Raw genomic sequence first — 57054 nt, 5'->3', positions numbered from 1 at the left:
GATCGAGGCGCGCCTGATGAGCCATCCCCTGGTCAATCAGGCCGTGGTCTTCGGCGATCGCAGGCCTTACCTGGTCGCCCTGATCCATCCCAATCAGGAAAGGCTGCTGGAGCAATTGGGCGCCGAGGCCGATGCCGAGCAGATCAGTGCTGCAATCCGCCAGGCCATTCAGTGGAGCCTGAAGGATCTGCCGGCTTACGAACAGGTCAGGAACTTTCATGTCCTGGAGCGGCCGCTGTCCCAGGAAGCCGGGGAGTTGACGCCCACCCAGAAAGTCAAGCGGCGGGTGCTGCTGGAGCATTTCGCGGCTGCCATCGAGGCGCTTTACACACAAAGGCCCGGCTGAGTCCTGCCTGGCCACCGCTGCAAACAGCCAGGGGGTGCGATATGGCAAAGTGGCTGATTAGCCTTGGCATCATTCTCGTCGCGCTGGGCCTGCTGTGGCCGCTACTGTCACGTCTGGGTCTGGGGCAACTGCCGGGAGACATTCGCATTGAAAGGCCGGGCATGGTGTTCTACTTTCCCATCACCACAAGCCTGATCATCAGCGCCCTGATTTCCCTGTTGCTATGGTTTCTGCGGCGTTAAGCGCGCCGGCAAAGGTCCTTGCCCTGGCCAGAGCGGTGCGGGCAGCCGGCGGCCGTGCCTATGTGGCAGGGGGCGCCGTGCGCGACCAGTTGCTCAGAAAGCCCGTAAACGACTGGGACCTCGAGGTGTATGGCCTGACGGAAGCGGAACTGGCGGAGGTGATCGCCCGGTTCGGGTCGGTGAAAAAGGTGGGTGGGCACTTCGGCGTTTTTGTGATGCAGGGTATCGAGCTCGCTTTGCCACAGGGACCGGGCTTTCGGCTTGCCTCGGACATGGCGACGCAGAAGGCCTGCCGCCGCCGGGACTTCACCATCAATGCCATGCTCTGGGATCCGATCCAGGGTGATCTGCTGGATTATCATGGCGGGCGAGAGGATCTGGCGCGTGGTGTGCTACGCCTGACGGACCCGGAAACCTTTGTTGAGGATCCCCTGCGTGTGCTGCGAGCGGCGCGTCTGGCGGGGCAGCTTGGGATGCGCATTGCACCTGAAACCGCTGCCGCCTGTCGCGCCCTGGCGCCAGCGCTGGATGATCTGCCCTGGGAAAGGATTCAAAAGGAGCTCGTGGCCTGGTTGTTGCGGTCAGGCTGGCCGGGGCGGACCTGGGATGCGCTGGTGGAAACGGGAGCGATCGGTCTCTTTCCGAGCTTTCGCGGGCTGCAGGGGGTGCCCTGGCAGGATGGGCCGGGCCTTGCAGGGGATGCCTGGACACACAGCGGGCGCGTGCTGGATGCGGCGGCAGGCCTGCGCCAGGGTAACAGATCGCGTGATCTGATCCTGATGCTGGCAGCGCTCCTGCAGGATCTGGGCCGGCCTGACCGCGGGCGTTATGAGGTCCGGGGCCGCTGGCAGGCGAGCGGCCACGAGGCAGTTGCAGTCACACGGGCGCGGCACTTTCTGCAGCGCTGGTTTCCTTCCCAGAGCCTGCAAGGGGCGATCCTGCCCCTGGTGCGCTGGCAGGCCGCGCCTCAGGAACTCCATGGGAGGCAGGCGGGCAAAACGGCGTACCTGCGCCTGGCCCTGCGCCTGCCGGATCGCCGCCTTTTCCTCGATTTCGTCCGGATGCTTACCCATGTCGCTGGCATTTCCTGCCAGGCGATCGACCAGACGCAGGCCATCTGGTCAGCTGCGGGATTGCTGGACGGACAACCGGAGCCCTGGATTCGCGGTGATGACATCAAAGGCATGGGGCTGTCCCCCGGCCCGGATTTCAGGCGCTGGCTGGAGATGGCATATCGCCTGCAACTGTCGGGCCGCTATCCTGACCGAAACACCCTGTTGCAGCGTCTGCTGCATATCCGCAAGCGCCCAATCAGTTCCCACGCCAGCTGAGAATGAAAAGGCCTATCCCAAGGCTTTCACCCTTTTTCATTCCGGCCAGCCTTTCCGTTTTGCAAGGGCAAGAGAAGCAGGTTTCTGTCTGTTGTCAATGAGCCCTTTTGTCCGATTCGCTCGGACCTTGTGTGCAGTATAAAAGCCGGAAAGAACAAAAAGCTGTTCCTTCACTCTCGTCCAATGCATATAACGATATATTGATGGGGCCACTGGTACCATCACCAGCCTGTTGCCCAGATAATGATAAATCGGCCTAAAGGGCCGGCATAGGTTAGCTATGGGCTTTTGTCCTGGAGCATAACAGGGGCGACCGTGTGATGTTCCGGACAAGTAGCGGGGAGGCTACGCTGTGAGAAAAAGCAATATATTGCCACTGGCGTCCTTTCGTGACCGGCCGGATCGTCGGCGTGCGCTGTTTTTCCAGGTCGGGGACTCGGGATTTCCTGTTTTGCCTGACATCGGCATCGGTGAATGGGATCTTTACGTGGCAAACGATCTCAGGCAGGCATTCGATTTCCTGGACAGGCAGGCCTGCCAGGTGGGCCTGCTGCAGTTTGGCAAGACACTGGATGCCAGGCAGGTATCAGAGATTACTGCGCTGCTGGATAGATATGCACTTATGCAGTGGGTGGCCCTGCTTGCACGCGACAGCCTCGAGGATGCCAGCGTTTGCGGCCTGTTATCTGCCTATTTCCATGACTATCACACCTTGCCGCTGGACAGCTCCCGCCTGATCAATACCCTGGGGCATGCCTACGGCATGGCCGAGATGGCGCGCCGGGCACAACAGCCCGTGGCGGAGGCGACCCTGGGCAGGGAAATGGTGGGTAGCAGTCCCGCTATGCAGGCTCTGTTCAAAACCATTCACAAGGTGGCCGCGACCAATGCCGCCGTGCTGATTCGTGGTGAAAGTGGCACCGGCAAGGAACTGACCGCGCTTGCCCTGCACAAGCAGTCCTTACGGGCAAAGGGGCCCTTCGTGGCGGTCAACTGCGGTGCGCTGCCATCCAATCTCGTTCAGTCGACGCTCTTTGGCTATGAGAAGGGGGCGTTCACCGGTGCCAGCCAGCGCAAGATCGGCAGCATCGAGGCGGCTGATGGCGGCACCATTTTCCTGGATGAAATTGGCGATCTGCCTCACGCTTTCCAGGTCAATCTGCTGCGCTTCCTGCAGGAGAAAACCATCACCCGTGTAGGGGGGACGGAAAACGTCAGCGTCGATGCCAGGGTGATCGCTGCAACCCATGTGGACCTTGAACAGGCGGTTGCAGCAGGGCGTTTCCGCGAGGACCTGTATTATCGCCTGAATGTGTTGCAGGTGCAGGTTCCGGCCCTGCGCGAACGCAAGGAGGACATCCCGCTGCTGGCGCGATTCTTCTTTGACAAGTTCAGGAGCGAGGGTTCCTCCCGTCTCAAGGGCTTCAGCCAGGCGGCCTTGCACGCCATGAGCAGCCATGATTGGCCCGGCAACGTGCGCGAACTGGTCAATCGGATTCGTCGCGCCACGGTCATGAGCGAGGGGCGCCTGATCACGCCCGCGGATCTTGAACTGGATGGCATATCCTTGACCCGGCAGTTGCCGACTCTGGAGGAGGCGCGGTCTGTCGCTGAGAGGGAAACCATCGACCAGGTACTCAAGCACGTCGGCTATAATCTTTCACAGGCAGCACGACATCTGGGTATTTCCCGGGTGACCCTGTACCGTCTGATCGAGCGCTACGGGATAGATGCGCATTGAAAGGCAGGTCCAGTCGCGGGCCATTGACTGAATATTAAAAAAGCCTCATCAGCAGTTCATCGTCGCAAAGGGGAAGGATGCATGAAGCTCGAAACTGTCGGGAACAGCGCCAGGGGTGGCGTTTTGGTCTTTGTCACATGTTTTTCACCACTTGCCCATGCCGCAACGGCCCAGGTCGATACGCCTGGTGTCAGTGGCTCCGCACAGGTGGAACCGGTACCGCAAACCGTTGGCAGGGCGCCGGAAGCCGATAAGAATGGCGGGCCGCCAGCAATTGAAACCCTGATCGATTACGCCGGGGTCCTGACCCCGAAGGGAAAGTTCGTCATCGAACCCACCTTGCAGTACGCGCATTCCTCGGTCTATCGCATTGGCGTGGAAGGCTATTCGGTATTGCCGGCCATCCTGGTTGGCGCCATCCAGGTGGAGGACACCAGTCGCGATACCTATGTCACGGCGCTGACAACCCGCTATGGCCTGACCCAGCGACTGGAACTGGAAGCCCGCATTCCCTATGTCTGGCGTACGGACAGTACGCTGACACGCAATGTGGAAGGAACGAGCACGCCGATTTTGGTGAGCTCTGATGGCCAGGGGCTTGGTGACGTGGAAGTCGCGGGCCATTACCAGCTCAATCAGGGGCCGACAGGGCCTTATTATGTGGCCAATCTGCGGGTGAAGGCGCCGACCGGGGAAGATCCTTTCGGGATACCCCTGAACAATAATGGCCTGCTGACCCGCCTGCCGACCGGCTCCGGCTTCTGGGGCGTGCAGCCGAGCCTGAACGCCATTTTCCCGTCGGATCCGGCCGTATTCTACGGCAATCTCAGCTATCTCTGGAACATGAAGCGCGATGTCGGCGGGGATTACGGCAAGATCGATCCCGGTGATGCCATTGGCTTTGGTTTCGGCATGGGCCTGTCTCTGAACGACAAGGCTTCATTCAGCCTGGGCTATGACCACAGCATCGTCGGCAAGCCGAGACAGCAATTGCCGGGAGAGGGCGAGCAGGTGGTTCCAAACTCCAGAATCCAGCAGGTTGGCTCGGTACTTTTCGGCTATTCCTACCGTCTGGGCGCACGCACCGGCTTCAACCTGAACTTTGCCATCGGCGCCACCGAGGACGCGCCGGATGTGCAGTTGACCCTGCGCCTGCCGATGACTTTGTGAACAGCGCCAGGAGGTTTTCACCCGACTCCTGGAAACATGAAAACCCGGCGCGCGCCGGGTTTTTTCTGGCCAGGACAATATGCTCAGGGCAGTCCGGTCAGTGCCTGCTGATTGAGCAGGCTGTTGAGGTTCGCCTGACCCACGGCATTATTTGGCCGGCTGATATCAATGTTGAGCGTCGTCAGGTGCTGAATGACCTGTGAGTCCAGGCTGTTCTGAATCATGTTGAGCACGCCCTGGGCATTCTGAAAGGCGCTCAGGGACAGGCTGTTGCCGTTGCCGAGCTGGATCAGATTGCTGCCGGCAATGCCATTGATGCTGGTCTGGCTTTGCAGCACGCCATTGACGAGGGTGGCGGTCTCCAGGCTGAAACCGATGTTCATGCCGTTGACATAAAAGCCGCCGCGCAGTTGATCCAGCTCCTGGTTGCTGACCCGCGCCAGATCGTCGAAATCCGTTTTGGCCTGCGCCGGATGCGCAACGGCAAACAGCAGGACCGCTGCGCAAAGCCAGGGCCGGACGCTGGCTCTGTGTGTTCCACCAGAATTGACCGGATGCATGATTTCCTCCTTCCTATAATTATTAGAAATCGTGTTTGCCAAGCAGCAATGAATAGGTGGCCAGCGATTCGCGGCTCAGCGCAAGACCAAGTGGTGCCGTGCGGCGTTGCTGCCAGGTATCGCGGGTGTTGAAGGTATTGCGGGCAATCGCCATGCTGCCGGCGTCATTGATGACGAACAGGATGCCGTTCCAGCCATCTTCGAAAGCCTTGCGCGGCAGGGAACGCAGGCCGCTTGCCGGGTCGCCGACCAGCACTTCCTTCTCTGACACCCCTTTGACGACCACGAAGTGCATGTAGCCATTCATGTTGAGCAGGACGATGGCAGGAATCCCGACCTGGGCCAGCTTGTCCAGGGAGGCACGAAAGCCATTGGCGGGATAGCCGGCATTGTCGAGATAACGTTTCATGTCGAGCATGGAAAAGCCCTCCTTGCGGATCTTTTCCTTGTCGCCCGTTTCATACATGGCCTTGAAGGCATCCTGCTCACTTATCGGGTGCTTATAATGATAGGTGAGCAGCGTTGCCAACGCCGCCGAACCACAACTGAAGTCATATTGCTGCCTGACGACGTTGCGAAAGCGCAGGTCCTTGAGGCTTTTGACTGGCACATTTGCCATGCCCCCAATTCCGGTCAGCATGACCGTGCCGGCCGTTGCCGGCATGACCGTCAATGCAAGCAGGCCCAGACTGGCAATGACACTGGATCTGAACATGTGCCCCTCCGAAATGCGCCCCTGGCGGGGCGCGAACTTACTGCAGGTTGAGATTGACGATTACGGCATTTTGAATGATGACGTTGTTACCAACATTCTGGATCACGTTGACGATGCCGCTGACATTGCTGAAGGCATCTGCTCCCATGTTGTTCGTTCCGGTGAAGCTGGAATACACGCTATTGCCTGTGGATGTGGCGTTCATCAAATCGCCAATATCCACACCGGGAGAGAACATGCCGCGCTGGTTGCCGAGTGCCGATTCGGAGACCACCTGGTTCAGACTGAAAGTCTGAGCGGCAGGGGAATCCGCAAAGGCAGAAATGCACGTCAAGGAGAGACCCAGTCCAGCACCGATCAAAAATTTGAGTCGGATGGTTTTCATGGTGGTCCTCCAGCTGGCTCTATGAAAGAAGGCCGGCGGTAGAACCGCCGGCCCATTCCGATCAGAGCCCGCCGTTGACGGACACCGCCACGGTCTGCTGCATCATGCTGTTGTTGCCGCTGTTCTGCTGCACCTGGCTGATACCGGAGACGTGCGAGAAAGCCGGGCCGCAGATCTCGTTGGTTCGGGTATTGCCGGATTCATAGGACTGGTTTCCGGCTACCGTCGCACCCAGCGCGGCCACGGCCAGGGCCATGTTGAAAGGCGCAGTGCTTTCATTGACGGCCACCGCAGCGCCCTGCTGCATGGTGCTGTTGGAACCGTTGTTCTGCTGCACCTGGCTGATGCCCGCAGCGTCTTTGAAGGCTTCGCCGCTGATGGAGTTGCTCTGCTCGCTCTTGCTGGTATAGGCAGTATTGCCCAGGGAACCGCCAACAGCCAGGGACAGCGCGGGCGGCACAACCATCTGAGCGGTATCGTCGATATCCTGGTTCACCGCAACGGAAGTGCTCTGCTGCATGGCATTGTTGTTGCCGTTGTTCTGCTGGGCCTGGCTGATCCCGGCTCCATCCTTGAAGCTGTCACCGGCAATGGTGTTATCGGACATGTTGCCATTGACATCTGAGTAGTTGAGGACGGTGCCACCCAGGTTGACGGACGCGGCGAGGGAAAGATCCAGCGGCTGGGCATTGTCGTCATCACGGTTCACGGCCACCGCAGCGCCCTGCTGCATGGCATTGTTGGCGCCATTGTTCTGCTGAACCTGGTTGATGCCTTCGACAGCGTGGAAGGCACCATCAGCGATGGTGTTGGAGCTGGTGTTCCGTACTTCTGTTGCGATATTGGGGCCCACTTCCGCTGTCGTGACTGCCACGCTGATGGCGTCATTTTGGGCTACTGGAAGGGCAGCGGCGGCCATGCCCGAAAAACCGAGGAAAAGAGCTGCAATGCTAAGCTTCAAGGTCTTGTTCATGGTGAGTTCTCCTGATTGTTTGCTTTATGGGTTTGGATTTTCGCGGCTTCCTCCCGCGCCGCCTCATGCATCAAGCATTTCTGCGGTATGCACTGCTTAGCAACTACCGTGCCAATGATTCAAGGTATTGTTTATGAAAGTAAAACATATATTTTTGTCCGTCGGGACCTGCTTTGCGGCTCAGGTGGGTGAAGAACTGTAAGTCTGGTGTTACAGGGGGAAATGGAAAGAAGGGGCTTGGTCTTCGCGATGACTGGCCAATGCTGGCGTTCTGGCGCGGGTGTGATCTGTTCAGAATCTGAACAGCATGATGCAGTTGTATGGGTTGACGCGGCTCTGGGGTGATCAGCCGATGAGCATGATCAGGCCTTCAATGGCAATCAGGATGATGATGATCCATTCGAGCATGGTCTCGCGGTTGTGACGGCTGCCTTCGAGAATGACTTCCATACCCTCGCGGATGGCATCGAGCTTTTCGTCCAGGGCGCGGAAGCGGCTGCTCAGTTCGAGATCAGCGGAGAGATCGCGTGACAGGAATTCAAGACCGGGTTCTTCCCAGACGATGTCGGGGTTGTCCAGCACGGCAAGCCGGGCCAGGATCTCGGTGCGGGTGGCGGAGGTGGAAGCGAGAAACTTGAGGGAGTGGCTACGGCGGCCGGGCAGGCGACCGCTCTTGCCCACCTTGTCCATCAGGGTGAAGGTGGTTTCGAGCAGGTTCTCGACCGTGGCCTCGTGCAGTTCGAGCGCGACGCTCTGGGCGAGGCGCAGCGCCACCAGCAGCAGCCGCTCATCATCGATCTGACGCAGGGACAGGGCATCCTTGTCGACGCCATCCCGGTCGCCCAGGCGCAGGGTGATTTCTTCCGCCGCGGGATGGGCTACCGGCGGGAATTCGGCCTGTACCCTGGCCAGCACCCGCGATTGCAGGGAAGGGGGCGCCTCGTAAAAGCCGACCACCCCGGAACGGAAGAGGTACACGCGCGCCTCGCCATCCTGCAGGGCGCGGTGCGCGGCGGTATCGGCAATGACCGTCATGCCGAAGTCTTCCGGCCATTGCTTCAGGTTGATCTGGCGCACGGCCTGGATGGCGTGGAGATGCATGGCCTAGCTCCGCATGGGCAAGGCCTTGCCCGGATTGAGAATGCCGTCGGGGTCGAACTGCCGTTTGATGCCCTGCATGACGGCCAGCGTGGCTGGATCAAGCTCGAGCGGCAGGTAGTCGCGCTTTTCCGTGCCGATGCCGTGCTCGCCCGACAGGGTGCCACCCAGCTGCAGCACGGCCTTGAACAGTTGCAGCAGCGCCTCGCGGGCGCGCGCCATCTCACCTTTATCCTCCGGGTGCACCATGAGATTGACGTGCAGGTTGCCATTGCCGGCGTGGCCGAAGGTGACGATCGGCAGCTCGTAATGCCGGGTCAGTCTTTCGATTTCGGCCAGCAGTTCGGCCAGACGCGTGACCGGTACCACGACATCCTCGTTGATCTTGAGTGGGGCAATGCGCTTGATGGCGCCGGAGAGCGATTTGCGGGCAGTCCAGAGGGCAGTGATGGCGTCGGGATCCCGGGCTTCGAGCAGCTCCAGCAGGCCGGGACCCTGCAGGGACTGTTCCAGTGCCCTGATCTGTCGCGGCAGGTCGCTGGCTTCGCCGTCGGCCTCGACCATCAGCAGGGCCCTGGTTTCCGGCGGTAGGTCGCTCGCGGCACCGGTTGCGCGGATGGCCTCGATGGCGTGATGGTCCATGAACTCCAGGGCGCTTGGGGTGATGTGCCCGGCCATGACGCGCGCCACGGCCTCGCAGGCATGCACGTTGCTGTCGAAGCAAACCCGCAGGGTGGCCCGGGCGTTTGGCGCCGGCAGGAGGCGCAGCGTCGCCTCGGTGATCAGCGCCAGCGTGCCTTCGCTGCCGACCAGAAGCCGCGTGAGGTCATAGCCGACCACGCCCTTGCTGGTGCGGCTGCCGGTACGAATCTCGGCACCCGTGCCGGTAATGGCGCGCAGGGCGAGCACGTAATCGCGTGTCACACCGTATTTGACGGCCTTGGGGCCGGCCGCGTTCATGGCGAGATTGCCGCCAATGCGGCAGTAGGGGGCGCTGCCGGGGTCGGGAGGATAGAAGAGGCCCTGGCTGCGGGCCAGTTGGTCAATGTCCTGGGTGATGACCCCGGCCTGCACGGTGATGGTGCGGTTGACCGGATCGAAATCCAGGATCCGGTTCATGCATTCAAAGCTGAGCACGAGACTGCCCGGTAGCGGCAGGGCGCCGCCGACATTGCCGGAACCGGCGCCACGCGCCACCAGGGGCACCCGATATTGGCGCGCAATGGCAACGATATCGCGCACCTGCTCGTGAGTTTTTGGGAAGAGCACGCCTTCAGGCATGCAGCGACGCGGGGTGTCGTCACTGGCATAGAGCCCGCGCGTGAAGTCGTCGGTCAGCAGCAGTTCCGGGCCAAGCTGAGTGCTCAGGGCCTGCAGCGCCGCATGCGGCTCAGGGTGACTCATGGCAGGACTCCCGTAAACGGCTGACGAGGCTGGTGGTGGAGCGCTGATGCTCGAAAGGAATGGCGTGCACCTCGCCACCGCGCGCCAGCACCTCCCTGGCGCCGACGATGGTGTCCACCGTCCAGTCGCCGCCTTTGACCAGGATCTCCGGGCGCAGGGTCTCGATCAGCTCAAGTGGCGTGTCCTCATCAAAGGCGGTCACGAAATCCACGCTTTCCAGTGCCGCCACGACTTCCAGCCGGTCTTCCAGGGGGTTGATGGGCCGCTCCGCGCCCTTGTTCAGCCGCCGCACCGAGGCATCCGAGTTGAGGCCGACCACCAGGATGGCGCCCAGCCGCCGCGCGCGCTCGAGATACGTGACATGCCCCCGGTGCAGGATGTCGAAGCAGCCATTGGTGAACACCACGGGCCGATGAGGCTCGCAGGCCGCCGCAAGCTGCTGCCAGTCGCGCTGGATCTTGCGGCGGAAGTAGGGGGGCGGTAGATCGCTGCTCATCTCAGGAAATGTACTCGAAGACCTTGACCACCTGTTTCACCCCGCTCACGTTGCTGGCGACATTGGCGGCCCAGTCACCTTCATCCTGCCGCACCAGGCCCTGCAGGTAGACCACGCCCCTGTCGACCGTCACCTTGACCTTCAGACCGGGATGGTCTTCCGCGCCCAGCAGCCGGGTCTTGACCTCGGCAGCAATCCAGGTATCGCGGGAGCGGTCGGACAAGGGCGCAATGGGGCCAACATGCAGCTCATTGAATACGCGTTTGACATCCTGCTGTTCATTGGCGATCCGGGTGGCGTTGTCCTTCGCGGCCTGGTTTGGCACATCGCCAGCCAGCAATACATTGCCATTGAAACTGGACACGATGATGCGGCCATAACCGGCCTGCGGATCCGAGCGCAGGGCATTGTTGATCTTGACTTCGAGTACCTGGTCGTCCACCAGGCTGCCGACGCTGCGACGATCCTGGGCGACGTAGGCGCCTGTGGCCAGACCTCCCACGACGGCAGCGGCGCAGCCACTGAGCAGCGGCGGGAGGGCCAGGACCAGCAAGAGTGTGGAGCGAAAACGCATGAACTTATCTCCTTTGGGGTAACAAACCTTTATTCGAGTCCTCCCAGCAACTGCTGGTCGATCAGGTCGCAGAGGCAGTGAAGGGTCAGCAGATGCACCTCCTGGATGCGGGCAGTACTCTGGCTGGGTACGCAGATGACCAGGTCTTCTTCAGGGCGGGCCATTTGGGCCAGTTGACCACCATCCCGGCCGGTCAGGGCAATGACGCCCATCTCGCGCTCCTGCGCGGCCTCGACCGCATGCAGGATACTCGGCGAGGTACCGCTGGTGGAAATGGCCAGCAGCAGATCGCCATGTTGTCCCAGGGCCTGGATCTGTCGGGAAAAGACCTGATTATAGTGATGATCGTTGGCAATCGATGTGAGTGTCGAACTGTCCGTGGTGAGTGCAATCGCCGGCAGGGCCGGGCGTTCGAGCTCAAAGCGATTCAGGAGTTCGGATGAAAAGTGCTGGGCGTCAGCGGCTGAGCCGCCATTGCCGCAGGTCAGGATCTTGCGTCCGTCGAGCAGGGCCGTGGCCATACGCTCGGCGGCTGCGGCGATCACCGGCGCCAGTTGAGCGGCGCAATCACGTTTGGTTTCGGCGCTGGCCAGGAAGCTGGCCTGGACTCTGTCAATCAGTGCTGTCATGAAATGGGTGCCTCAAAAGCATTCCTGATCCACTGGGGCGGGGTCCCCTGATCAAAGGCGATGATATCAAAACGACAATCACGGTGCTGATGCGCCGGGTGCCGGAGGAGGAAATAGCGGGCGGCATGAATGATGCGGGCCTGCTTTCTATGAGTCACCGAATCCGCTGCGCTGCCAAAGTCACTGCGCAGGCGCAGGCGCACCTCGACAAAGATCAGGGTCGCGGATTCCAGCGTGACCAGGTCGATCTCGCCCTGGCGACAGCGGAAATTGCGTGCCAGCAGCCGATGGCCTTGCGCGGTCAGGAAGGCCAGGGCACTGTCCTCGGCCGCTCGGCCCCGCTCGAGGCTGCGCTGGCGGGAGAGGTTGATCACGGGTTTTTTCCAGGTGGCATGGCATAAACGCGCAGTTGTCCCTGCTCATAGCGGCCCCAGCTCAGGCGCCGCTGTACCGTGCCATCCGGCATGATGCGCAGGATTCCGGTGGCGCCAAGAAAGGGCACGGCCTGATTGCCGTTCGCCAGATGCTGGGCCAGTTGGTAGCTATCAAAGCCCAGAGCGCTCAGACGCCAGCTGACCTCGTTGGCGTTCGGCATCTGTCGGAGGAGTTCCTGGCGCAGAGGCATCCAGGATGCTTCAGGGCTCAGCATCCAGGGCATATCCAGGAAGGTCAGGCCCTCGGGGGTGTCGCTGCCTGCGGTTTGCGGACCGCCAGTGTTCAGCCGCGAACTGCCGAATATGGGAAGCGTACCCACCTGCTGGCGCAGGATAGGGGTCAGGGCACGCGCGAGATTGCCCGGGACGAACAGGATGATGGCATCCGTGTCACCCGACTTTGCGCCTGAAACGCCTGCCTTTTCGAGCATCCGCTGAATGGTCGGGAGAACTTCGCCCTCGCCAGGGGGCAGGAGCTGATCCACGGTGATCCTGCCGCCCAGGCCGGACCACTGTTGCAGGAAGGCTGCGTGCATGCGTCTGTCGATATCGCCGCTGGTGTGGAGGAGGGCGGCTCGCAGATAACCCTGTTCCCGGAGATCGGTGGCCAGTTGCCTTGCTTCAGGCTCGGGAGTGAGCCCGAAGGGGTGGACACCCTTGCTGGCATCTGCATTGACTGGCGCGAGTGGCAGGATCGGTGGGTCGCCTGCCTTGCGCACTCTCAGCACGGACAATGCCTCGGCCCGCAGCAATGGGCCGATGATGGCCGGGCAGGCCTGAGCCCGGGCCAGGTCGTAGGCTGCCACGGCGCTTGCGGGCTGGCCCTGGGTGTCATAGACCTGCACCGGTGCCTGATCGATTGCCGACTGCTGGCGGGCCGCCCCCTCGATGCCCAGACGGATCGCGGTAGCCAGGCCAGCATAGCGGCCAGTCACCGGCAACAGGACGCAGACCCGGGCGCCGGGCCCGGCTGCCGGTGTTGTGACGGTTGCCGAAGCGGCTGGTGTTTCCGCGACCGCCTGCCCGCCTTCGGCAAGCAGCAGCGCGAGCATCAGGAGAAATAACAGGATGCCCCGGTATTTCGCTGCCTGTTGCGGCCGAGGGGCTGAAGTTTTTGTTATCATGTGCGACTTCGATGGAGTGATGTCAATCTGATCAGCCAGTCTAGGATGCTTTTCTCTTGGCATCAATGGATTTGTCGCCTGGCCATCGCCATCATTCTTTTCCACGCCGGAGAGGGTCAGGATGACGAAAGCAGGTATCATCTATGTAGTCGGAACGCCAATCGGCAATCTGGGGGACTTTCCCCCGCGTGCCCAGACGGTGCTGGCAGGGGTCGATCTGGTACTGGCCGAGGATACGCGCCACTCGCGCAAACTGCTCGATCATTTCCAGCTGCATCCAAAGCTGCAGACGCTGCATGAACATAATGAGAGAGAGCTGGCGCCGCGCCTGATATCACGGCTGCAGGCTGGCGAGAGCATGGCGCTGATCAGCGACGCCGGCATGCCGCTGGTGTCCGATCCGGGTTACATCCTGCTGCACGCCGCACGCGAGGCGCAGGTGCCGGTCCGGGTGGTGCCTGGTCCCAGTGCTGCACTGGCCGCCCTCGCTGCCTCGGGCCTGCCGACGGATCGATTCTGCTTCGAGGGTTTTCTGCCGCCCAAGCCGGGTGCCCGCCGGGACAGGCTTCAGGCGCTTGCCGCTGAGCAGCGCACCCAGATCTATTTCGAGTCGCCGCGCCGCATCCTCGATACGCTGCAGGATCTGGCGGATTGCTTTGGGCTGGCACGTCCGGCCTCACTGAGCCGGGAACTGACCAAGATCCACGAGGATACCTTGCGTGGCAGCGTCGGCGAGATCCTCGCGCGGTTACGTGATGACCCGGATAGCTGTCGTGGCGAGATGGTGCTGGTGCTGGGAGGTGCGCCAGCACCTCGGGATGGGCCGGAGCTGGCCCCGGTGCTGCTCCCCTTGCTGGCTGCCCTGCCCCTGAGCCAGGCGGTCGCGGTCGCCGTGCAGATTACCGGCTTGCCGCGCAAGCAGGTCTATGCCGAGGCCCTGCGGATCAAGGAAGACTGAGATTTATTGCTTCAGGCGAAGGCCTGGATCTGTTAGGATATGCGTGTTGAGCAGGCTGGACGGCCGCCAGGCATTGCCTGGAGGAAAGTCCGGGCTCCACAGGGCAGGGCGCCGGCTAACGGCCGGGAGGCGCGAGCCTATGGAAAGTGCCACAGAAAATATACCGCCTCACGCCTCGGCGTGCGGTAAGGGTGAAAAGGTGCGGTAAGAGCGCACCGCGCTGCCGGTAACGGGAGTGGCAGGGTAAACCCCGCCTGGAGCAAGACCAAGTAAGCGCGCAATCATGCGGCCCGCATGGCGCGCGGGTAGGTCGCTTGAGCCCCTGCGCAAGCATGGGCCTAGAGGAATGGCCGTCCTCGACAGAACCCGGCTTACAGGCCCGCTCAACACTGCAATCCTCAAAAGGTCCGCTATGCAAATGGCGGGCCTTTTTTTATGCCCGCCGTCCATGCAAGACCCTCCTCGATTCAATGTGTCTACTCGCCTTGACAGGTGGGGGAACGCTCACTATTCTTCGATCAGGGTGGGGAGAAGTGGGGAAAAGTGGTACGCCGGGGAGGGCGATAACTAAAAATGTTTCGTGGCACCCACCAGCACAACATGGACAGCAAGGGACGGCTGAGCGTACCGGCACGGTTTCGCGAATGGCTCGAGGTCCACTGTCATGGGCAGCTGGTCATCACGATCGACAGGGACCGGTGTCTGGTCGCCTATCCTCTGCCGCACTGGGAGGAGATCGAGCGCAAGGTGGCGCAGATGTCTGGTTCAGATCCTTCCGTTCGCAAGTTTCAGCGTCTTTTCGTCGGCCACGCCGAGGAGCTCAGCCTGGATGCCCAGGGCCGGGTACTCGTTTCGCCCTCACTGCGCCAGTTCGCCTCCCTTGAAAAAGCCGTGGTGCTGGTGGGGCAGGTGCACAAATTTGAAGTCTGGGATCAGGCCATCTGGAATCAGCGCCAGGAAGAGTGGCTGTCTTCCATGGATGAGGATTTCGCCCGTCTGGGGGATCTGGTTCTCTAACACAGCAACATAGCCGAGGCGGCGGGCAAATTGGCCAGCTCAATTGATTCACATGTGCCGGTGCTCCTGCAGCCGGTTCTCGACGGGCTGGCAATCCGGCCGGACGGCACCTATGTGGACGCCACCGCTGGGCGCGGTGGGCATGCCGCGGAGATCCTGGCGCGGCTGGGTACGGATGGTCGTCTGATCCTCCTGGATCGCGATCCCCAGGCCGTGGCGGCCTGCCAGGACCGCTTTCGGGGTGATGCCCGGGTGACAGTACGGCACGCGCCTTTCTCGGAGTTGGAGTCAGTCCTGCACACGCTGGAGATGGATCGGGTGCAGGGGGTTTTGGCGGATCTGGGGGTATCCTCACCCCAGCTGGATCAGGCGGAGCGAGGTTTCAGCTTTCGTCAGACCGGACCACTGGACATGCGCATGGACCCTGGCCGGGGCGAGTCTGCAGCCGCCTGGCTCGCCCGCGCGAGTCAGGAAGAGATCAGCCAGGTTCTCCAGGAATATGGCGAAGAGCGCTTTGCCTGGCGGATTGCCCGGGCCATTGTCGCGGCACGTAGTGAAAAGCCGCTGGAAAGTACCACCGAACTGGCGGCATTGGTGGCGAAGGCAGTTCCCAGTCGGGAGCCCGGGAAGGATCCGGCAACACGCAGTTTTCAGGCGATACGTATGTTGATCAATCAGGAACTGGACGAGCTGGGTACATTGCTGGATCAGGCCGGGTCCGTGCTGGCACCGGGGGGTCGCCTGGCCGTCATCAGTTTCCACTCCCTGGAGGACCGGATGGTGAAGCGCTTCATGCGTCAGGGTGCCAAAGGGCATCAGATCCACCCGGACCTGCCGATTCCCGAGATCCAGATCCCCTCAGCCCCCTGGCGCCTGGTTGGCAAGGCAGTCCGGGCTGATGCCGAAGAGGTCGCGCGCAATCCCCGTGCCCGCAGCGCCGTGTTGCGCATAGCGGAGCGCCTGGACGAGCGACAGGCGGGGAGGAGCTGATGCGCGCTCTGCCATTTCTGCTCGCCGGTCTCATCCTGGTCAGCCTCATTGGCCTCGTGGCCGTGCGCCAGACCAGTCGTGATCTTTTTATCAACCTGCAGAGTGCCCAGCATCAGCGGTTCAAGATGGAGACCCAGTGGGGCCAGCTACAGCTGGAGCAGTCCACCCTGGCGGCTCATGGCCGGATCGATGAAATTGCCCGCGACAAACTGCAAATGAGAATGCCCCCGGTGAACGGAATTCTAGTGGTGCGTCAGCCATGAGCCAGCACGATTTCAAGCGATATGAGTCTGGATATAGGCGCGGGCGAGAAGAGCGCCGCGCCGCGCCGCGTGGTCCGGACCGGCGCCGGAGCAGCTCGGGAGCCACAAAGGCGCCGGTGGCGGGACCCGGCCGCGCCTGGGCGACGATCGGTCTCATCTGTCTCGCCTTTGTGGGCATGGCCTACCAAGCCTATGATCTACAGGTGAAACAGGTCGACTTCCTGCGCGAGCAAGGGGAGCATCGCTACCTGCGCGAACTGCCGATTCCAGCCATGCGCGGCGCCATTTATGACCGCAACGGCGAGCCGCTGGCACTTTCAACCCCCATGCGCTCGATCTGGGTCAATCCCAAGGAGTTCACCGGGAGCCGGGAACGCTGGCCGGAGCTGGCCCAGGCCCTGGGCATGTCCAATGACAGGCTGGCGCATCTGGTGCGCAACCCCCGTGCGAGTTTCGTCTACGTCAAACGTCAGGTGACGCCCAGGCTGGCCGAGGAGATCCAGGCACTGGACATCCCGGGTGTATATGCCCTGAAGGAGAGCCGGCGCTTTTACCCGACTGGCGAGGTTGCCGGGCATCTGCTCGGTTTCACCGATGTCGATGACAAGGGGCTGGAGGGCATCGAACTGGCTTACAACGACTGGTTGCAGGGTCGACCCGGCAAGATGCTGGCAATCCGCGACAACATCGGCCGATGGGTGACGAACCTGGCCACGGTCGAACCGGTCAAGCCCGGGCGGCCGCTCACCCTGAGCCTTGACCGGCGCATCCAGTATCTTGCATACCGTGAACTCAAGGCGGCTGTCCAGAAGCTTCGGGCGAAATCCGGCTCGGTGGTGGTGATGGATGTAAAAACGGGCGAGATCCTGGCGATGGCCACGCAACAGGGCTTCAATCCCAATAACCGTGAAAGCAGTGGTCCTGCTCAGTGGCGTGACCGGGCTGTTGCCGACGCCTTCGAGCCGGGCTCCACCATCAAGCCATTCACCATAGCGGCTGCGCTGGAAAGTGGTGCCGTCCGGCCCGAGAGCACCTTCAACTGCAACTATCAGTCCTATCGGGTCGGCAACGCCAATATCCGCGATGATCATCCCCAGGGTGTGCTTGGGCTGGCTGGCATCCTGATGCATTCAAGCAACATCGGCGCGGCCCAGGTTGCGCTGAAAACCCCGCCCGAGGCCTTCTACCGCATGCTCAGCAATGCCGGCTTCGGTCAGGTTCCTGGTACCGGACTGCCGGGAGAGTCTCCGGGCAGCCTCCCTGGCTATCAAAGCTGGGGCGTGGTGGAGCGGGCCACGCTGGCCTTTGGCTATGGCCTGTCGGCCAGCGCTCTGCAGATGACCGCCGCCTACGCGGCTATCGCCAATGGCGGTACCTATTACCAGCCCAGCATCATCCGGGCCGGGACTGCGAATGGCGCGCCGGGCAAGCGCATCATGAAGCCGGAAACGGCCCGCCTGCTGCGGCTGATGCTGGAAGGGGTGGTCACGCCAGAAGGTACGGGAACAAATGCAATGATTCCTGGCTACCGCGTGGCCGGCAAGACCGGCACGGCGCACAAGGCGCGTGGCGGCGGTTATAGCGCCAATAGCTATGTCTCCTCATTCGTGGGCTTTGCGCCGGCCAGCCAGCCGCGCATTGCCATTGCCGTCATGATCAATGAGCCCAAAGGCAATTATTACGGTGGCCTGGTTGCTGCTCCCGTGTTCCGTCAGGTCATGGCCGGCAGCCTGCGGATGATGAGCATCGCACCGGATGCGGCTTCGCCCCTGCTGCTGGATTCTCCCAAGCCCCGACTGGTGAATGCCGCCGAGGGGGATGGCAAGGAAACCGAGCCATGGCCGCAACGGGGCTGATACCTGCCATCACCGTGTTCGACAGGGTCCCCGAGGCTCTGTCGACCTTGTCATTTTCGGGGCTCACCAGTGACAGCCGACGGGTGCGTGGCGGGGAACTCTTCGTTGCCCTGCGCGGCAGCCGTCCCGCCGATGCCCATGTCGATGCCGCCCTGCAGGCGGGTGCCGCCGCGGTCCTGCTCGAAGCAGAAACGGAGTCCTGCAGCCTGCGCGACGACCGGCCGGTCTGGGCAACGCCCGCGGCGCGAGAGCTGTTTGGCCAGGCCATGGCGAAATGTTACGCGCTGAACGAAAATGCACTATTTATCGCTGGCGTGACCGGGACCAATGGCAAGAGCAGCGTGACGCATCTGCTCGACGCGGTACTGCCGCAACCCACCTGCGTGATCGGTACGCTCGGCTGGGGTTTCCCCGGCCGCCTGCAGACCCAGGCGAACACCACGCCGGATATCGAGGCCTTGCATGCCACCCTGCATGCCTGTCGGGAGCAGGGCGCCCGCAGTGTCGCCATGGAGGTTTCCTCGCACGCCCTGGCCCTGAACCGGATCGCCGGCGTACCCATACAGCTCGCGGTGTTCACCAATCTGACCCGGGACCATCTGGATTTCCATGGCGACATGGAGGCCTATTTCGCCGCCAAGGCTTCGCTCTTCACGCGTCCCGGGCTGCGTTATGCGGTGCTCAATGCCGATGATCCCTACGGCGAGGTGCTGCGCCGGCAATTGCCCGCCGGCGTCGAGGTGATCAGTTTCGGGTTCGAACACGGTGAGGTGCGACCGCGATCAGTCCATCAGGATGGGGAGGGGCTTCATCTTGAGGTGCAGACCCCGAGTGGCGACTGCAGCATCCAGAGCGGCTGGATCGGTCGGGTCAATGTCCTGAACCTGCTAGCCGCCTTGGCGGCCGGGATCCTGCTCGGTGGCCGGCCCGCCGAAATCGCCGAGCGGCTGGGACGGGTCCCGCCCGTGCCGGGGCGCTTGGAAAGGGTCAGTGCCGGCAGGCCGTCGCCGCTGGTGGTGGTGGACTATGCCCACACGCCCGATGCCCTGGAAACGGTGCTCAAGGATCTGCACCAGTCAGTGGCCGGAAAACTCTTTTGCGTGTTCGGCTGCGGCGGTGACCGCGATCGCGGCAAGCGCCCGCAGATGGGCCGGATTGCCGAGGCGCTTGCGGACTGGGTGGTGCTGACGGATGACAACCCGCGCAGCGAGCCGCCACAAGCCATCATGGCGGAGATCCTGGCCGGCATGGAGGCGCCCAATGAGGCTCTGCGCCTCCATGACCGCGCCCGCGCCATCGAGATCGCCATCCGGGCGGCCAGGGTGGGGGATTGCGTGCTGATCGCCGGCAAGGGGCATGAAAATTATCAGGAAGTCGCGGGCGTGCGACGCCCTTTTGATGATGTCGAAGTTGCCCGCAGGGTACTGGAGCAGTCTTGCTTTATCTAAGTGAAGTTGCGCGTATCACGGATGGCGTCCTGCACGGTGAGGATGCCCAGATCCAGGCTGTCGGCTCCGACAGCCGCACCCTGGAGCCCGGCAGTCTCTTCGTGGCGCTGCAGGGCGAGCGCTTCGATGGCCATGCGCATCTGGCGGAAGTCGCCGCGCGTGGCGGGGCGGGTGCCCTGGTGGAGCGCATCCAGCCCGACATCGCATTGCCGCAGGTGCTGGTGGCCGATCCACTGGCAGCGCTGCAGCAGCTCGCAGCCGCCTGGCGCCGGCGCCATGACATCCCGGTGGTGGCGGTGACCGGTTCCTGCGGCAAGACCACGGTCAAGGAAATGCTCGCTGCCATTTTGGGCACGGCGGGCCCGGTGCTGGCCACGCGCGGCAATCTCAACAATCACATCGGCGTTCCCCTCACGCTTTTGCGCCTGCGCGCCGAGCACCGTTTTGCGGTGATCGAGATGGGCATGAATCATTCCGGCGAAATCGCTGTCCTTACCCGGCTGGCGCAACCGGATATCGCGCTGATCAACAATGCCCGCCCGGCTCATCTGGAAGGACTCGGCAGCCTGGAAGCCATTGCCCGGGCCAAGGGCGAGATTCTCGAAGGCTTGAGCAGCGAAGGGCTTGCCGTGCTCAACGGCGACGATGCCTTCATCGATTACTGGGCCGAGAAAAATCCTGGGCGCCTGCTGCGTTTTGGCCTGGATGCCGAGGAGCTTGAGCTGCGGGGCCGCTGGGAAGCGGAGGCTGGTGGGGGGCGGCTCCAGGTGGAGGCAGGTCAGGATGCGTTCTCCGTGAAGCTTCCCCTGCCGGGGCGTCACAATGGCGCCAACGCCCTGGCGGCGATCGGCGTGGCGCTTTCCCTGAACATTGCGCCGGAACAGATCAACCAGGGCCTTGGCATGATGCAGCCGGTGCCCGGGCGGCTCAACTGGCGGTCGGGGCGGGGCGGCAGTCAGGTGCTGGATGATACCTACAACGCCAATCCCGCCTCTCTGGAAGCCGCCGTGCGCGTGCTGGTCGATGGGCCCGGCGAAAAGATCCTGGTGCTTGGCAATATGGGCGAGTTGGGTGAGGATGCCCCGGCCATGCACGAAGCGGCAGGCATGATGGCCCGGGGGCTGGGCGTGCAGCGCCTGCTGACCCTGGGCGAGATGGCCGCGCGTGCGGTGCCGGGCTTTGGGACTGGTGGGCAGGCCTATGATGACCTGGATATCTTGCTCCAGGACTTGCAGGCACTGGAGCATGAGGGAGTGCGGATATTGGTCAAGGGTTCACGCAGTGCCCGCATGGAGCGCGTCGTCCAGGCAATCGTCACGGGAAATACTTGATGCTTTTTTATCTTTTTCAGTTGCTGGCAGTGGATTATCGCGGTTTTGGCGTCTTTCAGTACATCACCCTGCGCGGGGTGCTGGCCACCCTGACGGCACTCGGCATCTCCTTTATCATCGGCCCGGCCTTCATCGCCTGGCTCAAGAAGTACCAGATTGGTCAGACCGTGCGCACCGATGGCCCGCAGACGCATTTGATCAAATCCGGCACGCCGACCATGGGGGGCGGGCTGATCCTGGTCGCCGTGGCGCTGGCCACCCTGCTCTGGGCCGACCTCAGCAACCGCTTCGTCTTGATCTCGCTGGGCACCACGCTTGCCTTTGGCGTGATCGGCTGGATCGATGACTATCGCAAGCTGGTGCTCAAGGATCCCAAGGGGCTGGCAGCGCGCTACAAGTATCTTGGCCAGTCCATCGTCGCCCTGATTGCCGCGATCATCCTTTACGCCACCGCCGAACACCGCGTCGAAACCCAGCTGATTCTGCCTTTCATCAAGGATGTCGAGATCGATCTCGGTTATGCCTATATCCTGCTGACCTATTTCGTGATCGTCGGCTCCTCTAATGCCGTCAACCTGACGGACGGGCTCGACGGCCTGGCCATCCTGCCAACCGTGCTCGTCGCCGGCGCCCTGGGAATCTTCGTGTATGTTTCGGGTAATGCCATCTTCGCCAATTATCTGGGCATCCCCGATGTCCCCGGCAGTGGCGAACTGCTGATCTTCTGCGGCGCCTTGGTTGGCGCGGGATTGGGTTTTCTCTGGTTCAATGCCTATCCCGCCCAGGTGTTCATGGGTGACGTCGGCGCCCTGGCGCTGGGCGCGGCACTCGGGGTGGTGGCCGTGGTGGCCCGCCAGGAGATCGTGCTGTTCATCATGGGGGGGGTGTTCGTGATGGAAACGCTCTCGGTGATGATCCAGGTGGCTTCCTTCAAGCTGACCGGGCGACGCATCTTTCGCATGGCGCCCCTGCATCACCATTTCGAGCTGAAGGGCTGGCCGGAACCGCGCGTGATCGTGCGCTTCTGGATCGTTACCGTGATCCTCATCCTCGTTGGCCTGTCGAGTCTGAAAATCCGATGATCGATCTGCGCGACAAAAAGGTGCTGGTGGTCGGACTCGGCAAGACCGGGCAGTCGGTACTGCCGGTGCTGGAGCGGCTCGGCGCGCGCATTCAGGCGACAGACAGCCGTGCCAGTCCGCCGGACATCGATGCTCTGAAGTCGAGGCATCCGAGTATAGAGTGGCGGCTGGGTGGCTTTGATCCGGCAGTCTTTGCGGATCAGGATCTCATCGTTGTCAGCCCGGGGCTGGCGCAGAGTGACCCGGCCTTCGTCCGCGCGCGTGCAGCGGGGGTGCGGATCATTGGCGACATCGAGCTCTTTTATGCGCTGGCACAGGCGCCCATCGTCGCGATCACCGGTTCCAACGGCAAAAGTACGGTCACGACCCTGGTGGCCGAAATGGCGGCCGCTGCTGGTCTGAAGATGAAAGCGGGCGGCAATCTCGGCACGCCGGCACTGGAGCTGTTGCCGCAGGCCGGTGAGCAGGTCGGGCTTTACGTGCTGGAACTGTCCAGTTTTCAGCTGGAGCTGATCGAGAGCTTCCGCCCACGGGTGGCCGCCGTGCTTAACCTGTCCGAAGATCACATGGACCGCTATGCCGGCTTTGCGGATTACGTGGCCGCCAAGGCGCGCATCTTCGCCAACATGCAGCCGGGCGATACCCTGGTGCTCAATGGCACGGATGCCGCCACCACCGCGCTCGCGGCCCAGGCGCCAAGGGGCGTGCAGGTCGTGTTGTTTGGCCGGAAGATTCCCGCTGGCAGCGGCAATGTCCGCGTGCTGGATCAGGGTTTTGGTGAATACCTGACCCTCGATGGCGCGCAAGGCAGCAGCTATGCCGTGCTGCCGGTGCATGCCCTGCAGATCCTTGGCGAGCATAACCTGGAGAATGCCATGGCGGCCGTCGCCATTGCCTTCGCCGCCGGGGTGCCGCTGCCGGCCGCGGCTTCGGCCCTCAAGAGTTTTCGTGGCCTGCCGCATCGCATGGTCAAGGTCGCCGAGATCAACAGAGTCAGCTATTTCAATGATTCCAAGGGCACGAACGTGGGTGCTACGGCCAAGGCCCTGGCAGGCCTTCCGGGACCCGTCATTCCGATCCTGGGTGGTGATTGCAAGGGCGCGGACCTCCGCCCGTTGCGCCAGGCGCTGGAAGGCAAGGCCCGGGCGGCCATCCTGATCGGGCGCGACGCGCCCCTGATCGAGACCGTGATCCAGGGTGTCGTGCCGATCCATCAGGTCAGCAGCATGCCAGAGGCCGTAAAGCTCGCCGCTGAACTCGCCCGGCCCGGCGATCAGGTCCTGCTGTCACCTGCCTGCGCCAGTCTCGACATGTTCCGGGACTATGCCGAAAGAGGACGTGTTTTTTCCGAGGCCGTACAGCAGTTGCCAGGGGAGCGCGCATGATGAGCTGGCTTCGTGGATCCAAGGCAGAATCTGCAGGCACAAAGCAGGAGCAACCAATCCTGGCGCGCCTTGTGAATGTCGATGGCTGGCTGCTTGGTACCGTACTGCTGATCATGGGTCTGGGGCTGGTCATGGTATTCTCCGCCAGCTCGGCACGCGCGGCGCACGACCTGGGCAATCCCTATTACTACCTCGTGCGGCAGTCGATTTATCTGGTCCTGAGTCTTGCGGCCATGTATGTCGGCATGCGCGTACCGGCGCGCGTGTGGATGGAGCGAGGGCCCATTCTGCTGTGGATCAGCATCGGGCTGTTGCTGCTCGTGCTGATCCCGGGCATCGGCATGACCGTCAACGCCAGCCGCCGCTGGATCAATCTCGTGCTGTTGCGCTTCCAGCCCTCGGAGTTCTTCAAGTTTGGCCTGCTGGTATTCATGGCGGGTTATGTGCTGCGCAAGGGGGCGGCCCTGGAGTCCTTCCGTCAGGGGCTCTTGCCGGTGGTGGCAATCCTCGCAATTTCCGGCTTCCTGCTGCTGCTGGAACCGGACATGGGCGCTTTCGTGGTGGCGGTTGTCATTGCCGGTGGCATCCTGTTCCTCGGTGGCCTGCCCATGCGCTTCGTGCTCGGAGGCGGACTGGTGGTCCTGGTGCTCTTTGCATTGCTGGCCATCATCGAACCCTATCGGCTGGCGCGATTGACGGCCTACCGCGATCCCTGGGCGCATCCCTTCGATTCCGGGTTTCAGTTGATCCAGTCCTTGATCGCCTTCGGGCGTGGTGGTGTCTTTGGCGTCGGGCTGGGCGAAGGCGTGCAGAAGATGTTCTATCTGCCCGAGGCGCATACCGATTTCATTCTGGCTGTCATTGGCGAGGAGCTCGGTCTGGTCGGTGTGCTTACCGTACTGCTGCTGTTCGTGCTGGCGGCGCTACGCATGTTCTTCATCGCAAGGCGGGCCGAGGCGCAGGACCGGCGCTTCGAGGCCCTGCTTTGTTATGGAGTCCTGATCTGGTTTTCGATGCAGGCGCTGGCAAGCATAGGCGTCAATCTTGGTACCCTGCCCACCAAGGGCCTGACATTGCCGCTGATGAGCTATGGCGGCAGCAGCCTGTTGTTCATGGCGCTTGCCATTGGCGTGGTGCTTGGGGTCAGTGCCACCCTGCAGCCCGCTGAAAAGCCAGCCCCGGTCGGGCTTGATTATCCGGATCAGTACGCCCGGAGAGAAACGTGAGCGCCAGGATCATGATTGCGGCAGGCGGCACGGGCGGGCATGTGTTCCCGGCGCTCGCCGTAGCCGAGGTGCTGCGCCAGGGCGGTGATCAGGTCGGCTTTGTCGGCACGGCCGCCGGTCTGGAGGCCCGCGTGGTACCGGCGGCGGGCTTTCCGCTGCACCTGATGCAGATGGCCGGTCTGCGTGGCAAGGGGGCGGGGCGCATGATCGCCGCGCCCTGGCTGATCCTGCGTGCAGTAAATCAGGCTCGCCAGTTGCTGCAGCAGGAAAAGCCCCAGGCCGTACTCGGCATGGGTGGCTTCGTTTCCGGCCCGGTGGGCCTGGCTGCCCGCAGCCTTGGCATCCCCTTGCTCATCCATGAACAAAATGCCGTGCCCGGCTGGGCCAACCGCCTGGTGGCGCGCATCGCCCAGGCGGTGCTGACCGGCTTTCCGCTGCAGAGCCTTGGCAAGCAGAGCCAGTGGGTCGGAAATCCCGTGCGCGGTGCCATTGCGGCCCTGCCCGAGCCGCGCTCACGCCTTGCCAGTCGCGCTGGTCCGGTGCGCCTGCTGGTCATGGGTGGCAGTCTGGGTGCGCGCGATCTCAACCGGGTGCTGGTCGACACCCTGGCCCGACTCGACCCGGCCCAGCGCCCCGAAGTCTGGCATCAGACCGGGCCGAAGCATCACGCCGAAGCGCAGCAGCGATATGTGGACGCCAATGTTGAGGCGCGGGTGGAGCCCTTCATTGAAAATGTGGCCGAAGCCCTGTCCTGGGCGGATCTTGCGATCTGCCGATCGGGGGCGCTGACGGTAGCGGAACTGGCCTGTGCGGGACTGGGCGCCATTCTGGTCCCTTACCCCCATGCCGTGGACGACCATCAGGCCGCCAATGCCGATTTTCTGGTGCGCGCCGGGGCAGCCCGGATGATCCGCCAGGAGGCGCTGACCCCGGAAAGCCTGCTGGCGCAACTCCAGCCCATTCTGGAAAGCGCCGATCTGCGGCTGCACATGGCGGAACAGGCCCGCTCGCAGGCGCGACCGGCCGCTGCCGATGAGGTCGCCAGCTTCTGCCGGGATTGGGCCGCCCGTTATGCCCGAGGAAGATCATGAGACATTTCAATTGCGGGAGCGCGCATGCGTAACTGGATCAGACGCATTCATTTCATTGGCATCGGTGGCGCCGGCATGCGCGGCATCGCCGAGGTCCTGCTGAATCTCGGCTATCACGTATCCGGCTCGGACATTGCCGCGAGTACCGCCACGTTGCGACTGCAGGATCTCGGGGCCACGGTGTTCATCGGCCACGAGGCGGCCAACGTGCGCGGTGCCGATGTGGTTGTGGTGTCCTCGGCCATCAACGAAAGCAATCCCGAGATCGCCGCCGCCCGCGAGGCCAAGACGCCCGTGATCCGCCGCGCCGAGATGCTTGGCGAGCTGATGCGCTTCAAGCAGGGCATCGCCGTCGCCGGCACCCATGGCAAGACCACCACCACCAGCCTGATCGCCAGCATCCTGGCCGAGGGCGGGCTCGATCCCACCTTCGTGATCGGCGGCCTGCTCAATGCCTCCGGCACCCATGCTGCATTGGGTACTGGCGACTATCTGGTGGCCGAGGCCGATGAATCCGACGCCTCCTTCCTGGAACTCGCGCCGGTGATGGCGGTGGTCACCAATATCGATGCCGATCACATGCAGACCTACGAGCACGATTTCGGCAAGCTCAAGGCTGCTTTCTTACAGTTTCTCGGGCGTCTGCCCTTCTATGGCCAGGCGGTGCTCTGCCTGGAGGACCCGGTAATCCGGGAACTCCTGCCGCAGATCCAGAAGCCGATTCTGACCTATGGCTTTGGGCCGGATGCCGATCTGCAGGCCCGCGACCTGCGCCATGACGGACTCTACAGCAGCTTCACGCTCTGGCGCCGCGTATCCAATGGCGAAAGCGTCAAGTGGCTGGACATCAATCTACGCCTGCCCGGGCGGCACAATGTCCTCAATGCCCTGGCCGCAATCGGCATTGCCAGTCGGGTCGGGGTGGAGGAGGACGCGATACAGCGGGCACTGGCCCAGTTCGGCGGTATCGGCCGACGCTTCCAGGTGCTCGGACAGGGGCGGGGTGCCATCTTCGTGGATGACTACGGCCACCATCCCCGCGAGATCCAGGCGACGCTGGCCGCCGCGCGTGCCGCCTGGCCCGACCGGCGTCTGCTGGTCGCCTTTCAGCCGCACCGTTATACCCGCACCCGGGATCTCTTTGCGGAGTTCACCACGGCCTTCGACCAGGCCGATTCGGTGTTCCTGACCGGCGTCTATCCGGCCGGTGAATCCCCGATTCCCGAGGCCAGCAGCGCCAGGCTGGTGGATGCCCTGGGCGGGCGTGGGGTCAAGGCCTGCCTGGTCGAAGAAGTGGCCGGACTGCCGGCCAGACTGCTTGAGGATCTGCGCCCCAATGATGTCGTGCTGACCCTTGGGGCCGGCAATATCGGCCGCCTGGCGTCGCAATGGCCTGAAATTTTCGGCCCCGAGTGGGAGGTCTGAGATGAGCCCCACGGTCCCTGCCGACACCATGCAGCCCCTGCGCGGACGGCTGCGTCTCGGGCAGCCCATGGGGCGCTACACCAGTTGGCGGGTGGGCGGGCCGGCGGATCGACTCTATCTGCCCCGGGATCTGGCAGATCTGCGCCAGTTTCTGGCGCACTGGCGGCAGGGGCCGGTGACCTGGGTCGGGATGGGCAGCAATCTGCTGGTCCGCGCCGGTGGCATCCGCGGCACGGTGGTGGTCATGGCCGGCGCCCTGAACGACATGCAGCAAGTGGATCAGGTCACGGTACGCGCCGGTGCTGGTGTCAGCTGCGCCAAACTGGCACGTTTCTGCGCCAATGCCGGGCTGGCGGGCGCGGAATTTCTGGCAGGCGTGCCGGGCACGCTGGGTGGCGCACTGGCCATGAATGCCGGTGCGCATGGTGGCGAAACCTGGCCGCTGGTAAAAAAAGTGGAACTACTCGACGCCGACGGGAATCTTCAGGAACGTGTCCCGGCGGATTTCCAGATTGGCTACCGCTCGGTTCAGGGCATGGCGGACGCCTGCTTCGTGGCCGCGGAACTCTCACTCAGACCGGAAGATCCGGCCATCGTCAATCGTCGCATCCGCGACTGGCTGGCCCGTCGTGCGGAAACCCAGCCTTTGGAGATGCCAAGCTGCGGCTCGGTGTTCCGCAATCCGCCGGGAGATCATGCCGCGCGGCTGATCGAATCCTGCGGGCTCAAGGGCCGACGCATTGGCGGCGCGCAAATTTCGGAGAAGCACGCCAACTTCATCGTGAATACCGGGACCGCCAGTCCAGCGGACATAGAAATGCTCATCCATGAGGTGGGCGAGACGGTCGAACAGCGTACCGGGATACGTCTGCATCCGGAAGTGCGGGTCCTGGGTGAAATGGACGAAAATTATTCTGTTTCATGTAGATTGAAGCGGAAAATACGAGGAATGTAGGATACAATGCCAAATTTTAGTCGGGTGGCGGTTTTGTTCGGTGGACCCTCGGGAGAACGCGAGGTATCCCTGGAAAGCGGTCGCAATGTTTTACAGGCCTTGCAGGCACAGGGGATCGATGCGGTCGGGATCGACGCCATGCCCGGCACGCTCCCTGAGCAGTTGAAGGCCAGTGGAGCAGAGATCGTGTTCAACATGCTGCATGGCCGCTTCGGCGAGGATGGGGTGGTGCAGGGCTGTCTGGAAGCCCTGGACCTGCCCTACACCGGGTCCGGGGTGCTGGCCTCCAGTCTGGCGATGGACAAGCTTCGCACCAAGTGGTTGTGGAAGGGCGCTGGTTTGCCAACTCCGGAATTTCGCATGCTGGATGCGGATTACAGCGACTGGAATACCCTGGTAGCCGAGATCGGCCTGCCGATGATGATCAAGCCCATCCGTGAGGGATCGAGTCTTGGCATCAGCAAGGTGAAGTCCCTTGAGGAATTGCCGGCGGCCATCGATGAGGCGCGCCGCTTCGATCAGGTCGTCATTGCCGAACGCTTCATCCAGGGGCGCGAGGTGACGGCCGGGATTCTCGAGGGCCAGGCGCTACCGGTGATCCGGCTGGAAACCAGCCGCGAGTTCTATGATTACACGGCCAAGTACCTGGTCGATGACACGCGCTATCTCATTCCCTCGGGCCTGGGAGAAGTGCTGGAGAGCCAGGTGCAGGAACTGGCAATAAAGGCCTTCGCTGTCGTGGGCTGCCAGACCTGGGGCCGCGTGGACTTCATGGTGGACGGCGATGGTCAGCCTTGGCTGATCGAGATCAACACCGTGCCCGGCATGACCAGTCACAGCCTGGTGCCGATGGCGGCGAAGGCCGCGGGCATCGAGTTCGGGGAGCTGGTGCGCTGCATTCTCGATGCCGCCCGGCCACGGGATGGGGTCCGGGAGGCCTGATGTCGGCCTACCGTAGCCAGGCCCCGGAAGCCGCGCCGACGCCAGGCTGGCGGTTTCGGCCCCGGCATCTGGCCTGGTTGCTGGGATTGGCGTTTGCGATGCTCGCCGCCAGGTCGTTCTGGGGCTGGCTGGCCAAGCCCGAAACCTTGCCGGTGCGCGAGTTGCAGGTGGAAGGCAATCTGCAGCACGTGCGTGCGGAATGGGTCCGGCTGCAGGTGCAGCCGCTGGCGGCAAAGGGTTTCCTTGGCGTGGATCCGGATGCGGTCAGGGCCACGCTCAGGCAGATGCCCTGGGTGGCGGATGCCTCGGTCTGGCGCGTATGGCCGGATCGCCTGCGCATCCGCATCGTCGAACAGCAGGCGGTTGCCCGCTGGCAGAACGGACAGCAGGTGCAATTGGTCAATGCCCTGGGGCAACCCTTCTCGGTGCCGGTGAACCAGGTGCCGCGCGGACTGCCGCTGCTGCAGGGGCCTGCCGGACAGCAGGCGCTGGTGCTGCAACGCTTCCTGGAGGCGGACCGAATTACCCGCGCGGCAGGCGCCCGGCTGGTCGCCCTGAATCTCGATGCCCGTGGCGCCTGGCGCTGCCGCCTGGATCCGGGGGTCGATATCGCGCTGGGGCGCAACGGGCCCTTGGAGCGTCTGCAACGCTGGATGGCGGTATACCCGCAGGTAAGGGCCTATCTGGGCGCGAAGGCCACGGTGGATCTGCGCTATGCAAACGGATTTGCGATGATGAACCTGCATACAGGTCGGGAGAGGGAATGAGCAAACGAAGTGACAAGCAGCTGGTGGTTGGCCTGGACATCGGGACATCCAAGGTTTGCGCCATTGTCGCCGAAGTCAGGCCCGAGGGTGAGGTGGAGGTGATCGGTATCGGTCGCCATCCCTCAAGGGGCCTGAAAAAAGGCGTCGTCGTCAATATCGACTCGACCGTGCAGGCCATTCAGCGGGCCGTGGAAGAAGCGGAGTTGATGGCAGGGGTGCAGATCCAGAGTGTCTACGTAGGCATTGCCGGCAGTCACATTCGTGGCTTCAACAGTCACGGCATCGTCGCGATCAAGAACAAGGAGGTCGGCCAGGACGACATCAACCGGGTCATCGATGCCGCCAGGGCCATTGCCATTCCCATGGATCAGAAGGTGATCCACATCCTGCCGCAGGAATTCATCATCGACGAACAGGAAGGCATCCGGGAACCGATCGGCATGTCGGGGGTGCGGCTGGAAGCCAAGGTGCACATCGTCACCGGCGCGGTCAGCGCGGCGCAGAACATCGTCAAATGCATCCGGCGCTGCAACCTGGAAGTCGATGACATCGTCCTGGAACAGATCGCCTCCAGCGAGGCGGTGCTCATGCCTGACGAAAAGGATCTCGGCGTCTGCCTGGTGGACATCGGCGGCGGCACCACCGATGTGGCCGTGTTCGTCGATGGCGCCATCCGCCACACGGCGGTCATTCCCATTGCCGGTGATCACGTCACCAACGACATCGCCGTGGCCCTGCGCACGCCCAGCCACGCCGCTGAAGAGATCAAGAAGAAATATGCCTGTGCCCTGACCCAGCTCGTGGACGAGGAAGAAGACATCCAGGTCCCGAGCGTGGGCGACCGGCCCTCGCGCAGCCTTTCCAAGCGTACCCTGGCGGAAATCGTCGAGCCGCGCATGGAGGAACTGTTCCTGCTGATCCAGGCCGAGCTCCGGCGTTCGGGGCTCGAGGACATGATCGCCTCGGGGCTGGTGCTGACGGGTGGCTCCAGCAAGATGATGGGGGCTGTGGAACTGGCCGAGGAAATCTTTCACATGCCCGTCAGGCTGGGTAATCCAGCCCCGGTCCGGGGTCTGCAGGACGTCGTCCGCGATCCCATGTATGCCACCGGTGTCGGGCTGGTGCTTTTCGCCCGTCACAATGGCGTGGAGCGAATCGTGGAGCCGCCGATCAGCAGTAACGGCTCCATGTCTTCCATTTTGCAGCGCATGAAGTCCTGGTTTCAGGGTAGTTGAATATTTTTATGAATTGCATGGCAAACGATAGCAGTCTGGCGAACGCACGGCGCGCGGGATAACACGGAAAAGGTGAACACTATGTTCGAGATGGTCGATACGCAGGAAATGCAGGCAGTCATCAAGGTGATCGGTGTTGGTGGTGGTGGTGGCAATGCCGTGGACAACATGGCCGATGCCGGACTGGAGGGTGTCGAATTCATTGCAGCCAATACGGATGCACAGGCCCTGGCCCGCTCCAGGGCCAATGATGTGTTGCAGCTTGGCACGGATGTGACCCGTGGCCTGGGTGCTGGCGCCAATCCCGAAGTCGGGCGCAAGGCCGCCGAGGCCGACAGCGATCGCATCCGCGAAATGCTGACGGGCGCCGACATGGTGTTCATCACCGCCGGCATGGGTGGCGGCACCGGTACGGGCGCGGCCCCGGTGGTGGCGAGCATCGCCAAGGAAATGGGCATCCTGACCGTGGGCGTGGTCACCAAGCCCTTCGGTTTCGAGGGCAAGAAGCGCATGGCCAATGCCATGACCGGCATCGAAGAGCTGACCCGCCATGTCGATTCGCTGGTCACCATTCCCAATGACAAGCTCCTGTCCGTACTGGGCAAGAATGTCTCCCTCAAGGACGCGCTCAAGTACGCCGATCACGTCCTGCTCGGCGCGGTGCAGGGCATCTCCGAGCTCATCACCAGGCCCGGCCTGATCAACGTCGACTTTGCCGACGTGCGCACCGTCATGTCCGAGATGGGCGTAGCCATGATGGGCTCGGCCACGGCCACTGGCGAAAACCGTGCCAAGGATGCAGCCACGCGGGCGGTATGCAGCCCTTTGCTGGAGGATGTCAACCTGAACGGGGCCCGCGGCATTCTAGTCAATGTGACCGCCGGTCTGGACCTCTCCATTGGCGAGTTCGAAGAGGTCGGCAACGTCATCAAGGGCTTCGCGGCCGACGAATCCACCGTGGTGGTGGGCACCGTGATCGACCCGGACATGAGTGGCGAGCTGCGGGTGACCGTGGTGGCAACGGGTCTCAACCGGGCGGTTTCGCTGGCAAGCCCGCATGAGCCCGTGGTTCGCCCTGTGCCGGGCAATCCCGGCCGGCAGCCCGAGCGCGCCAGCGGGCAGGCACAACCCGGCCGCTGGGGCCCGCAGGGGCGGGCCATGTCGGGTGCGACGCCGGATTACAGTGATCTCGACATACCGGCCTTTTTGCGCAAGCAGGCAGACTAGGTTCCTCGGCAGCGATTTTGCATAAGCACGAGAGACCGACCTCTGACCGATCGGTCGGTTTCTTGTTGGATTAGAGAAAAAAGTTTGTTACGCTTATGCAACATCGCCAGGAGGCGGCCCCCGGTGGGGCTGGATAGCACATGATCAGGCAACGCACACTCAAGAACATGGTCTGGGGCACGGGCATCGGCCTGCATTCAGGCCGCAAGACCTACATCGGTCTTCGCCCTGCCCCGGTGAATACCGGGATCGTCTTTCACCGGGCCGACCTGGGTGAAAACGCGCTGATCCCTGCCAGGGCCGACCTCGTCGTGGACACACAACTCTCGACCAATCTCGGCAAGGATGGCGTGCGGGTCTCCACGGTCGAGCACCTCATGTCCGCCCTGTCAGGCATGGGTATCGACAATGCCTATATCGATCTCGATGGGCCGGAAGTCCCGATCATGGATGGCAGTGCCGCACCCTTCGTGTTCCTGCTCCAGTGTGCCGGCATCGAGGAACAGCTTGCCCCGAAACGCTTCATCCGGATCACCAAAACCGTGCAGGTCGAGAATGGCGACCGCTGGGCCCGGCTGGAACCCTATGAGGGTTTCAAGGTGTCCTTTGCCATCGATTTCGATCATCCCGTGGTACGCAATGGCAAGCAGTTCGTGAGTCTGGATTTTTCCAGGACCTCCTACGCCAAGGAAGTGGCCCGGGCCCGCACCTTTGGCTTCGTGCGCGAGGTCGAGGCCATGCGGCGCATGGGGCTGGCGCTGGGCGGCAATCTGGATAACGCCATCGTGGTGGATGATTACCGGATCCTCAACGAGGACGGCTTGCGTTATGAGGACGAGTTCGTCCGCCACAAGATTCTGGATTCGGTCGGAGATCTGTACCTGGTGGGCAGCCCCTTGCTGGGCCATTTCAGTGCCCATAAATCAGGCCATGCCCTCAACAACCAGCTGATCCGCCGCCTGCTCGCCCACCGCGATGCCTGGAGCTATGTCGAACTGGGTCAGGAACAGCAGGCCTTTCCCCTGCGGGAAAGTCTCGTCCACGCCTAAGGTTTGTCCAGGGTGCTTGCCAGCCGCCGCATGGCGGCTGCCAGCCCTTTGTCCTGCACGCTTTGGGCAACGCCTCGAAGTGCTGCCGCCCCCAGTGGTTGCCCCCTGACCGCTGCCTCGCCCCCTGCCGCGCCCCGCTTTTTATATTCGGCCAGCGCAGGCTGTACCTTGCATTGAATCCTCTTGACCGGTTCACTGGGGTAGCGTTGATTCCAGTTGCTGGCCAGCCGTGCCTCATGCAGGCGCAGCCATTGCTTCCAGGCGCCGGAACTGGCGCCCAGGCGCAGGACCTGCTTTTCCCAGCCGAGCACATGGAAGTGCTCCTGTGCCTCCGGGCCGAGCCAGCCGAGCAGAATCCGCTGGCGTTCCCGCAGCTTCAGCGCGTGATCAAGTAGCTTTGAAAGTTCCGGATCCTGGCTTTGTCTGAGTATTTGCCGCATGTGCCTCCCTGGCGGATGGTCGGATCCTGTTCTGATGCACCCCTTACACGCGGGGATTACATATGGTAATTTGTCCCTTATTTTTTCTCACCTGATTCCTCACACGCAGACCTTTCTATGATCTCCAGTTTAGTACGACGCTTCATCGGCAGCCGCAATGACCGGACCATCAGCCGCCTGCAGGGCTTGGTGGCTCGCACCAATGCCCTGGAAGCCGATCTCGCGAAGTTGAGCGATGCCGAACTCGCCGCGAAGACGGTCGAATTCAGGCAGCGCCTGGCCAAGGGTGAAACCCTGGATGACATCCAGCCGGAGGCCTTTGCCGTGGCCCGTGAGGCTGGCAAGCGCACCCTCGGCATGCGTCACTTCGACGTCCAGCTGATCGGTGGCATGGTGCTGCATCAGGGCAAGATCGCCGAGATGCGCACGGGTGAAGGCAAGACCCTGGTGGCCACCCTGGCCGCGTACCTCAACGCCCTGCCCGGCGAGGGCGTGCACGTGGTGACGGTGAACGATTACCTGGCCCGTCGCGATGCCGAGTGGATGGGGCGCATCTATCGCTTTCTTGGACTCTCCGTCGGCGTCATCGTCTCGGATCTGGGCCAGGAAGAGCGCCGTGCCGCCTATGCCGCCGACATCACCTACGGCACCAACAACGAGTTTGGTTTCGACTACCTGCGCGACAACATGGCCTTCCGCCCGGAAGAGCGGGTTCAGCGCAAGCTCAATTACGCCATCATCGACGAAGTGGACTCGATCCTGATTGACGAGGCCCGCACGCCGCTGATCATCAGCGGCCCCACCGATGACAACACTGACCTTTATCAGCGCGTCGACAAGGTCATCCCGCATCTGCAGGCCGAGGAAGACTACACGGTCGACGAGAAGGCCCGGCAGGTCATGCTGACCGAGGAGGGCACGGAGAAGGCCGAGAACCTCCTGCGCGAGATGGGCATGCTCCAGGAAGGCAATCTGTACGATGTCACCAACATCAACCTGGTTCACCACCTGAATCAGGCCCTGCGCGCCCATACCCTGTTCAAGCGCGAGGTGGACTATATCGTGCGTGATGACCAGGTCATCATCATCGATGAGTTCACGGGCCGGATGATGAGTGGCCGGCGCTGGTCCGAAGGCCTGCATCAGGCGGTCGAGGCCAAGGAAGGCGTGCGCATCCAGAACGAGAACCAGACGCTCGCCTCGATCACCTTCCAGAATTACTTCCGCATGTACCAGAAGCTCTCGGGCATGACCGGCACGGCCGACACCGAAGCCTACGAACTGCATCAGATCTATGGCCTCGATGTGGTGGTGATTCCGACGCACCGGCCGGTACAGCGCAAGGACATGCCCGACCTGGTGTACCGCACGGCGCAGGAGAAATACAAGGCCATCATCGACGAGATCCGCGATTGTTACGAGCGCGGACAGCCGGTGCTGGTGGGTACGGCGTCAATCGAGAGCAATGAACTGCTGGCCTCGCTGCTGAAGCAGGCGAAGATCCCCCACGAGGTCCTGAACGCCAAGCAGCACGAACGCGAGGCGGAGATCGTCGCCCAGGCCGGCAAGCCCAAGGCGGTGACCATCGCCACCAATATGGCGGGTCGTGGTACCGACATCGTGCTCGGCGGCAGCATCGAAGCCGATATCCATGCCATCGAGCAGGACGAGACGCTCTCGGATGAACAGCGCAAGGCGCGCATTCAGGAGCTCCGCGCGGTCTGGCAGAAACGCCATGATGAGGTGCTGGGCCTGGGTGGCTTGCACATCGTTGGCACCGAGCGGCACGAGTCCCGACGCGTGGACAATCAGCTACGCGGCCGCGCCGGCCGTCAGGGCGATCCAGGCTCCAGCCGCTTCTTCCTGTCCCTGGAAGACAACCTGATGCGCATCTTCGCCAGCGAGCGCATCAGCGTCATCATGCAGCGCCTTGGCATGCAGGAAGGCGAGGCGATCGAGCACAAGTGGGTCACCAAGGCCATCGAGAACGCCCAGCGCAAGGTCGAGGGACGCAACTTCGATATCCGCAAGCAGTTGCTCGAGTATGACGACGTCGCCAACGAGCAGCGTAAGGTCATCTATCAGCAGCGCAACCAGATCATGGACACCAATGACATCAGTGACATGGTCCGTGATCTGCGCCGCGAAGTGCTCGAAGAGGTGCTCGCGACCTATGCGCCGGCCGGCGTGATGGAGGAGGAATGGGACCTGGCTGGACTGGAAGAGGGCCTGGAGCGGCAGTTCGGGGCGCAGCTCCCGGTGCGAAGCTGGATGGCAGCCGATGGCAACCTGGACAGGCAGTCGCTGTTCGACCGGCTCCTGCAGGAAGTGACCGCCATCTATGAAGCCAAGACGCAGCAGATCGGCGAGCCGGTGATGCGGCATTTTGAAAAGGCGGCCATGCTGCAGGTGCTGGATGCCCAGTGGAAGGATCACCTGGCGGCCATGGACCACCTGCGCCAGGGCATCCACCTGCGCGGCTATGCCCAGAAGAATCCCAAGCAGGAGTACAAGCGCGAAGCCTTCGAGATGTTCAACGCCATGATCGGGCGGCTCAAGGTCGAGCTCATCGAACTGGTATCCAAGGTGCATGTGGCGGCCGAGCAGGATGTCGAGGCTTTCGAGGCTCAGCATCAGCAGCCTTCCCGGATGCAGTTCCAGCACCCGGCTCTGGACGATGCTGGCGGCGACCCGGCCGACATGCCCGCGGCCAGTCCGCAGACCAGTGTGCGCGAGGGCGCCAAGGTGGGTCGCAACGAGCCTTGCCCCTGCGGTTCGGGCAGGAAGTACAAGCACTGCTGCGGGCGCCTGAGCTGACCCACCGGGATAGGGGCCAGGCCGCACCCGCTGCGGCCTGGTAGTCGATTCGCCTTTTCACTGTCAAAGAAAGAAAACCATGGCCGTTGGTCTGCAAGAAAACAGTCAGCTTTACCCCGTGCCAGGCGTGCAACTGGGCGTTGCCGCCGCCGGCATCAAGAAACCGGATCGTCTCGATCTGACCCTGCTGCAACTGGCGCCGGACACGCGCCTGGCGGCAGTATTCACCCGCAACCGCTTCTGCGCGGCGCCCGTGATCCTCGCCAGAAATCACCTGCGCGTGAGCAGCCCCAGGGCTCTGGTCATCAACACCGGCTATGCCAATGCCGGCACCGGCGAGCCCGGCATCGAGGATGCCCGCGCGGTCTGCGATGGCGTGGCGCGGCAGCTCGGCTGCGAACTGGAAGAGGTGCTGCCCTTTTCCACCGGGGTCATCGGCGAGCGTTTCCCCGTGGAGCGCCTGCTGGCGGGCCTGTCGCCATGCAAGGCGGACCTGAAAGCGGACAACTGGCTGCCGGCGGCGCGCGCGATCATGACCACCGACACCGTGGCCAAGGGCGCCAGCCGCCAGATCCAGGTCGATGGCGTGACCGTGACGGTGACCGGCATCTGCAAGGGGGCGGGCATGATCCGCCCGGACATGGCGACCATGCTGGCCTTCATCGCCACCGATGCCCCGCTTTGCGGGCCGGCGCTGGAGGCCTGCCTGCAGACGGCGGTGAACCAGTCCTTCAACCGCATCACGGTCGATGGCGATACCTCCACCAATGATGCCTGCGTCTTGATTGCCACCGGCAAGGCGGATCTGCCGGCCATGCGCGAGCCCGCCGGCGCGGCCTTTTCCGCCGTCCAGCAGGCGGTCAATGAGGTGACGCGGGAGCTGGCCCAGGCCATCGTGCGTGACGGCGAGGGTGCCACCAAGTTCATCAGCATCGAAGTGGAAGGCGGGCGGGATGTATCCGAGTGCCTGCAGGTCGCCTATCGCATCGCGCACTCGCCGCTGGTCAAGACCGCCTTCTTTGCCTCCGATCCCAACTGGGGACGTTTGCTGGCGGCCATCGGTTCGGCCGGCATCGACGATCTCGATGTCTCGAAGGTGTCCATCTGTCTCGATGACTTGCGCATCGTGCAGCATGGCGCCAAGGCACCAGCCTATACCGAAGCCGCTGGTGCTGCGGTCATGGCCAGGCCGGAAGTGGGTATCTGCGTGAATCTTGGCCGGGGCAATGCCGCGGAGATGATCTGGACCTGCGATTTTTCCTATGATTACGTCAAGATCAATGCCGAGTACCGGACCTGAGCCGGACAGGTTTACCTGACATGAGCAGCGTGGTGCAGGTGGCGGTCGGGGTGATTCTGGGCGCCGATGGCCGGGTACTGGTCAGTCGCCGGCACCAGGATGCCCATCAGGGCGGGCTCTGGGAGTTTCCCGGTGGCAAGATCGAGCCCGGTGAGAGTCTGGAGCAGGCCCTGGCCCGCGAACTGGCCGAGGAGCTTGGCATTGAGGTGCTTGCGGCCAGCTTCTGGTTCACCCAGACCTTTGCCTATCCGGACAAGCAGGTGGCCCTGCAAATCTGCAAGGTGCACCAATTTCGCGGCGAGCCTTGCGGGCTGGAGGGCCAGCCCTTGCGCTGGCTTCATCCTGATGAGCTCGATCCGCAGAGTTTTCCCGCTGCCAACCGCCCGATCATTGAGGCCTTGCAGAACATGCCTTCAACGAAGCTCCCAAGCCCCCCGCTGTATCTGATTGCCGACCCGGCGCGTTGCCCGGCCGGGTGCTTCCTGCCCACACTGGAACAGGCATTGAGCGCCGGGGTGCGCTGGATACAGTTGCGTGCCAAGGCGCTTGATCAGGCTGCCTATCTGGCTCTCGCCCGCGAGGTTCTGGTCCTGACCCGGGCGCATGAGGCGAAGCTGCTGCTCAACGGCGCGCCTACCCTGCTCGAAGAGGTGCCAGCCGATGGCATCCAGCTCTCCGCCAGCCGGCTCGCGGCCCTGCAGGGCAAGGTATTGGGACCGCATACCGGACTGTGGGGCGCATCCTGCCATGATCTGGCCGAGCTTCAGGCGGCCGAAGCCGCTGGCGTGGATTTTGCGCTGCTCTCGCCGGTCTATCCGACCGCCTCGCATCCGGGCGCGCCAACGCTTGGCCTGGACCGCTTTGCAGCGCTGGTCAGGCAGACCCGCGTGCCGGTGCTGGCGCTGGGGGGCCTCAGTCCAGATCGCGTGCCGGAGCTGATGAAAGCCGGTGCGGCCGGAATTGCCGTGCTGGGCGGCATTCTGGAGGCCGATGATCCAGGGCAGGCGGTTGCGGCCTATCTCGCGGCCCTTGCATGACTCATTGGTGTGCCGTTGACGCGCTCGCTGCAACCGTCAGCGGCCAGCGTAATTGCCAGTGCTTGCCCTGGGCGTCTTCCAGGGCCAGGGTGGCAATCCACTCGCTCGATCCCTGCATGCAGACCGGCAGGGTGATGGCCGCCTGCCACTGACCGTTTCCGGCGGGTTTCAGGGTAAATCGGTTGAGGCCCATGTCCATATCCGCCATGGTGAAGTCAATCTGCGCGCCTCGAATCTCGATGCCTTGGGTGTGCAGGCGTAACTGACCTTGCTCCATCGCATGCAGTGGGCGCGGTTGCAGTGCGACCTCTATCTCGCCGCCGGCCACCTGCGCTGTGCATGGCTGCCGCCCCAGGTTGCATTCGGCCTGCTGCTGCACGTTCTCGCCGGGAGTGAGGGCGATGAACTGGCGCAGTTGATCGCGGTTCAGAAAAATCAGCAGGACCAGACCGAGCAGCAGAATGATCGGCAAGCTGCGCAGCAGCTTTTTCCGGGTGTCAATTTTCATTATCCTAGCTCCATTCGAAACGGGGTGAAGACCATGCATGAACATTCAGCGCAGACAAGTGGCCTGATCGGGCGTTCGCCCATTCTCCAGCAGGTACTGCGGGCCGCCGGGCTGGTTGCCTCCACCGATGTGACCGTGCTCATCCTGGGCGAGAGCGGCACCGGCAAGGAGCTGCTGGCGCAATATCTGCATCAGCATTCGCCCTGGTCCTCGGGACCTTTTGTGGCGATCAACTGTGCGGCCATTCCGGAGCATCTGCTGGAATCCGAGCTCTTTGGTCATCAGCGCGGTGCCTTTACCGGGGCGAATCATGACTACGGTGGCCGCATCCGGGCTGCTGCCGGCGGCACGCTGTTTCTCGATGAAATCGGTGAGCTGTCCCTGCCGGCCCAGGCCAAGCTGCTGCGCTTTCTGGAAAGTGGCGAAATCCACCCGGTGGGCGCACCCCGCCCCATTCCCGTGCGGACCCGCCTGATCGCCGCCACGCACCGGGATCTTCCGATGCTGGTCGCCCAACAGCTATTCCGCGCCGATCTCTACTATCGCCTGCAGGTGGTGCCGCTGGAGATGCCGGCCCTGCGTGAACGCGCCGACGACGTCCTGGAGCTTTTCAGCCACTTCGCCCGTTTGGCGGCGGCTCGCCATGGTCGTGAACTCATCTCGCTCGACCGTCCGGCCTTGCGCCAGTTGCAGCGTTATCCCTGGCCCGGCAATGTGCGCGAACTCAAGAATCTGGCCGAGCGCCTGACCATCCTGCATGGCAGTGATCCCATGCCGCTGGGGCTTGCCTGCCTGCCGGCCGAGCTGCGCATGTCAGGCGGTACGCCCAAGTCCACAGGCGGCCCGTTGGTGGATACGGAACGGCAGATGCTGGCGGATGCCCTGCAGCAGGCCCAGGGCAATCGCAGCCAGGCCGCGCGGTTGCTCGGCATCAGCCGGGATACCTTGGTTTATCGCATCCGGAAATACGAACTGGCCTGAATCAGCTGCCGGCACCCGAGGGGATCAGCTTGCTGGCCAGCATCATCAGGGACAAAACGCCCATGCCGGCAATCAGTAAGCCGGCGACTCGCCGGACCTGCGGCCGGCGCGTCCACTGGGTCAGCAGGCCGGCCAGGCTGCCCATGGTGAGCACCGTGGGCAGGGTGCCGAGTCCAAATGCCAGCATCAAGAGCCCGCCCTGCAAAGCCGAGCCCGCCGACACGGCCATGATCAGTGCCGAGTACACCAGCCCACAGGGCAGCCAGCCCCAGAGTGTGCCAAGCAGCATCGCGTGCCCAGGTGATTTGACGGGCAGGAGCTTGCGGCTCACCGGTTCCAGACGGCGCCAGAGCGGACGCCCGAGGTGCTCGATGCGGCTTACCATCGGTGCCATACCGGCGAGATAGAGCCCGAGTGCGATCATGACCAGGGCGGCCAGGGCAAAGAGCAGCACCTGCGCGGCGCGCACCGGCAGGATGCCGGCCGCCAGCGCTCCCAAGCCACCGGCAATCAGACCCGCCATCGAATACGAGAAAATGCGCCCGGCATTGTAACCCAGGAGATAGGGGAACTGCTTCCAGGGGTCGCTGCGAATAGCAGGTGGCAGACTGAAGCTGAGCATGCCGACGATGCCGCCGCACATGCCCACACAATGTACGCCGCCCAGTAGGCCGACGATGAAGGCTGCGAGCAGGGGAAACTGGTTGGTTATTTCCATTTGCTTATCTCACCACATCATCGAAGTCGTTGCCAGCGGACCGCCCACGATCACAGGCGGTAGCTCGCCTGCAGATAGACGTTGATACCGGCGCCGGGCAGCCTGCTGCCCACCGGCACGTCGCTGCCCGCCACCCGGTTGATGCCGTTCAGGTGGTCCACGTAGTAACGGTTGAGCAGGTTCTCGATACCGGCATCCAGCTGCCAGGCCTGGGCCGGCGTGAAGCGGGCACGCAGGTTCAGGATCTGGTAGCCGGGCGTCCGCTGCTCGCCGTTGAAGCCCGCTACGGCGTTCTGAGGGGCGACCAGGCGGGTTTCCAGGCCCGCCTGCCAGCTCTGCCGCCGATGCCAGAGGCCCACAGTGCCCCACAGCGGGGCGATCCGGTACAGGCTGTCGCCGTCGCCCAGCTGGCGGCCACGCACATAGGCGGCCTGGCCGGTCAGGCGCCAGGCGCTGCCGAGCTCATACTGGCCCTGGCCATCGATGCCATAGAGCATCACCCGGTCCAGATTGGCGAACTGCAGCACATCGGCGCCGGCGGCGATGGCGGCCGGGGTGCGCGCGCCCTGGATGTAGTCTCGCACCTGGTTGTAGAAGAGATTGACGGTGAGCAGCGCCTGCCGCGGACGCCAGTCGAGGCCGAGGTTGGCCTGATAGCTCAGCTCCGGGCGCAGGTTCACGTCGCCCAGGTAGCGGCGGCCATCGGAGAGACCGGCGTTGGCGGCCAAGGGGGTCCAGAGATAGCGTTCCAGGAGGCTCGGCGAGCGCGTCTTGCGGGCCAGGCCCAGGCTGTAACTGAGGTCCGCACGGGCCAGATAGCTCAGCTTGGCGGTGGCATCCCAGTTCCAGTCCGTCTGGCGGCGCTCGGCGGCATTGAAGGCGGCCGCTGCCGCGCTGGTCATGGCGTTGCTGCGGGCGATGGCGTCGGCATCGGACAGGTAGCGGTCCAGGCGCGCGCCGAGATCCAGGACCCAGCGCCGGCCCAGCTCCCGCGACCATTCCGAGAAGAGGCCGAGGTCCTGGCTGCGGGCATTGTTGAACATGTCCATGGCCGCGCCTGTGGTGGCGTTCTGCTGGTAGGCGTCGAAGCGGTTGACATGGAAATCCGCGCCGAGGGTGGTCAGTCCGCCGCCGGCGACCAGGGACGAACTGAATTTGCCGCCGGTGTCGCGGGACGCGGCCGGTGCGAACATGGGGATACCGGTGTTGGAACGCAGGCTGTAGTTGTCCATCAGATGATCGACCCGATGGTGATAGAGGCTGGCTTCCACCTGGGCGAAGGGAGCGTGTCCCTGGCCGCTGTACTTGGCCCGGTAGCGCTGGGACTTGTCATAGATCATGTCCATGCTCAGCGCCGGGGTGCCGGCATCCCAGGTGTTGTGCAGGCCGGCGGAGAGATCCAGGCGACCGCGGCTCAGGCGGCGCGCATAGTCGATGTCGCCGGCCTGATAACTGTAGCCGGTATCGGCGATGGTACCGCCGCGGAAGCGGGTGTCGGCGGCCTTGCCGGCGCTGCCGGACAGGCGCAGGCCCTGGATCTCGTTGGCCAGCTGCCCTGCCAGATAACTATTGACGGCGCCGTTGTTGCTGCGCAGGCCGAGGCCCAGTTCGCCGCCGGGCCGGTATTTGGCGTCGGGCCCCAGCTCCACGCCCTTGCGTTCCGCCAGCACCACGCCGGCCGGCGCGCCGGGGCCGGTGCTGACCGGCGCGATGCCGGGGATCACCGTGAGCATTTCCAGCGCCTGCGGCTCGATGTAATGCAAGGGCGGGTCCATGCGGTTGGGGCAGGCCGGGGTGATGCTCATGTCGTCCACCCGGATGCCCACCCGGTCGCCTTCCAGCCCACGCAGCTGCACGATGCCGGTCAGTGGCCCGTTGCGGTTGACCGCCGCACCGGGCACGGTATTGAGCAGGTCGGCGCTGTCCTGGGGTGCGCGCGCGCTGATTTCGGAACTGCTTAGGATATGCTGGTCCGCGGGAAGGGCATCACCTTGCACTGTGACTTCGGGCAGCACGGTGCTTTGCTCGGCATGTACCCCGAGAGGCAGGCCGAAAAGGGCGCTCAATATGACTGATCGGGCAAGCGGCATGCGTTTCTCCACGGCTTATTGATGTTGCCGAGGGATTGCAAAGGATGTGCCACCCAAAAGTGGCGGTTTTGCTTGGGATCGGCGTACCGGGAGGGGGCAGAATTGTGGCAAATGCCGCGGTATGCGGCATTTGCCTTACTGGGGGAGGCTGTGGCTTAGTGTTGCGGCGGATTAATCCTGATGGTAGCCGGTCACGCGCTCGACTTCATTTTTCGAGCCCAGGATCACCGGCACGCGCTGATGCAGGCCCTCGGGCTGGATGTCGAGGATGCGGGTACGCCCATCCGTCGCCGCCCCGCCGGCCTGTTCGATGACAAAGGCCATCGGATTGGCTTCATACATCAGGCGCAGCTTGCCGGGCTTCTTGGCGTCCTTGGTGTCGAAGGGGTACATGAAGGTGCCGCCGCGATTCATGATGCGGTGCACGTCGGCCACCATGGAACCCACCCAGCGCATGTTGAAATCCTGTCCGCGCGGGCCGGTCTTGCCGGCCACCAGCTCGTCGATGTAGCGCTGCACGGGTTTTTCCCAGTAGCGGTAATTGCTGGCGTTGATGGCGTATTCCTTGCTGTCCGCCGGCACGCGCATGTTTGGGTGAGTCAGGATGAACTCGCCGATATTCGGGTCCAGGGTGAAGCCGTTCACGCCGAAGCCCGAGGTATAGACCAGCATGATCGAGGAACCATATACCGCATAACCGGCGCAGACCTGCTTGCTGCCGGCCTGCTGAAAATCCTTTTCAACCACGTCCCGGCCGCTTTCGGGGGCCTTGAGCACGCTGAAGATGGTGCCGACGCTGATGTTGACGTCGATGTTGCTGGAGCCGTCCAGCGGATCGAAAAGCAGCAGGTAGTCGCCCCGGCGCGCGCCCTTGGGGATCTGGCAGGGATCATCCATTTCCTCGGAACCCATGCCGGCGAGGTGCCCGGTATGGGCCATGCCCTGCAGAATGGCCTCATTGGAGATGACGTCGAGCTTCTGCTGCTGCTCGCCCTGCACGTTTTCCGCGCCTGCCGCGCCGCGGATGTCCAAAAGGCCGGCACGGTTCACGAGGCTGCCGATGTACTTGCAGGCAACCGCTAGATCGTCCAGCAGCGAAGCGATATCCGCAGGAATCTCCGGGTGATTCAGGGCTTCTTCCTGGGCGAACTGTTTCAGGGTCTTGCCAATCTGCATTTACGTATCCTCTTCGTATGGGGGCTGAGCGGTTTCGGTGCTGGGCACGCGGTAGTCCTCGCTGGCCCAGGCACCCAGATCGATCAGGCGGCAACGCTCGCTGCAAAAGGGGCGGTAGGGATTCCCTTCCCAGATGGCAGGCTGGCGACAACGCGGACAGAGACGTCTGACCGGCTTTCCCCTGGCTTTTTCCATGGCAAGTCTCGGTATTTACCTGGCTGGATCGTTGCGGACAGTGTAGCAGAGGCGAACCAGGATGGTCGACTGGCCCGGGTTCTAGTCGGCGCCCGCCAACTGGCGATATCGCAGCATCAGTTGCGCGACCTGGGCTTCGAGTGCTGCCGGGCTGCCATCATTATCGATGATGTCATCGGCATGGCGCAGGCGCTCGGCGCGCGGGCACTGGCTGGCCATGGCGGCCTCGATATCCTTGGCCGTCCAGCCGCCGCGCCCCAGCACGCGCTGATATTGCACCGCCGGGCTGCAATCGATCACCAGCACGCGATCCACGTCCTTCTGCGCGCCAATCTCAACAAGCAAGGGGATCACCTGCATGACCACCGCCGCAGGCGTCCGCCTGCCAATCTGACGGGTGCGTTCGCGCATGAGCTGGCGGATCTGCGGGTGCAGGAGGGCTTCGAGCCAGGCCTTGTCAGCCGGGTCGGAAAAGACGCGCGAACGCAGGAGCGGGCGGTTCAGGCTGCCATCGGGCAGGATGCTGTCCGGGCCGAAGCGGGATTGAATGCGCGTCAGGTTCTCGTGTCCGGGCGCGACCAGCTCGCGGGCGATGAGATCCGCATCCAGAATGTGCGCGCCGAGCCGCTCGAAGGCATGCGCCGCGCGGCTCTTGCCGCAGCCGATGCCCCCGGTCAGGCCGACGCAGAGCATCTCAGCCCCCCAGCAGAGAGAAATAGCCCTGAATGATTTCCTTGGGCCAGAGCAGCATCAGCCAGCCGCCGAGCGCGAGATAGGGACCAAAGGGGATGGCGTGGTGCCGGCCCCGGCCCGCCAGCAAAAGCGCAATGCCGATCAGGCCGCCGAGCAGGGCTGCGATAAAAAGAATCATCGGCACCGCGGTCCAGCCAAGCCAGGCGCCAAGCATCCCCAAAAGCTTCAAATCCCCAAAGCCCATGCCGTGCTGGCCGGAGAATTTGAGGTAGGCCATGGCCAGCAGCCAGAGCACGCCGTAGCCGATGATGGCGCCGAGGATGCTCTCCAATGGGCTGGCGAAGAGAGGATGGCCAAGCAGGTAGGCGCCACTATTGACGATGATGCCCAGCACGATGCCGGGCTTGGTGATGGCATCGGGTAGCAGTTGCGTGTCGAGATCGATGAATGTCAGCGCAATCAGGGCCCAGGTGAGCAGCAGTCCCGGCAAGAGCGCCCAGGTCCAGCCCAGTTGCAGGGCGGTGAAGGCCGACATGCCGGCCGTGAAGAGCTCGACTGCGGGATAGCGCCAACTGATGCCGCTGGCGCAACCGGCGCATTTGCCACGCAGGAAGAGATAGCTCAGCACCGGGATGTTTTCCCAGGGTCGGATGCGGTGCCCACAGGCCGGACAGCTCGATGGCGGGCTGACCACTGAAAGCTGCCGGGGCAGGCGGTGGATGACCACGTTCAGAAAACTGCCGATCAGCAGCCCCAGAAGCCCGATGGAAAACAGCAGCGGGGCGGCCATGCTGGCGGACGGTATCACTGCATTTCCAGCTTCTTGAGCCGGTAGCGGAAGGAGCGGAAGCTGATGCCCAGCAGCCGGGCCGCTTCGGTCTTGACGCCGTTGGCGCGCTCCAAGGCATCGAGCAGGATGCGCTTTTCCGTGGCATCGATGGTGTCATCCAGATTGACTGGCGTCTCCGCAGTTTCCGAGTTGCTCGTGCCGGGCGGCTGCAGGTCATGAGGTTCGATGCTGTCGCCTTCGTAGAGGGCGGCGGCGCGCTCCAGTAGGTTCTCCAGTTCGCGGACGTTGCCGGCAAAGGGATAATGCGTCAACCATGCGAGTGCTGCCGGGCTGAGGGCCAGATTGCCGAGCCCCTGGCGCTCGGCAACGCGCTGCAGCAGGGCCTCGGCAATGACCGGAATGTCCTCCCGGCGCTCCCGAAGTGGCGGTACCGATAGCGGGATCACATTGAGCCGGTAATAAAGGTCCTCGCGAAAGCGCTTCTGGGCCACGAGCTGGGCCAGATCCTGATGCGTCGCAGAAATGATGCGCACGTCCACTGTGACTTCCCGGGTGGCGCCCACGGCCCGCACGGCGCGCTCCTGAATGGCGCGCAGCAGCTTGACCTGCATGTTCAGAGGCAGGTCGGCGACCTCGTCCAGAAACAGGGTCCCGCCATTGGCCGCCTCGAAGAGCCCGGCGCGGCGCTGCGTGGCACCCGTGAAAGCGCCCTTTTCGTAGCCGAAGAACTCGCTTTCGATGAGATTTTCCGGAATCGCGCCACAGTTGACCGGCACGAAAGGCGCGCTGGCGCGCGGACTGGCGGAATGGATGGCGCAGGCCACCAGTTCCTTGCCGGTACCTGATTCTCCGGTAATATGCACCGGGGCCATGCTGCGCCCGAGGCGCTGGATCTGTTCCCGAACGCGGGTGATCGCTGGCGAAACCCCGAGGATGCGGGCCGCATGCTGATGGCAGGAGGCATCTTCCGAACATTTTTCAGCGGCCGGCTTGGCGCCGGCCAGTTGCAGGGCCTTGCGCGCCAGCAAGCGCAGGCGGTTGACGTCTATGGGCTTGGAAACGTAATCGAAGGCGCCGGCCTTCATGGCCTCCACCGCGGTATCCGCCGAGGAAAAGGCGGTGATGACAGCTACAGGGATGTTCGGATAGCGGCTCTGGATCTCGCTGACGATCTCCAGGCCGCTGCCGTCCGGCAGACGCAGGTCGGTCAGGCAGAACTGGATGTCGCCTTGCGCGAGCTGAGCCCTGGCTTCCTGCACGGAGGCTGCCAGGCTGACCTGCAGGTCCATATCTTCCAGGGTATAGGCCAGCAATTCGCGAATGGCCGGTTCGTCATCGACGATGAGAGCGCGGATGTTCTGATCAAGTGAAGCATTCATAGGGATAGGTTTCGTCGGTCTCAGTGGCCGCCATGCCGGTGCTGGGCAAGGCTGCTGCTGGTGGTTTCTGCCGGGGATTGGACATCAGCCAGCGGCAGGGTGATCCTGAAAACGGCCCCACCTCTGGGATGCGTATAATACTCTATTTTTCCGTGATTCTGGAGCACCAGCTCGCGCACGATGTTCAGTCCCAAGCCAGTACCACGGGAATTGGTTGTGAAAAATGGCTCGAAGATGCGCCGGGCAAGGTTGGCGGGCACGCCGGGACCATGATCGCGTACCAGAATGCGTGCGGTGTCGGTATTTTCCCGTTCGACGTGAATCTCGATGCGCGGCATCTGACCTTCGTGATGACCATAGCGGGTCGAATTGCGTACCAGATTCCAGAGCACCTGCTGCAACTGGGCCGGATCCGCCCGGATGATCATGTCCTCGGCCGTCATGTAGTGCTGGATCTCGGCCGCGGAATTGGCGGGATCCTGCTTCAGCTTCTCCATGGCATCCTCGAACCAGGTACGGGCTGGCACGTCCTGGATCTCCGCCGGGCGGGGGCTGCCCAGCTCCAGCACGGATTCCAGGGTCTGGTTCAGGCGATCGGTTTCGGACACGATGATGCGCGTCAGACGCTGCATCTTCGGTTCGCGCTGCCGTTCCGCCAGCAACTGCGCCGCATGGCTGATCGCGCTCAAGGGATTGCGGATCTCGTGCGCGATGTTGGCGGTCAGCCTGCCGAGCGCTGCAAGCTGGGTCTGCTGCTCGCGTGCCTGGTCCTGGCTGACATCGGAAAGCAGCATTAGGACTGCGCCGTTGCTCCTCTCATCCAGTGCCACGCAGCGCACCCGCACCAAATGCTCGTGCAACCGGCGCACCTTGAGAGAGACGGGATCTATCGGCAGTTCCCGCCCAAGGCGGCAGGCGATCACGAACTTCAGCAGGGTCGGGCTGATGATGTCGAGCGGCAGCGGTATTTCCGACCAATCCGGATAGCCGGTCAGGGTGCGCGCCAAGGGGTTGGTCAGCAGAACGCGATTGTCCTGGTTGACCACGATCACGCCCAGATCCATGTGCTGGATGATTTCATTGTTCAGAGCGCTGAGGCTGTGGATTTCCGAGCCCCGTTCCTCCAGCAGTTCTTCCGAGCGCCGCAGCCGGAAGGCGAGATTGTCCGACAGCGTGGCGATGGCAAAGAGCCCGAGACCAAAGATCAACAGATAGGCACTGTTCATGTGCTGCTCGATATTGAGCAGAACCCGCAGTCCTGATAGCAGGAAGATCAGCACCAGGCTGGAAATGGCGAGATAAAAGGCGCTGTGTCCGCCCAGAAGGAAGGCGGCGCTGACAATCACCAGCAGGTAAAGTACCAGCAGCGGACTATGGCTGCCACCGGTGTAATGCACCAGCAGGGTGATCATCAGCGTGTCGAGCAGAATCTGGATCAGCGACAGACGGTAGGGGTTGGTCGGCCAGCGCTTGAGTGTAAATGTCAGGTGCAGGAGACCTACCAGGCCCGCCAGCAACACAGCATTCTGCAGGCGTTCCGGATTTCCGGCGGTCGCGAGCAGCGGCTCCTGCAGGGGCAGGAAGGCAAATACAGACAGCACGGCCAGGATCAGAAGCCGGAACCCGGCCACGCTGAGCAGCATGCGCCAGGCGATTTCGCCGGTCTCGGCCGGGCTGATGAATGGTTTCAACAATTTATCCAGAACCTTTGGCCTTAACCGCCGACCACTGACGCGAGTTTGAAGATGGGCAGGTACATGGCAATCACCAGACCGCCGATCAGGACGCCGAGCACCACCATGATCATGGGTTCCATGAGGCTGGTCATGCGGTTCACGCCCTCATCGACCTCCGCTTCATAGAAGTCCGCCACCTTGCCGAGCATGGTCTCCAGCGAGCCGGATTCCTCGCCGATGCCGATCATCTGTACCACCATGGGCGGGAAGATGCCGGTTTCCGCCATCGGCAACGACAGCCGCTGGCCCTGAGACACGGCCTCGCGGGTGGCGAGAATGGCGCCTTCGATCACCGCATTGCCGGAGGTGCGCGCAATGGTGTCCAGCGATTCGGTCATGGGCACGCCGGCGGCGTGCATGGTAGAAAATGTCCGGGTAAACCGGGCAATGGCGCCCTTGAGCAGGATCTCCCCGAGCACCGGAATCTGCAACAGGCCGCGATCGAATGCCAGTTTGACGCCTGCTGAGCGCTTGTAGGCCTGAAGCAGGGCAACGATGAGCAGGGCAGGTACGCCGAACACTAGATACCAGTAGTCCACGAAGGCATTGGACATCTTGATGACATATGCGGTCAGGGCCGGCAGGTCGGCCCCGAAACCGGAGAACATCTCCGCGAATTTCGGGATGACGAAGATCATCAGGATGGCGGTGATGATGAAGGCCACCACCAGGATGCTGATGGGGTAGAACATGGCCGACTTGATCTTGGCCTTCAGGGCGAAGCTCTTCTCCCGGTAGCCGGCGAGCTTGAGGAGAATGCCATCGAGAATGCCGCCGAGTTCGCCGGCGGCGACCAGCGACACATACAACTTGTCGAAATAGGCTGGATGCTTGGCCAGCGCCACGGACAGCCGCTCGCCGGCCTCGACATCGACCTGCACCGCCTGCAGGAGTGACTTCAGGCCCTGATTGCCGCTGCTGGCCGCGATCATCTCCACCGATTGCACGATGGGAAGGCCGGCGTTGATCATGGTCGCGAGCTGACGGGTGAAGACCACCAGATCCTTTTCCTTGACCCGGCGCTCGCCGAACAGCGGCTTGGCCTTTTTCTTCACCCGCGAAGGGGTCACGCCCTGACGGCGCAGCAGCGCGCGCGCGTAGGTTTCCGTTGGTGCCCTGATCTCGCCCTTCTTCAGGGCGCCTTCCGCATCCTTGCCTTCCCAGACGAATTCAAGTACGACCAGGGCCTTGTTGTTGCGTGCGATTTCCTGAGCTGCCTGCGCCATGAGCTGCCTGCCTAGAGATTGGTGACTCGGGTAATTTCTTCAAGACTGGTGGTGCCATCCATTACGCGCCGCAAGCCGGACTGGCGCAGGGTGTTGATGTTCTCGGCGGCGGCCTGGTGCGCCAGATCCGTTGCGGTCTTGCCTTCCAGGATCAGGTTGCGCATGGCCTCGGATACCGGCATCACCTGATACAGGCCCACCCGGCCCTTGTAGCCGGTGTTGCTGCACTTCTCGCAACCCGTGGCTGTCAGTGGCCGCCAGCCCTTGAGCTCTTCGCGCCTGAAGCCGGCCTGCAGCATGGCGGGCTCGGGAACGCTGGTCGGCTTCTTGCAGTGCTCGCAGAGCCGCCGGGCCAGTCGCTGTGCCAGCACCATGTGCACGGCGGATGCGATATTGAACAAGGGCACGCCCATGTTTTCCAGTCGGGTCAGGGTCTGCGGCGCGTCGTTGGTGTGCAGGGTGGACAGCACCAGGTGCCCCGTCTGTGCCGCCTTGACCGCGATCTCGGCGGTATCAATGTCGCGGATTTCACCGACCATGATGATATCCGGGTCCTGGCGCAGAAAGGCACGCAGCGCGGTGGAAAAGCCCATGCCGATCTTGTCGTTGACATTCACCTGGTTGACGCCGTGGAGATTGATTTCCACCGGGTCTTCCGCCGTGCTGATGTTGACGCTGGCGGTATTGAGAATGTTGAGCGCGGTGTACAGGGTAACGGTCTTGCCGGAGCCGGTGGGACCTGTCACCAGCACCATGCCGTAGGGGCGATGAATGGCTTCGAGGAAGGCGGCCTCCTGCTCGGGAAAGAAACCGAGCTTGTCGATGCCGACCTTGGCCGAGGCCGGGTCGAGCAGACGCAGCACGATCTTCTCGCCATAGAGCGTCGGCAGGAAGCTGATACGAAAATCGATCGCCCGCTCGCGGTTCAGGCGCACCCGCAGCCGACCGTCCTGGGGCACGCGACGCTCACTGATGTCGAGGCGCGCCAGAATCTTCAGGCGCGAGGTGATGCCATCGCGCAGCCCGGTCGGTGGCTGAATGATCTCCTGCAGCATGCCGTCGATGCGATAGCGCACCCGGAAGGACTTCTCATAGGGTTCCAGGTGAATGTCCGAGGCGCCGCGCTGGATGGAATCCAGCAGCAGGTGCTGCACGAATCGCACCACCGGCGCATCCTCGGTGGAGGCCGAGAGCTTTTCGAGCTCGACCTCGGTCTCTTCCGGATTCTCCAAGTTGGCATTGAAGCTACTGTCGCCAATCAGCTCGGCGATATTGCCGCCCATGCGGTTGAAGAGGGTCTCGACGGCGCGCGCCAGCTTGTCCTCTTCGACCAGTACCGGCGTGACCTGCAGCCCGGTATTGAACTTGATGTCGTCGAAACTGCTGAAGTCGGTGGGATCGGAAACTGCGAGAAACAGCTGCTTGCCGTAGCGGGACAGGGGAATGGCGCGATAACGCTGGATCAGCTTGCTGTCGAGCAGCTTGCCTGGGTCACTATCGATATTGACCGCATCCAGGTCCAGCATCGGCAGGCCATAGCGCGCGCTCAGTGCCTGCATCAGATTGCTTGGCGCAACAAGACCCTTCTTGACCAGCATCGCAACCAGCGTGGTGCTCTGCTGTCTGGCATCGGTCAGTGCGGCAGCAATCACCTCTTCCGAGCAGAGCCCCTGATGGATGAGCGCCTGGCCGAGTGAATTTACGGGTGTTTGCGGGTTGACGCTAGCCATTGTCTCAGTATTTCCCTTGCGCCAGCAACACTGGGCTGTTGACCGGTCCAGAGGCGAAAGCTCTCCGCGCCCTGATGCAACAGCATGCCAAGGCCATCCACTGTACAAAGCCCTTTGCTTTGAGCAGCCAGCAACAGCGGTGTGTCAATGGGGTTATAGACGATATCGCAGATAATGCCAGATGAATCCACTTTATCCAGGTCCAGTTCCGGATGATCCTCACCATGCAGGCCACGGCTGCTGGTGTTCACCACCAGACCGATACCGGGCAGGATGGCATCGAGACTGGCGCGCTCCAGGGCGATCGGCTGGATGGGGAGTTTCGCGAAATGCCGGGCCAACTCCTGCGCACGCGCGAGGGTGCGATTGGCAAGATGGATGCGTTCAGCGCCACCGGCCCCCAGGGCCCAGAGAATGGCGCGCGCCGCCCCGCCCGCACCAATCACCAAAGCCCGCCGCCCGCGCCAGTCCAGTCCGGTGTCATCGAGAGCCGCCATGAAGCCGGCGGCATCGGTGTTGTGCCCGTATACACCTTCGGGTCTGATCTGCAGGGTGTTGACCGCACCGATCTCGCGCGCCTCCAGGCTCAGTGCATCCGCCATTTCATGGGCGCGCTCCTTGTGCGGTACCGTCACATTGGCGCCACGCACGCCCAGTGCCCGCAAGCCTTTGAAAGCCGCCGCGAAATCCGCCCCGGCAACCGGAAACGGCACATAGGCCATGTCGACGCCGGTCTGTTCGGCGAAGCTGGCATGCATCAGGGGAGAGAGACTGTGTTCGACAGGATGGCCCAGAATGCCGTAGACGGCGGTTCTGCCGGTGATGGGACGTCTTTGCATCAGGAAGTCTTTGTTAGGCAATAGACTTAAGTAGTATAACCCGCTTCCAGGGTCAGCGGAACCCGCCAGAGACTGTTGCTGCTTTTTCCGGAAAAGACCCTTAAAATAAACCCTTTGGGCCGGTGTGACCGCGCCTGCGCCAACCTCTCTGAAACAGGTGATTCATGGACATACTTCTGGCCAACCCGCGCGGCTTCTGCGCCGGTGTCGACCGTGCCATCCAGATCGTCGAGCGCGCCCTGGAACTGCTCGGCGCGCCCATCTACGTCCGCCATGAGGTGGTGCACAACCGGCATGTCGTGGAAGACCTGCGCGCGCGCGGCGCGATCTTCGTCGATGAGCTCGACGAGGTGCCGGATGACGCCACGGTCATCTTCAGCGCCCATGGGGTTTCCCAGGCCGTCAGGGCGGAGGCCGAAAGGCGCGGGCTCAAGGTGTTCGACGCCACCTGTCCGCTGGTGACCAAGGTGCACATGGAAGTGACCCGCTACAGCCGCGAGGGCCGGGAGATGATCCTGATCGGCCACGCCGGACACCCCGAGGTGGAAGGCACCATGGGCCAGGCGGGCGAGGGCATCATGCACCTGGTCTCGGATGCCGAGGACGTGGGCCGCCTACAGGTGGGCAACCCCGACAATCTGGCCTACATCACCCAGACCACGCTCAGCATGGACGACACCGCGCAGGTCATCAATGCCCTGCGGGAACGCTTCCCGGCCATTCACGGCCCACGCAAGGATGACATCTGCTATGCCACGCAAAACCGCCAGGATGCGGTCAAGCAACTGGCCGAGCAGGTAGAGGTGCTGCTGGTGGTCGGTGCCCCGAACAGCTCCAATTCAAACCGGCTGGCCGAGTTAGGTACCCGGCTTGGCCGGCATGCCCACCTGATCGAGGATGCCAGCCAGTTGCAACAGGACTGGTTTACGGGTGTGGAGCGGGTGGGGGTGACGGCCGGCGCCTCGGCCCCGGAACACCTGGTGCGCGGGGTGATCGAGCAGTTGCAGGCCTGGGGCGGCAATGTCGCCACCGAGATGGATGGGGTGCGGGAGAAGGTGGTGTTCAGCCTGCCGCTGGCGCTGGCGCGGGTGGCTGGTTAAAAAGAAAAGCCGGGAAGCGCTCCCGGCTTTGTTCAACTCAGGTTTCCCCGACTTTAAAACACTTCGCGCCATGAGATCGGCCGGAAGTTGCCGGTCCGCTTGTTGCCACCGCGCTCCATGACCACTCGGATGCTGGTGTCGCTCTTGGATATGAACTTTTTATCACGGAGCCCGTCATCCAGAATGGTTGGCTTGGCAGCGAAGCCATTTCCAATCTGCAGCGCACCAGGAGTGCCCTTGTAGGTTTTGTCACCACTAGTCACATCACCGGTGACATCATTCCCATCCAGTTCACCATCATTGTTGATGTCCAGTTCAGGCTGCTCAAAGGCTGCACCTGTCAGATAGTTGAAGTCGTAGAGCCAGCCTGTTCCGCCAAAGCTGCAAGGATCTTCGTTCGGAATGAAGCTGGTGAAAATCAAGGCACCATTGCGCACCTGCGGGTTGGTGACGTTCCGTTCACCGCTGTCAATGAAATCCATGTACCAGCCATCTTTGACAGTCCAGTCTACATTGTTCGACGTCATCAGCCGTGTCTGCTGACCATTGATGGTGGCGGTATAGAGGGATTGTTGCACCAGGGTTCTGCGGTCCGTGCTGGCGATTGCGGACCCTGAGTCCTTGATGGCGTAAAAACTTTGCGTCTGGGTATCGGTGGCATCCGTTGCTCCAAGATAGCGGCCGGTGCCAAAGAGAATGATCAGCATGCCGTTGGTGGGATGTTTGACGATTTCCGGGGCAGCAGTGATCGGTTGCGCTTGATTGCTTGCATTCTTGACGGTGATCAATGGCAGCTTGGTGCTGCCTACTTTGAAGGCAATATCCCAACTGTTTGAGTTGCTTGCAGTAAGATCGAACTTCCAGAGACTGCCATTGAGATCTCCGGCATAAATATAATCTGCTACGCCATCCCCATCCTCGTCAGCCGCCGATGGCTGGCCAAGCCCACTGGGATTGGCAGCAGTCCCAATGGTCGTTGAGATCTTCTCAATGATCGCTCCTGTATCAGGATTCAGAAGATACAGATAGCCCTGGCCTGAGTTGTTATAACCGGACGTCACGGCGACCACCCAGCCTTCCGCAGCCGTTTTGATGATGAGTGGGCGGCCAAAGCTGTAACCCATGTCAGCATCCGTGAATTCCCATTTTACTATCGATTTCAGGCCTTCTTCTGTTGTGCTAGTCGGATTGGTTACATCAAGGGCGTAAAAACCCTTGCCGCCTTTGCCCAGGCCACCGACAAGCAAGGTTTTCCATGAAGTGCCTGTATAAACGTCACCAACAGTAATAGGTCCATCGACATAATACTGATGTGCATAGGGAATGTTGGAAAGATTTTTTAGCTGATCCATGAGCAGGTTGGGCACATAGGCAAAGGCCTCTGCACCGGTTGATGCATTGAATGCATGTAGCATGCCGTCGTTTGCACCAACATAGATCATTGGAGTACGGTTTGCATGGTCACTTTTGAAAGTCTGGTAAGTGGCATCCGAGTAAGTAAAAGGGGGCTTCGCGACATATACCGGCTGTGAGTTGACGATGTCGCCTAATGGTCCGTCGCGATCTCGAAATGTCACTCCCTCATCTTGCGTGCGGCCCCGCAAGAAATTAAGTCGGTTCTCATCAACAAGGTGTGTCTTCTGTGCGCTACTGAGGGTGGCCCAGGTAAATGCAATCCCGGTACTGCCGTTATAAGAAATGATCTTGCGCGTATCAGTAGTTGCAGAGACGCGCTGCTTGAGCTGGGTGTTGGCGCTGCCCGAGGTCCAGCTAGGTGTGGCCTTGGTGATTTCGCCATTCGCTATTTCGACCGGATAGGCTTGCAGATCACCCGCCCATGAACCGGAATCAAAGGTGGCCTGATAGATGCGGGTATCCGAACTGACGGTAGTCGTATTGACAGCTACAGCTGCGGCAGAAGCGGTACGCGCGGCGATGTCGTTGACGACTCTTTGCAGGGCCTGGATCAATTGCGCGGAGTTGCTTGCCGTGAAGTATTGCCCGTGCCCATATTCAGCAGCATCTTCCATCATCTGGTTGTCGGCGGCGAAGCCGATGGTGTAGGTATTGAGGTTTTGCTTTTTGTATTCTGGATCGTTGTAGCTTACATCGGCATTGTCAGTGCCGGTGCGCCTCATGTCGATGTCATAGGCGAACTTGGCGAGGTCGTCGAGATAGAGTGAGTAGCCTTCTTTTGCTTCAGAGTCGGTGGGCTGAAAGCCATCGGAGTACTGGGGGAAGTTGGGATACATGCTGCTGCTTGTATCAGGCGCCAGCCCATCCCAATTGGGAAGTCTGGAGTTGTTATCGTCCGGGTCGCTCGCTGGTATATTCGTGTCGTAAGTCGGCAAACCATCGGTAATCACAATGGTGAAATTCTTTTGGCATCGGTATTGGATAGGGCTGGTGTAGCTGACGTCGCTATGGTAATAGCTTGACATGCCTCGAAAATAGCGCGTGATTTCGTAAAGGGCCTCTGACAGAGGGGTGCTGGTCGAAGCACTGTAGCCAGAAATTGCGCTAGTCAGATCAGTTGTACTGCTTCCGCAGGTAGCATCGATCGTTGCACCGTGACCATAGTTTTGAGACGTACCTGAGCCGGCGTAGAAGCTGGATACACCAAAACGCATGCCACTGGAATTATTGACAAGATCTGTTGCCACCCGCTTGGCTACGGTCATGCGGGTCTCGTTTGGAATCGTGCCGCCACTCAAGTCCGTGCCGTTGGCATAAGTACTGAACAAAAAATTTAGATAGTTGCCACTATAGCGTGTATTGCCACCACCTACTGGGTCAGGGAGCTTTAAGCATCTAGTACTGTTTCCCCTAA

Annotated in this window: 53 protein-coding genes and 1 other RNA gene (1 of these 54 only partly in view); 29 read left to right on the top strand and 25 right to left on the bottom strand. The window is 62.4% G+C overall.

The window, feature by feature from the left end; all coding sequences use genetic code 11:
- The 5 genes from WOB96_RS04055 to WOB96_RS04035 all read left to right on the top strand — a co-directional run.
- A protein-coding gene (locus WOB96_RS04055; protein ID WP_341369998.1) for an AMP-dependent synthetase/ligase crosses the window boundary here: on the top strand, nucleotides 1-346 show its 3' end. The gene continues 1397 nt to the left of window position 1, outside the view; the window shows 346 of its 1743 coding nt (coding positions 1398-1743); the start codon falls outside the window, past its left edge; its stop codon occupies nucleotides 344-346.
- 41 nt (nucleotides 347-387) lie between these two features.
- Entirely contained in the window at nucleotides 388-588 is a 201-nt protein-coding gene (locus WOB96_RS04050) for a DUF2905 domain-containing protein (protein ID WP_341369997.1), read from the top strand.
- A 77-nt stretch (nucleotides 589-665) separates the two neighbouring features.
- Entirely contained in the window at nucleotides 666-1919 is a 1254-nt protein-coding gene (locus WOB96_RS04045; RefSeq protein ID WP_341369996.1) for a tRNA nucleotidyltransferase/poly(A) polymerase-related protein, read from the top strand.
- Between the two features lie 352 nt (nucleotides 1920-2271).
- Nucleotides 2272-3660 carry a sigma-54 dependent transcriptional regulator gene (locus tag WOB96_RS04040; RefSeq protein WP_341369995.1) on the top strand — a complete coding sequence of 463 codons (1389 nt, stop codon included), beginning with the start codon at nucleotides 2272-2274 and terminating at the stop codon, nucleotides 3658-3660.
- 81 nt (nucleotides 3661-3741) lie between these two features.
- The gene (locus WOB96_RS04035; protein ID WP_341369994.1) at nucleotides 3742-4830 is read left to right on the top strand and encodes a transporter; all 1089 of its coding nucleotides are present in this window, start codon (nucleotides 3742-3744) and stop codon (nucleotides 4828-4830) included.
- An 83-nt stretch (nucleotides 4831-4913) separates the two neighbouring features.
- Here the strand turns inward: WOB96_RS04035 and WOB96_RS04030 are convergent, their stop codons facing one another.
- The 11 genes from WOB96_RS04030 to WOB96_RS03980 all read right to left on the bottom strand — a co-directional run bounded on the left by WOB96_RS04030 (nucleotide 4914) and on the right by WOB96_RS03980 (nucleotide 13222).
- The gene (locus WOB96_RS04030) at nucleotides 4914-5390 is read right to left on the bottom strand and encodes a hypothetical protein (RefSeq protein ID WP_341369993.1); all 477 of its coding nucleotides are present in this window, start codon (nucleotides 5388-5390) and stop codon (nucleotides 4914-4916) included.
- A 22-nt stretch (nucleotides 5391-5412) separates the two neighbouring features.
- Nucleotides 5413-6105 (bottom strand): C39 family peptidase, encoded by a 693-nt coding sequence (locus WOB96_RS04025; protein ID WP_341369992.1) that lies wholly within the window; start codon nucleotides 6103-6105, stop codon nucleotides 5413-5415.
- A gap of 37 nt (nucleotides 6106-6142) precedes the next feature.
- Nucleotides 6143-6490: a hypothetical protein gene (locus WOB96_RS04020; protein ID WP_341369991.1), complete on the bottom strand. Its 348-nt coding sequence runs from the start codon at nucleotides 6488-6490 to the stop codon at nucleotides 6143-6145.
- A 61-nt stretch (nucleotides 6491-6551) separates the two neighbouring features.
- Nucleotides 6552-7463 carry a hypothetical protein gene (locus WOB96_RS04015; protein WP_341369990.1) on the bottom strand — a complete coding sequence of 304 codons (912 nt, stop codon included), beginning with the start codon at nucleotides 7461-7463 and terminating at the stop codon, nucleotides 6552-6554.
- Between the two features lie 345 nt (nucleotides 7464-7808).
- Nucleotides 7809-8564, bottom strand: coding sequence for an RMD1 family protein (locus WOB96_RS04010; protein ID WP_341369989.1), 756 nt, complete (start codon nucleotides 8562-8564; stop codon nucleotides 7809-7811).
- Nucleotides 8565-8567: 3 nt separating this feature from the next.
- Complete coding sequence (locus tag WOB96_RS04005; protein WP_341369988.1) at nucleotides 8568-9965, bottom strand: FAD-binding oxidoreductase; 1398 nt, start codon at nucleotides 9963-9965, stop codon at nucleotides 8568-8570.
- Nucleotides 9952-10461, bottom strand: a complete 510-nt coding sequence (gene rfaE2, locus WOB96_RS04000; protein ID WP_341369987.1) for a D-glycero-beta-D-manno-heptose 1-phosphate adenylyltransferase — start codon at nucleotides 10459-10461, stop codon at nucleotides 9952-9954. Before rfaE2 ends, WOB96_RS04005 begins: the two co-directional genes overlap by 14 nt.
- A gap of 1 nt (nucleotide 10462) precedes the next feature.
- Nucleotides 10463-11035, bottom strand: coding sequence for a BON domain-containing protein (locus WOB96_RS03995; protein WP_341369986.1), 573 nt, complete (start codon nucleotides 11033-11035; stop codon nucleotides 10463-10465).
- Between the two features lie 29 nt (nucleotides 11036-11064).
- Entirely contained in the window at nucleotides 11065-11664 is a 600-nt protein-coding gene (locus WOB96_RS03990; protein WP_341369985.1) for a phosphoheptose isomerase, read from the bottom strand.
- Nucleotides 11661-12038, bottom strand: coding sequence for a YraN family protein (locus tag WOB96_RS03985; protein ID WP_341369984.1), 378 nt, complete (start codon nucleotides 12036-12038; stop codon nucleotides 11661-11663). The genes WOB96_RS03990 and WOB96_RS03985 overlap by 4 nt, the downstream gene beginning before the upstream one ends.
- Nucleotides 12035-13222 (bottom strand): penicillin-binding protein activator, encoded by a 1188-nt coding sequence (locus WOB96_RS03980; protein WP_341369983.1) that lies wholly within the window; start codon nucleotides 13220-13222, stop codon nucleotides 12035-12037. Before WOB96_RS03980 ends, WOB96_RS03985 begins: the two co-directional genes overlap by 4 nt.
- A gap of 121 nt (nucleotides 13223-13343) precedes the next feature.
- On the opposite strand from WOB96_RS03980, the gene rsmI reads away from it, so the two are divergent.
- The 19 genes from rsmI (at nucleotide 13344) to lpxC (ending at nucleotide 33469) form a co-directional block, all read left to right on the top strand.
- Nucleotides 13344-14180, top strand: coding sequence for a 16S rRNA (cytidine(1402)-2'-O)-methyltransferase (rsmI, locus tag WOB96_RS03975; protein WP_341369982.1), 837 nt, complete (start codon nucleotides 13344-13346; stop codon nucleotides 14178-14180).
- Between the two features lie 47 nt (nucleotides 14181-14227).
- An RNA gene (gene rnpB / locus WOB96_RS03970) (RNase P RNA component class A) lies at nucleotides 14228-14570 on the top strand.
- A gap of 183 nt (nucleotides 14571-14753) precedes the next feature.
- Nucleotides 14754-15197, top strand: a complete 444-nt coding sequence (mraZ, locus tag WOB96_RS03965; RefSeq protein WP_341369981.1) for a division/cell wall cluster transcriptional repressor MraZ — start codon at nucleotides 14754-14756, stop codon at nucleotides 15195-15197.
- Nucleotides 15198-15227: 30 nt separating this feature from the next.
- Nucleotides 15228-16187, top strand: coding sequence for a 16S rRNA (cytosine(1402)-N(4))-methyltransferase RsmH (gene rsmH, locus WOB96_RS03960; RefSeq protein ID WP_341369980.1), 960 nt, complete (start codon nucleotides 15228-15230; stop codon nucleotides 16185-16187).
- A complete protein-coding gene (gene ftsL, locus WOB96_RS03955; protein ID WP_341369979.1) occupies nucleotides 16187-16450 on the top strand; it encodes a cell division protein FtsL in 264 nt (87 codons plus the stop codon). The genes rsmH and ftsL overlap by 1 nt, the downstream gene beginning before the upstream one ends.
- On the top strand, nucleotides 16447-18306 hold the full coding sequence (locus WOB96_RS03950) for a peptidoglycan D,D-transpeptidase FtsI family protein (protein WP_341369978.1): 1860 nt from the start codon (nucleotides 16447-16449) through the stop codon (nucleotides 18304-18306). The genes ftsL and WOB96_RS03950 overlap by 4 nt, the downstream gene beginning before the upstream one ends.
- The gene (locus WOB96_RS03945; RefSeq protein WP_341369977.1) at nucleotides 18288-19754 is read left to right on the top strand and encodes a UDP-N-acetylmuramoyl-L-alanyl-D-glutamate--2,6-diaminopimelate ligase; all 1467 of its coding nucleotides are present in this window, start codon (nucleotides 18288-18290) and stop codon (nucleotides 19752-19754) included. Before WOB96_RS03950 ends, WOB96_RS03945 begins: the two co-directional genes overlap by 19 nt.
- Nucleotides 19742-21085 (top strand): UDP-N-acetylmuramoyl-tripeptide--D-alanyl-D-alanine ligase, encoded by a 1344-nt coding sequence (locus WOB96_RS03940; protein WP_341369976.1) that lies wholly within the window; start codon nucleotides 19742-19744, stop codon nucleotides 21083-21085. Before WOB96_RS03945 ends, WOB96_RS03940 begins: the two co-directional genes overlap by 13 nt.
- Nucleotides 21085-22167 carry a phospho-N-acetylmuramoyl-pentapeptide-transferase gene (gene mraY, locus WOB96_RS03935; RefSeq protein WP_341369975.1) on the top strand — a complete coding sequence of 361 codons (1083 nt, stop codon included), beginning with the start codon at nucleotides 21085-21087 and terminating at the stop codon, nucleotides 22165-22167. Before WOB96_RS03940 ends, mraY begins: the two co-directional genes overlap by 1 nt.
- On the top strand, nucleotides 22164-23552 hold the full coding sequence (gene murD / locus WOB96_RS03930) for a UDP-N-acetylmuramoyl-L-alanine--D-glutamate ligase (RefSeq protein WP_341369974.1): 1389 nt from the start codon (nucleotides 22164-22166) through the stop codon (nucleotides 23550-23552). Before mraY ends, murD begins: the two co-directional genes overlap by 4 nt.
- Entirely contained in the window at nucleotides 23549-24778 is a 1230-nt protein-coding gene (gene ftsW, locus WOB96_RS03925) for a putative lipid II flippase FtsW (RefSeq protein ID WP_341369973.1), read from the top strand. The genes murD and ftsW overlap by 4 nt, the downstream gene beginning before the upstream one ends.
- Complete coding sequence (murG, locus tag WOB96_RS03920) at nucleotides 24775-25869, top strand: undecaprenyldiphospho-muramoylpentapeptide beta-N-acetylglucosaminyltransferase (protein ID WP_341369972.1); 1095 nt, start codon at nucleotides 24775-24777, stop codon at nucleotides 25867-25869. The genes ftsW and murG overlap by 4 nt, the downstream gene beginning before the upstream one ends.
- A gap of 24 nt (nucleotides 25870-25893) precedes the next feature.
- A complete protein-coding gene (gene murC / locus WOB96_RS03915) occupies nucleotides 25894-27294 on the top strand; it encodes a UDP-N-acetylmuramate--L-alanine ligase (protein ID WP_341369971.1) in 1401 nt (466 codons plus the stop codon).
- Nucleotide 27295: 1 nt separating this feature from the next.
- Entirely contained in the window at nucleotides 27296-28249 is a 954-nt protein-coding gene (gene murB / locus WOB96_RS03910) for a UDP-N-acetylmuramate dehydrogenase (RefSeq protein WP_341369970.1), read from the top strand.
- 6 nt (nucleotides 28250-28255) lie between these two features.
- Entirely contained in the window at nucleotides 28256-29191 is a 936-nt protein-coding gene (locus WOB96_RS03905; protein ID WP_341369969.1) for a D-alanine--D-alanine ligase, read from the top strand.
- Nucleotides 29191-29958, top strand: a complete 768-nt coding sequence (locus tag WOB96_RS03900) for a cell division protein FtsQ/DivIB (protein WP_341369968.1) — start codon at nucleotides 29191-29193, stop codon at nucleotides 29956-29958. Before WOB96_RS03905 ends, WOB96_RS03900 begins: the two co-directional genes overlap by 1 nt.
- Nucleotides 29955-31193: a cell division protein FtsA gene (gene ftsA, locus WOB96_RS03895; protein WP_341369967.1), complete on the top strand. Its 1239-nt coding sequence runs from the start codon at nucleotides 29955-29957 to the stop codon at nucleotides 31191-31193. Before WOB96_RS03900 ends, ftsA begins: the two co-directional genes overlap by 4 nt.
- Nucleotides 31194-31274: 81 nt before the next feature.
- On the top strand, nucleotides 31275-32420 hold the full coding sequence (ftsZ, locus tag WOB96_RS03890) for a cell division protein FtsZ (protein ID WP_341369966.1): 1146 nt from the start codon (nucleotides 31275-31277) through the stop codon (nucleotides 32418-32420).
- Between the two features lie 140 nt (nucleotides 32421-32560).
- A complete protein-coding gene (gene lpxC, locus WOB96_RS03885) occupies nucleotides 32561-33469 on the top strand; it encodes a UDP-3-O-acyl-N-acetylglucosamine deacetylase (RefSeq protein WP_341369965.1) in 909 nt (302 codons plus the stop codon).
- Here the strand turns inward: lpxC and WOB96_RS03880 are convergent.
- On the bottom strand, nucleotides 33466-33909 hold the full coding sequence (locus WOB96_RS03880) for a DciA family protein (RefSeq protein ID WP_341369964.1): 444 nt from the start codon (nucleotides 33907-33909) through the stop codon (nucleotides 33466-33468). The two genes, lpxC and WOB96_RS03880, sit on opposite strands and share 4 nt — an antisense overlap.
- A gap of 117 nt (nucleotides 33910-34026) precedes the next feature.
- Between WOB96_RS03880 and secA the strand changes: the two genes are divergently transcribed.
- From secA to WOB96_RS03865, 3 genes are all read left to right on the top strand, one after another.
- Complete coding sequence (gene secA / locus WOB96_RS03875) at nucleotides 34027-36726, top strand: preprotein translocase subunit SecA (protein WP_341369963.1); 2700 nt, start codon at nucleotides 34027-34029, stop codon at nucleotides 36724-36726.
- Nucleotides 36727-36805: 79 nt separating this feature from the next.
- Nucleotides 36806-38026, top strand: coding sequence for a bifunctional glutamate N-acetyltransferase/amino-acid acetyltransferase ArgJ (argJ, locus tag WOB96_RS03870; protein WP_341369962.1), 1221 nt, complete (start codon nucleotides 36806-36808; stop codon nucleotides 38024-38026).
- Nucleotides 38027-38046: 20 nt separating this feature from the next.
- Nucleotides 38047-39063, top strand: coding sequence for a Nudix family hydrolase (locus WOB96_RS03865; protein ID WP_341369961.1), 1017 nt, complete (start codon nucleotides 38047-38049; stop codon nucleotides 39061-39063).
- A 1-nt stretch (nucleotide 39064) separates the two neighbouring features.
- Here the strand turns inward: WOB96_RS03865 and WOB96_RS03860 are convergent, their stop codons facing one another.
- The gene (locus WOB96_RS03860; protein ID WP_341369960.1) at nucleotides 39065-39571 is read right to left on the bottom strand and encodes a hypothetical protein; all 507 of its coding nucleotides are present in this window, start codon (nucleotides 39569-39571) and stop codon (nucleotides 39065-39067) included.
- A 33-nt stretch (nucleotides 39572-39604) separates the two neighbouring features.
- Between WOB96_RS03860 and WOB96_RS03855 the strand changes: the two genes are divergently transcribed.
- Nucleotides 39605-40552 (top strand): sigma-54 interaction domain-containing protein, encoded by a 948-nt coding sequence (locus WOB96_RS03855; protein WP_341369959.1) that lies wholly within the window; start codon nucleotides 39605-39607, stop codon nucleotides 40550-40552.
- Nucleotide 40553: 1 nt separating this feature from the next.
- On the opposite strand, the gene WOB96_RS03850 is transcribed toward WOB96_RS03855, so the two are convergent.
- The 11 genes from WOB96_RS03850 to aroE form a co-directional block, all read right to left on the bottom strand.
- On the bottom strand, nucleotides 40554-41270 hold the full coding sequence (locus WOB96_RS03850) for a sulfite exporter TauE/SafE family protein (protein ID WP_341369958.1): 717 nt from the start codon (nucleotides 41268-41270) through the stop codon (nucleotides 40554-40556).
- A 50-nt stretch (nucleotides 41271-41320) separates the two neighbouring features.
- Nucleotides 41321-43360: a TonB-dependent receptor domain-containing protein gene (locus WOB96_RS03845; RefSeq protein ID WP_341369957.1), complete on the bottom strand. Its 2040-nt coding sequence runs from the start codon at nucleotides 43358-43360 to the stop codon at nucleotides 41321-41323.
- Nucleotides 43361-43531: 171 nt separating this feature from the next.
- Entirely contained in the window at nucleotides 43532-44536 is a 1005-nt protein-coding gene (locus WOB96_RS03840) for a class 1 fructose-bisphosphatase (protein ID WP_341369956.1), read from the bottom strand.
- Nucleotides 44537-44731 carry a DNA gyrase inhibitor YacG gene (locus WOB96_RS03835; RefSeq protein WP_341369955.1) on the bottom strand — a complete coding sequence of 65 codons (195 nt, stop codon included), beginning with the start codon at nucleotides 44729-44731 and terminating at the stop codon, nucleotides 44537-44539.
- Nucleotides 44732-44812: 81 nt separating this feature from the next.
- Complete coding sequence (gene coaE / locus WOB96_RS03830; protein ID WP_341369954.1) at nucleotides 44813-45424, bottom strand: dephospho-CoA kinase; 612 nt, start codon at nucleotides 45422-45424, stop codon at nucleotides 44813-44815.
- A 1-nt stretch (nucleotide 45425) separates the two neighbouring features.
- Nucleotides 45426-46214 (bottom strand): prepilin peptidase, encoded by a 789-nt coding sequence (locus WOB96_RS03825; protein WP_341369953.1) that lies wholly within the window; start codon nucleotides 46212-46214, stop codon nucleotides 45426-45428.
- A 14-nt stretch (nucleotides 46215-46228) separates the two neighbouring features.
- Nucleotides 46229-47593 carry a sigma-54-dependent transcriptional regulator gene (locus tag WOB96_RS03820; RefSeq protein WP_341369952.1) on the bottom strand — a complete coding sequence of 455 codons (1365 nt, stop codon included), beginning with the start codon at nucleotides 47591-47593 and terminating at the stop codon, nucleotides 46229-46231.
- 20 nt (nucleotides 47594-47613) lie between these two features.
- Nucleotides 47614-49284: a two-component system sensor histidine kinase NtrB gene (locus WOB96_RS03815; protein WP_341369951.1), complete on the bottom strand. Its 1671-nt coding sequence runs from the start codon at nucleotides 49282-49284 to the stop codon at nucleotides 47614-47616.
- Between the two features lie 23 nt (nucleotides 49285-49307).
- Entirely contained in the window at nucleotides 49308-50555 is a 1248-nt protein-coding gene (locus WOB96_RS03810; protein ID WP_341369950.1) for a type II secretion system F family protein, read from the bottom strand.
- A gap of 11 nt (nucleotides 50556-50566) precedes the next feature.
- Entirely contained in the window at nucleotides 50567-52285 is a 1719-nt protein-coding gene (gene pilB / locus WOB96_RS03805; protein WP_341369949.1) for a type IV-A pilus assembly ATPase PilB, read from the bottom strand.
- Nucleotides 52255-53124 (bottom strand): shikimate dehydrogenase, encoded by an 870-nt coding sequence (gene aroE / locus WOB96_RS03800; protein WP_341369948.1) that lies wholly within the window; start codon nucleotides 53122-53124, stop codon nucleotides 52255-52257. The genes pilB and aroE overlap by 31 nt, the downstream gene beginning before the upstream one ends.
- A 164-nt stretch (nucleotides 53125-53288) precedes the next feature.
- On the opposite strand from aroE, the gene ispH reads away from it, so the two are divergent.
- Complete coding sequence (gene ispH / locus WOB96_RS03795; protein WP_341369947.1) at nucleotides 53289-54224, top strand: 4-hydroxy-3-methylbut-2-enyl diphosphate reductase; 936 nt, start codon at nucleotides 53289-53291, stop codon at nucleotides 54222-54224.
- Nucleotides 54225-54277: 53 nt separating this feature from the next.
- Here the strand turns inward: ispH and WOB96_RS03790 are convergent, their stop codons facing one another.
- Entirely contained in the window at nucleotides 54278-56905 is a 2628-nt protein-coding gene (locus WOB96_RS03790; RefSeq protein WP_341369946.1) for a pilus assembly protein, read from the bottom strand.
- Between the last annotated feature and the right edge of the window lie 149 nt (nucleotides 56906-57054).

Origin of the sequence: Thermithiobacillus plumbiphilus (genome assembly GCF_038070005.1) — a bacterium.
Classification (GTDB): Bacteria; Pseudomonadota; Gammaproteobacteria; order Acidithiobacillales; family Thermithiobacillaceae; genus JBBPCO01.
Note: the sequence above shows the minus strand (reverse complement) of the source record. Positions and strands in the feature narration are given on the sequence as shown.

Bases quoted from the DNA above. Each gene is read 5' to 3' on its own strand.
- WOB96_RS04050 (WP_341369997.1), top strand. From the start codon at position 388: ATGGCAAAGTGGCTGATTAGCCTTGGCATCATTCTCGTCGCGCTGGGC.
- WOB96_RS04035 (WP_341369994.1), top strand. From the start codon at position 3,742: ATGAAGCTCGAAACTGTCGGGAACAGCGCCAGGGGTGGCGTTTTGGTC.
- WOB96_RS04030 (WP_341369993.1), bottom strand. From the start codon at position 5,390: ATGCATCCGGTCAATTCTGGTGGAACACACAGAGCCAGCGTCCGGCCC.
- WOB96_RS04025 (WP_341369992.1), bottom strand. From the start codon at position 6,105: ATGTTCAGATCCAGTGTCATTGCCAGTCTGGGCCTGCTTGCATTGACG.
- WOB96_RS04020 (WP_341369991.1), bottom strand. From the start codon at position 6,490: ATGAAAACCATCCGACTCAAATTTTTGATCGGTGCTGGACTGGGTCTC.
- WOB96_RS04015 (WP_341369990.1), bottom strand. From the start codon at position 7,463: ATGAACAAGACCTTGAAGCTTAGCATTGCAGCTCTTTTCCTCGGTTTT.
- WOB96_RS04010 (WP_341369989.1), bottom strand. From the start codon at position 8,564: ATGCATCTCCACGCCATCCAGGCCGTGCGCCAGATCAACCTGAAGCAA.
- WOB96_RS04005 (WP_341369988.1), bottom strand. From the start codon at position 9,965: ATGAGTCACCCTGAGCCGCATGCGGCGCTGCAGGCCCTGAGCACTCAG.
- rfaE2 (WP_341369987.1), bottom strand. From the start codon at position 10,461: ATGAGCAGCGATCTACCGCCCCCCTACTTCCGCCGCAAGATCCAGCGC.
- WOB96_RS03995 (WP_341369986.1), bottom strand. From the start codon at position 11,035: ATGCGTTTTCGCTCCACACTCTTGCTGGTCCTGGCCCTCCCGCCGCTG.
- WOB96_RS03990 (WP_341369985.1), bottom strand. From the start codon at position 11,664: ATGACAGCACTGATTGACAGAGTCCAGGCCAGCTTCCTGGCCAGCGCC.
- WOB96_RS03980 (WP_341369983.1), bottom strand. From the start codon at position 13,222: ATGATAACAAAAACTTCAGCCCCTCGGCCGCAACAGGCAGCGAAATAC.
- rsmI (WP_341369982.1), top strand. From the start codon at position 13,344: ATGACGAAAGCAGGTATCATCTATGTAGTCGGAACGCCAATCGGCAAT.
- mraZ (WP_341369981.1), top strand. From the start codon at position 14,754: ATGTTTCGTGGCACCCACCAGCACAACATGGACAGCAAGGGACGGCTG.
- ftsL (WP_341369979.1), top strand. From the start codon at position 16,187: ATGCGCGCTCTGCCATTTCTGCTCGCCGGTCTCATCCTGGTCAGCCTC.
- WOB96_RS03950 (WP_341369978.1), top strand. From the start codon at position 16,447: ATGAGCCAGCACGATTTCAAGCGATATGAGTCTGGATATAGGCGCGGG.
- WOB96_RS03945 (WP_341369977.1), top strand. From the start codon at position 18,288: ATGGCCGCAACGGGGCTGATACCTGCCATCACCGTGTTCGACAGGGTC.
- mraY (WP_341369975.1), top strand. From the start codon at position 21,085: ATGCTTTTTTATCTTTTTCAGTTGCTGGCAGTGGATTATCGCGGTTTT.
- murD (WP_341369974.1), top strand. From the start codon at position 22,164: ATGATCGATCTGCGCGACAAAAAGGTGCTGGTGGTCGGACTCGGCAAG.
- ftsW (WP_341369973.1), top strand. From the start codon at position 23,549: ATGATGAGCTGGCTTCGTGGATCCAAGGCAGAATCTGCAGGCACAAAG.
- murC (WP_341369971.1), top strand. From the start codon at position 25,894: ATGCGTAACTGGATCAGACGCATTCATTTCATTGGCATCGGTGGCGCC.
- murB (WP_341369970.1), top strand. From the start codon at position 27,296: ATGAGCCCCACGGTCCCTGCCGACACCATGCAGCCCCTGCGCGGACGG.
- WOB96_RS03905 (WP_341369969.1), top strand. From the start codon at position 28,256: ATGCCAAATTTTAGTCGGGTGGCGGTTTTGTTCGGTGGACCCTCGGGA.
- WOB96_RS03900 (WP_341369968.1), top strand. From the start codon at position 29,191: ATGTCGGCCTACCGTAGCCAGGCCCCGGAAGCCGCGCCGACGCCAGGC.
- ftsA (WP_341369967.1), top strand. From the start codon at position 29,955: ATGAGCAAACGAAGTGACAAGCAGCTGGTGGTTGGCCTGGACATCGGG.
- ftsZ (WP_341369966.1), top strand. From the start codon at position 31,275: ATGTTCGAGATGGTCGATACGCAGGAAATGCAGGCAGTCATCAAGGTG.
- lpxC (WP_341369965.1), top strand. From the start codon at position 32,561: ATGATCAGGCAACGCACACTCAAGAACATGGTCTGGGGCACGGGCATC.
- WOB96_RS03880 (WP_341369964.1), bottom strand. From the start codon at position 33,909: ATGCGGCAAATACTCAGACAAAGCCAGGATCCGGAACTTTCAAAGCTA.
- secA (WP_341369963.1), top strand. From the start codon at position 34,027: ATGATCTCCAGTTTAGTACGACGCTTCATCGGCAGCCGCAATGACCGG.
- argJ (WP_341369962.1), top strand. From the start codon at position 36,806: ATGGCCGTTGGTCTGCAAGAAAACAGTCAGCTTTACCCCGTGCCAGGC.
- WOB96_RS03865 (WP_341369961.1), top strand. From the start codon at position 38,047: ATGAGCAGCGTGGTGCAGGTGGCGGTCGGGGTGATTCTGGGCGCCGAT.
- WOB96_RS03860 (WP_341369960.1), bottom strand. From the start codon at position 39,571: ATGAAAATTGACACCCGGAAAAAGCTGCTGCGCAGCTTGCCGATCATT.
- WOB96_RS03855 (WP_341369959.1), top strand. From the start codon at position 39,605: ATGCATGAACATTCAGCGCAGACAAGTGGCCTGATCGGGCGTTCGCCC.
- WOB96_RS03850 (WP_341369958.1), bottom strand. From the start codon at position 41,270: ATGGAAATAACCAACCAGTTTCCCCTGCTCGCAGCCTTCATCGTCGGC.
- WOB96_RS03845 (WP_341369957.1), bottom strand. From the start codon at position 43,360: ATGCCGCTTGCCCGATCAGTCATATTGAGCGCCCTTTTCGGCCTGCCT.
- WOB96_RS03840 (WP_341369956.1), bottom strand. From the start codon at position 44,536: ATGCAGATTGGCAAGACCCTGAAACAGTTCGCCCAGGAAGAAGCCCTG.
- WOB96_RS03835 (WP_341369955.1), bottom strand. From the start codon at position 44,731: ATGGAAAAAGCCAGGGGAAAGCCGGTCAGACGTCTCTGTCCGCGTTGT.
- coaE (WP_341369954.1), bottom strand. From the start codon at position 45,424: ATGCTCTGCGTCGGCCTGACCGGGGGCATCGGCTGCGGCAAGAGCCGC.
- WOB96_RS03825 (WP_341369953.1), bottom strand. From the start codon at position 46,214: ATGGCCGCCCCGCTGCTGTTTTCCATCGGGCTTCTGGGGCTGCTGATC.
- WOB96_RS03820 (WP_341369952.1), bottom strand. From the start codon at position 47,593: ATGAATGCTTCACTTGATCAGAACATCCGCGCTCTCATCGTCGATGAC.
- WOB96_RS03810 (WP_341369950.1), bottom strand. From the start codon at position 50,555: ATGGCGCAGGCAGCTCAGGAAATCGCACGCAACAACAAGGCCCTGGTC.
- pilB (WP_341369949.1), bottom strand. From the start codon at position 52,285: ATGGCTAGCGTCAACCCGCAAACACCCGTAAATTCACTCGGCCAGGCG.
- aroE (WP_341369948.1), bottom strand. From the start codon at position 53,124: ATGCAAAGACGTCCCATCACCGGCAGAACCGCCGTCTACGGCATTCTG.
- ispH (WP_341369947.1), top strand. From the start codon at position 53,289: ATGGACATACTTCTGGCCAACCCGCGCGGCTTCTGCGCCGGTGTCGAC.
- WOB96_RS03790 (WP_341369946.1), bottom strand. From the start codon at position 56,905: ATGACCGTAGCCAAGCGGGTGGCAACAGATCTTGTCAATAATTCCAGT.